This is a genomic window from Variovorax sp. 10N412 (assembly GCF_056394985.1).
The window spans coordinates 54,902-111,768 of record NZ_JBFTIO010000019.1 but is presented as its reverse complement, the minus strand read 5'-3'; the positions used below and the strand labels follow the sequence as shown (position 1 = coordinate 111,768).

General features: G+C 67.8%; 49 protein-coding genes and 1 tRNA gene (1 of these 50 cut by a window edge). 27 read left to right on the top strand and 23 right to left on the bottom strand.

Annotated elements, in window-relative coordinates:
* From AC1DJH_RS29035 to AC1DJH_RS29010, 6 genes are all read right to left on the bottom strand, one after another.
* Positions 1-134, bottom strand: partial view of a 6-pyruvoyl trahydropterin synthase family protein gene (locus tag AC1DJH_RS29035; RefSeq protein ID WP_435484762.1) — the start only. It extends 229 nt beyond the left edge of the window; the window shows 134 of its 363 coding nt (coding positions 1-134); its start codon is at positions 132-134; the stop codon falls past the left edge of the window.
* A gap of 35 nt (positions 135-169) precedes the next feature.
* Positions 170-808, bottom strand: coding sequence for a 7-carboxy-7-deazaguanine synthase (gene queE, locus AC1DJH_RS29030; protein WP_478188058.1), 639 nt, complete (start codon positions 806-808; stop codon positions 170-172).
* Positions 805-1,656, bottom strand: a complete 852-nt coding sequence (gene panC, locus AC1DJH_RS29025) for a pantoate--beta-alanine ligase (protein ID WP_478188057.1) — start codon at positions 1,654-1,656, stop codon at positions 805-807. Before panC ends, queE begins: the two co-directional genes overlap by 4 nt.
* A 70-nt stretch (positions 1,657-1,726) precedes the next feature.
* Positions 1,727-3,316: an L-aspartate oxidase gene (gene nadB, locus AC1DJH_RS29020; protein WP_478188056.1), complete on the bottom strand. Its 1,590-nt coding sequence runs from the start codon at positions 3,314-3,316 to the stop codon at positions 1,727-1,729.
* A gap of 139 nt (positions 3,317-3,455) precedes the next feature.
* Complete coding sequence (locus tag AC1DJH_RS29015) at positions 3,456-4,292, bottom strand: segregation and condensation protein A (RefSeq protein WP_478188055.1); 837 nt, start codon at positions 4,290-4,292, stop codon at positions 3,456-3,458.
* 75 nt (positions 4,293-4,367) lie between these two features.
* Positions 4,368-4,574 carry a DUF3460 family protein gene (locus AC1DJH_RS29010; protein WP_435436067.1) on the bottom strand — a complete coding sequence of 69 codons (207 nt, stop codon included), beginning with the start codon at positions 4,572-4,574 and terminating at the stop codon, positions 4,368-4,370.
* 69 nt (positions 4,575-4,643) lie between these two features.
* Here AC1DJH_RS29010 and AC1DJH_RS29005 point away from each other — a divergent pair, with 69 nt between their 5' ends.
* Positions 4,644-5,129, top strand: coding sequence for an outer membrane protein assembly factor BamE (locus AC1DJH_RS29005; protein WP_478188054.1), 486 nt, complete (start codon positions 4,644-4,646; stop codon positions 5,127-5,129).
* A 14-nt stretch (positions 5,130-5,143) separates the two neighbouring features.
* Here AC1DJH_RS29005 and AC1DJH_RS29000 read toward each other — a convergent pair whose 3' ends face one another.
* Together AC1DJH_RS29000 and metG are read right to left on the bottom strand one after the other, a co-directional pair.
* Entirely contained in the window at positions 5,144-5,347 is a 204-nt protein-coding gene (locus AC1DJH_RS29000) for a hypothetical protein (protein WP_435436073.1), read from the bottom strand.
* Between the two features lie 20 nt (positions 5,348-5,367).
* The gene (gene metG, locus AC1DJH_RS28995; RefSeq protein ID WP_478188053.1) at positions 5,368-7,464 is read right to left on the bottom strand and encodes a methionine--tRNA ligase; all 2,097 of its coding nucleotides are present in this window, start codon (positions 7,462-7,464) and stop codon (positions 5,368-5,370) included.
* Positions 7,465-7,563: 99 nt separating this feature from the next.
* Between metG and AC1DJH_RS28990 the strand changes: the two genes are divergently transcribed.
* The 6 genes from AC1DJH_RS28990 (at position 7,564) to AC1DJH_RS28965 (ending at position 13,029) form a co-directional block, all read left to right on the top strand.
* On the top strand, positions 7,564-8,202 hold the full coding sequence (locus AC1DJH_RS28990) for an LbetaH domain-containing protein (RefSeq protein WP_478188052.1): 639 nt from the start codon (positions 7,564-7,566) through the stop codon (positions 8,200-8,202).
* 72 nt (positions 8,203-8,274) lie between these two features.
* Complete coding sequence (locus AC1DJH_RS28985; protein WP_478188051.1) at positions 8,275-9,306, top strand: isocitrate/isopropylmalate dehydrogenase family protein; 1,032 nt, start codon at positions 8,275-8,277, stop codon at positions 9,304-9,306.
* Between the two features lie 83 nt (positions 9,307-9,389).
* Positions 9,390-10,070, top strand: a complete 681-nt coding sequence (locus AC1DJH_RS28980; RefSeq protein WP_435484747.1) for a YceH family protein — start codon at positions 9,390-9,392, stop codon at positions 10,068-10,070.
* 49 nt (positions 10,071-10,119) lie between these two features.
* Positions 10,120-10,482, top strand: coding sequence for a hypothetical protein (locus tag AC1DJH_RS28975; protein ID WP_478188050.1), 363 nt, complete (start codon positions 10,120-10,122; stop codon positions 10,480-10,482).
* 127 nt (positions 10,483-10,609) lie between these two features.
* Positions 10,610-11,164: a hypothetical protein gene (locus AC1DJH_RS28970; RefSeq protein WP_478188049.1), complete on the top strand. Its 555-nt coding sequence runs from the start codon at positions 10,610-10,612 to the stop codon at positions 11,162-11,164.
* A 65-nt stretch (positions 11,165-11,229) separates the two neighbouring features.
* Positions 11,230-13,029, top strand: a complete 1,800-nt coding sequence (locus AC1DJH_RS28965; RefSeq protein ID WP_478188048.1) for an ATP-binding response regulator — start codon at positions 11,230-11,232, stop codon at positions 13,027-13,029.
* Positions 13,030-13,036: 7 nt separating this feature from the next.
* Here AC1DJH_RS28965 and AC1DJH_RS28960 read toward each other — a convergent pair whose 3' ends face one another.
* Complete coding sequence (locus AC1DJH_RS28960) at positions 13,037-14,236, bottom strand: patatin-like phospholipase family protein (protein ID WP_478188047.1); 1,200 nt, start codon at positions 14,234-14,236, stop codon at positions 13,037-13,039.
* 85 nt (positions 14,237-14,321) lie between these two features.
* On the opposite strand from AC1DJH_RS28960, the gene apbC reads away from it, so the two are divergent.
* The 5 genes from apbC to AC1DJH_RS28935 all read left to right on the top strand — a co-directional run bounded on the left by apbC (position 14,322) and on the right by AC1DJH_RS28935 (position 18,982).
* Positions 14,322-15,413 (top strand): iron-sulfur cluster carrier protein ApbC, encoded by a 1,092-nt coding sequence (apbC, locus tag AC1DJH_RS28955; RefSeq protein WP_435484742.1) that lies wholly within the window; start codon positions 14,322-14,324, stop codon positions 15,411-15,413.
* 11 nt (positions 15,414-15,424) lie between these two features.
* Positions 15,425-16,369: a LysR substrate-binding domain-containing protein gene (locus AC1DJH_RS28950; RefSeq protein ID WP_472121095.1), complete on the top strand. Its 945-nt coding sequence runs from the start codon at positions 15,425-15,427 to the stop codon at positions 16,367-16,369.
* Between the two features lie 126 nt (positions 16,370-16,495).
* Positions 16,496-18,193 (top strand): OFA family MFS transporter, encoded by a 1,698-nt coding sequence (locus AC1DJH_RS28945; protein ID WP_478188046.1) that lies wholly within the window; start codon positions 16,496-16,498, stop codon positions 18,191-18,193.
* Positions 18,194-18,413: 220 nt separating this feature from the next.
* Positions 18,414-18,761 (top strand): winged helix-turn-helix domain-containing protein, encoded by a 348-nt coding sequence (locus tag AC1DJH_RS28940; RefSeq protein WP_478188045.1) that lies wholly within the window; start codon positions 18,414-18,416, stop codon positions 18,759-18,761.
* Positions 18,758-18,982: a TrmO family methyltransferase domain-containing protein gene (locus AC1DJH_RS28935; protein WP_478188044.1), complete on the top strand. Its 225-nt coding sequence runs from the start codon at positions 18,758-18,760 to the stop codon at positions 18,980-18,982. Before AC1DJH_RS28940 ends, AC1DJH_RS28935 begins: the two co-directional genes overlap by 4 nt.
* Before the next feature lie 47 nt (positions 18,983-19,029).
* Here AC1DJH_RS28935 and AC1DJH_RS28930 read toward each other — a convergent pair whose 3' ends face one another.
* A complete protein-coding gene (locus AC1DJH_RS28930) occupies positions 19,030-19,206 on the bottom strand; it encodes a hypothetical protein (protein WP_478188043.1) in 177 nt (58 codons plus the stop codon).
* Positions 19,207-19,375: 169 nt separating this feature from the next.
* On the opposite strand from AC1DJH_RS28930, the gene modB reads away from it, so the two are divergent.
* The 13 genes from modB to AC1DJH_RS28865 all read left to right on the top strand — a co-directional run bounded on the left by modB (position 19,376) and on the right by AC1DJH_RS28865 (position 37,915).
* Positions 19,376-20,059 carry a molybdate ABC transporter permease subunit gene (gene modB / locus AC1DJH_RS28925; RefSeq protein ID WP_435444718.1) on the top strand — a complete coding sequence of 228 codons (684 nt, stop codon included), beginning with the start codon at positions 19,376-19,378 and terminating at the stop codon, positions 20,057-20,059.
* A 24-nt stretch (positions 20,060-20,083) separates the two neighbouring features.
* On the top strand, positions 20,084-20,842 hold the full coding sequence (gene modA, locus AC1DJH_RS28920; protein ID WP_478188042.1) for a molybdate ABC transporter substrate-binding protein: 759 nt from the start codon (positions 20,084-20,086) through the stop codon (positions 20,840-20,842).
* Entirely contained in the window at positions 20,839-21,627 is a 789-nt protein-coding gene (locus AC1DJH_RS28915) for an ABC transporter ATP-binding protein (RefSeq protein WP_478188041.1), read from the top strand. The genes modA and AC1DJH_RS28915 overlap by 4 nt, the downstream gene beginning before the upstream one ends.
* A 34-nt stretch (positions 21,628-21,661) precedes the next feature.
* Entirely contained in the window at positions 21,662-21,943 is a 282-nt protein-coding gene (locus AC1DJH_RS28910) for a YlcI/YnfO family protein (RefSeq protein ID WP_435484736.1), read from the top strand.
* On the top strand, positions 21,940-22,254 hold the full coding sequence (locus AC1DJH_RS28905) for a type II toxin-antitoxin system RelE/ParE family toxin (RefSeq protein ID WP_478188040.1): 315 nt from the start codon (positions 21,940-21,942) through the stop codon (positions 22,252-22,254). Before AC1DJH_RS28910 ends, AC1DJH_RS28905 begins: the two co-directional genes overlap by 4 nt.
* 113 nt (positions 22,255-22,367) lie before the next feature.
* Positions 22,368-24,803, top strand: a complete 2,436-nt coding sequence (locus AC1DJH_RS28900; protein WP_478188039.1) for an FdhF/YdeP family oxidoreductase — start codon at positions 22,368-22,370, stop codon at positions 24,801-24,803.
* Entirely contained in the window at positions 24,800-25,090 is a 291-nt protein-coding gene (locus tag AC1DJH_RS28895) for a hypothetical protein (RefSeq protein ID WP_478188038.1), read from the top strand. Before AC1DJH_RS28900 ends, AC1DJH_RS28895 begins: the two co-directional genes overlap by 4 nt.
* A 19-nt stretch (positions 25,091-25,109) precedes the next feature.
* Positions 25,110-25,982: a formate dehydrogenase accessory sulfurtransferase FdhD gene (gene fdhD / locus AC1DJH_RS28890; protein WP_478188037.1), complete on the top strand. Its 873-nt coding sequence runs from the start codon at positions 25,110-25,112 to the stop codon at positions 25,980-25,982.
* A 247-nt stretch (positions 25,983-26,229) separates the two neighbouring features.
* Positions 26,230-27,996, top strand: a complete 1,767-nt coding sequence (locus AC1DJH_RS28885) for a ShlB/FhaC/HecB family hemolysin secretion/activation protein (RefSeq protein ID WP_478188036.1) — start codon at positions 26,230-26,232, stop codon at positions 27,994-27,996.
* Between the two features lie 19 nt (positions 27,997-28,015).
* Positions 28,016-36,694, top strand: a complete 8,679-nt coding sequence (locus tag AC1DJH_RS28880) for a two-partner secretion domain-containing protein (protein ID WP_478188035.1) — start codon at positions 28,016-28,018, stop codon at positions 36,692-36,694.
* Positions 36,691-36,906, top strand: a complete 216-nt coding sequence (locus AC1DJH_RS28875) for an NrdR family transcriptional regulator (protein WP_478188034.1) — start codon at positions 36,691-36,693, stop codon at positions 36,904-36,906. The genes AC1DJH_RS28880 and AC1DJH_RS28875 overlap by 4 nt, the downstream gene beginning before the upstream one ends.
* A gap of 214 nt (positions 36,907-37,120) precedes the next feature.
* Positions 37,121-37,480, top strand: a complete 360-nt coding sequence (locus tag AC1DJH_RS28870) for a hypothetical protein (protein ID WP_478188033.1) — start codon at positions 37,121-37,123, stop codon at positions 37,478-37,480.
* Between the two features lie 105 nt (positions 37,481-37,585).
* A complete protein-coding gene (locus tag AC1DJH_RS28865; protein ID WP_478188032.1) occupies positions 37,586-37,915 on the top strand; it encodes a hypothetical protein in 330 nt (109 codons plus the stop codon).
* 422 nt (positions 37,916-38,337) lie between these two features.
* Here the strand turns inward: AC1DJH_RS28865 and mnmH are convergent, their stop codons facing one another.
* Genes mnmH through AC1DJH_RS28840 form a run of 5 tightly spaced genes read right to left on the bottom strand, consistent with a single transcriptional unit; the run spans position 38,338 to position 42,728 of the window.
* Positions 38,338-39,387: a tRNA 2-selenouridine(34) synthase MnmH gene (gene mnmH, locus AC1DJH_RS28860; RefSeq protein ID WP_478188031.1), complete on the bottom strand. Its 1,050-nt coding sequence runs from the start codon at positions 39,385-39,387 to the stop codon at positions 38,338-38,340.
* Between the two features lie 24 nt (positions 39,388-39,411).
* A complete protein-coding gene (gene phnE / locus AC1DJH_RS28855; protein ID WP_478188030.1) occupies positions 39,412-40,227 on the bottom strand; it encodes a phosphonate ABC transporter, permease protein PhnE in 816 nt (271 codons plus the stop codon).
* A complete protein-coding gene (locus tag AC1DJH_RS28850; RefSeq protein ID WP_478188029.1) occupies positions 40,224-41,051 on the bottom strand; it encodes a PhnE/PtxC family ABC transporter permease in 828 nt (275 codons plus the stop codon). The genes phnE and AC1DJH_RS28850 overlap by 4 nt, the downstream gene beginning before the upstream one ends.
* Positions 41,048-41,863 (bottom strand): phosphonate ABC transporter ATP-binding protein, encoded by an 816-nt coding sequence (locus tag AC1DJH_RS28845; protein ID WP_478188028.1) that lies wholly within the window; start codon positions 41,861-41,863, stop codon positions 41,048-41,050. Before AC1DJH_RS28845 ends, AC1DJH_RS28850 begins: the two co-directional genes overlap by 4 nt.
* A gap of 10 nt (positions 41,864-41,873) precedes the next feature.
* Positions 41,874-42,728: a putative selenate ABC transporter substrate-binding protein gene (locus tag AC1DJH_RS28840; RefSeq protein ID WP_478188027.1), complete on the bottom strand. Its 855-nt coding sequence runs from the start codon at positions 42,726-42,728 to the stop codon at positions 41,874-41,876.
* 134 nt (positions 42,729-42,862) lie between these two features.
* Here AC1DJH_RS28840 and selD point away from each other — a divergent pair, with 134 nt between their 5' ends.
* Complete coding sequence (gene selD, locus AC1DJH_RS28835; RefSeq protein ID WP_472121367.1) at positions 42,863-43,915, top strand: selenide, water dikinase SelD; 1,053 nt, start codon at positions 42,863-42,865, stop codon at positions 43,913-43,915.
* A gap of 141 nt (positions 43,916-44,056) precedes the next feature.
* On the opposite strand, the gene AC1DJH_RS28830 is transcribed toward selD, so the two are convergent.
* The 8 genes from AC1DJH_RS28830 to AC1DJH_RS28795 form a co-directional block, all read right to left on the bottom strand.
* Positions 44,057-44,149, bottom strand: a tRNA-Sec gene (locus tag AC1DJH_RS28830).
* A gap of 11 nt (positions 44,150-44,160) precedes the next feature.
* Positions 44,161-46,068, bottom strand: a complete 1,908-nt coding sequence (selB, locus tag AC1DJH_RS28825; protein WP_478188026.1) for a selenocysteine-specific translation elongation factor — start codon at positions 46,066-46,068, stop codon at positions 44,161-44,163.
* Between the two features lie 142 nt (positions 46,069-46,210).
* Entirely contained in the window at positions 46,211-47,659 is a 1,449-nt protein-coding gene (selA, locus tag AC1DJH_RS28820; RefSeq protein ID WP_478188025.1) for an L-seryl-tRNA(Sec) selenium transferase, read from the bottom strand.
* A complete protein-coding gene (gene fdhE, locus AC1DJH_RS28815) occupies positions 47,659-48,675 on the bottom strand; it encodes a formate dehydrogenase accessory protein FdhE (RefSeq protein WP_478188024.1) in 1,017 nt (338 codons plus the stop codon). The genes selA and fdhE overlap by 1 nt, the downstream gene beginning before the upstream one ends.
* Before the next feature lie 162 nt (positions 48,676-48,837).
* On the bottom strand, positions 48,838-49,461 hold the full coding sequence (locus AC1DJH_RS28810; RefSeq protein ID WP_478188023.1) for a formate dehydrogenase subunit gamma: 624 nt from the start codon (positions 49,459-49,461) through the stop codon (positions 48,838-48,840).
* Positions 49,462-49,471: 10 nt separating this feature from the next.
* On the bottom strand, positions 49,472-50,449 hold the full coding sequence (gene fdxH / locus AC1DJH_RS28805; RefSeq protein ID WP_478188022.1) for a formate dehydrogenase subunit beta: 978 nt from the start codon (positions 50,447-50,449) through the stop codon (positions 49,472-49,474).
* A gap of 177 nt (positions 50,450-50,626) precedes the next feature.
* Positions 50,627-53,704 (bottom strand): formate dehydrogenase-N subunit alpha, encoded by a 3,078-nt coding sequence (fdnG, locus tag AC1DJH_RS28800; RefSeq protein ID WP_478188021.1) that lies wholly within the window; start codon positions 53,702-53,704, stop codon positions 50,627-50,629.
* A gap of 85 nt (positions 53,705-53,789) precedes the next feature.
* Positions 53,790-54,095, bottom strand: a complete 306-nt coding sequence (locus AC1DJH_RS28795) for a hypothetical protein (protein WP_478188020.1) — start codon at positions 54,093-54,095, stop codon at positions 53,790-53,792.
* A 210-nt stretch (positions 54,096-54,305) separates the two neighbouring features.
* Between AC1DJH_RS28795 and AC1DJH_RS28790 the strand changes: the two genes are divergently transcribed.
* Positions 54,306-56,822, top strand: coding sequence for an ABC transporter permease (locus tag AC1DJH_RS28790; protein ID WP_478188019.1), 2,517 nt, complete (start codon positions 54,306-54,308; stop codon positions 56,820-56,822).
* The last annotated feature ends 45 nt before the right edge of the window (positions 56,823-56,867 follow it).

Here is a 56,867-nt window from a genome sequence, read left to right as displayed (position 1 = left end):
TCGCGCTCGCCCGCGAGCCACACCTCCGCGTGGTACGTGTGGCCGTGGACACGGCGGCTGCCTTCGACTTCGATCTCGCGTTTCAGCGTGTGGGCGGCGTCGAAGAAAAAACGTTGGCTGATGGTGAATCGCATCGTCGAAAAAACTCAGGAAAAAAGAGGCCGCCGCTTCAGCGGATGCCGGTGATCTTGTGCGTCTGCACGCTCAGGCGCCACGTCGGCTGCCGCATGCATTCGGCGATGCACAGCTCGGTGTTGGCGACGCGGTCGGGCCCGTCCATCGGTTGCAGGAAGCGGTGCGTGAACTCGCCCGTGCGCGCCATCGTGTCGAGGTCGAATGCGGTCTGCGGCCACACCAGCTTCAGTTCCTGCCCGCGCTGCTGCACCCACGGCGCGCCGGCCTTGGGGCTGATGCACAGCCAGTCGATGCCCTCGGGCGCCTCGACCGTGCCGTTGCTCTCCACCGCGATGCGAAAGTGCCGTGCGTGCAGCGCATCGACCAGCGCCGCGTCGACCTGCAGCAGCGGCTCGCCGCCGGTCAGCACCACGAGGCGGTGGTCGGTGTCGCCCGCCGGCCATTGCGCGGCGATGGTGTCGGCCAGCAGCTCGGCGTTCTTGAACTTGCCGCCCAGCGTGCCGTCGGTGCCGACGAAGTCGGTATCGCAGAAACGGCAGACGGCGGTGTCGCGGTCGGCTTCGCGCCCGCTCCACAGGTTGCAGCCGGCGAAGCGGCAGAACACCGCCGGCATGCCGGCCTGGCCGCCTTCGCCCTGCAGGGTGTAGAAGATTTCCTTGACGCTGTAGCTCATAAGATAAAGGGAGTCTCGATCTCCAGGTTGTCGATCAGCCGCGTGCGGCCCAGGCGCGCCGCGGCCAGCGCCACGAGCGGCTCGCCGGGCGAATCGGAAGAGGGGGGCTGCAGGTCCGAGCGGCGCCGCAGCACAAGATAGTCGGGTTGCCAGCCGCGCTGCGCCAGCGACTGCATTGCCCGCGCTTCGATCGCGGTCACATCGGTCTCGCCCGCGCGCACCGCCTCGGCCATGGCCTTGAGGGCGCGCGACAGCTGCACGGCTTCGGCGCGCTCGTCCTTGCTCAGGTAGCCGTTGCGCGACGACAGCGCCAGGCCGTCGTCGGCGCGGAAGGTCTCGCTGCCCACGATCTCGATGGGCATCGCAAACTGCCGCACCATGTGCCGGATCGCCATGAGCTGCTGGTAGTCCTTCTTGCCGAACACGGCCACGCGCGGCTGCACGCACTGGAAGAGCTTCATCACCACCGTGCACACGCCGATGAAGAAGCCGGGCCGGAAGTGCCCTTCGAGGATGTCGGCCAGCGCCGGGTCGGGGTGCACCTTGCAGGTCTGGGGCTCGGGGTACAGCACGCGCTCGGTGGGTGCGAACAGCACGTCGCAGCCGGCCGCGCGCAGCTTCTCGCAGTCGCTGTCCCAGGTGCGCGGGTAGGTGTCGAAGTCCTCGTGCGGCAGGAACTGCAACCGGTTCACGAAGATGCTCGCGACCGTGGCGTCGCCCAGCGGGCGGGCCTGCTTGACGAGCGCGATGTGGCCGTCGTGCAGGTTGCCCATGGTGGGCACGAAGGCGGGGCGCTTGCTGGCGGACAGGCGGGCGCGAAGTTCGTCGATGGTGGTGGCGATGTACATGGTTGGGTTTCTCCCTGCGGGCGTCGGTGGCCGGGCATCCTTGAGTGAAAACAGCAGTCGGTGGGGTCGGTCAGCCGGCCGGTGGCGCCAGCACCGTGGGTGCGGCGGACTCGGCGAGCGATGGACAGTCGCGGCTGAAATGCAGCCCACGGCTCTCGTGGCGGGCCTGCGCGCAGCGCACGATCAACTCGGCCACCTGTACCAGGTTGCGCAGCTCGAGCAGGTCGCGCGTGACATGGAAGTTCGCGTAGAACTCCTGGATCTCGGCCTGCAGCAGCGCAATGCGATGGCTCGCGCGCTCCAGCCGCTTGTCGGTGCGAACGATGCCCACGTAGTCCCACATGAAGCGGCGCAGCTCGTCCCAGTTGTGCGAGATGACCACGGCCTCGTCGGCGTCGGTGACGCGGCTGTCGTCCCAGGCGGGCAGCTCGGCGCGTGCATGCACCGGCGCCTGCGCAATGGCGCCGGCCGCGGCGCGCGCGAACACCATGCACTCGACCAGCGAGTTGCTGGCCAGGCGGTTGGCGCCGTGCAGCCCGGTGCAGGCGGTTTCGCCGATCGCGTACAGGCCCGCGATGTCGGTGCGCCCGCTCAGGTCGCTGAGCACGCCGCCGCAGGTGTAGTGCGCGGCCGGTACCACGGGAATCGGCTCGCGCGTGATGTCGATGCCCAGCTCCAGGCAGCGCGCCAGGATGTTGGGAAAGTGCTCCTGCAGGAACGCGGGCGGCTGGTGCGAGATGTCGAGGTACACGCAGTCCAGCCCGTGCTTCTTCATCTCGAAGTCGATGGCGCGGGCGACCACGTCGCGCGGCGCGAGTTCGGCGCGCTCGTCGTGCGCCGGCATGAAGCGCGTTCCATCGGGAAGCTTCAGCAATCCGCCTTCGCCGCGCACCGCCTCGCTGATCAGGAAGGACTTGGCGTGCGGGTGGTACAGGCAGGTCGGGTGGAACTGGATGAACTCCATGTTCGACACCCGGCAGCCGGCGCGCCAGGCAGCGGCAATGCCGTCGCCGGTGGCGGTGTCGGGGTTGGTGGTGTACAGGTACACCTTGCCCGCGCCGCCCGTCGCCAGGATGGTGTGTGGCGCGCGAAAGGCCAGCACCTTGTCGGTGGCGTCGTCGAGGGCGTACAGGCCCACGCAGGCCGGGTCGTCGAGCCCGAGCTTGGTGCCGGTGACCAGGTCGACCAGCGTGTGGTGCTCGAACAGCGTGATGTTCGGTGTGCGGCGCACCCGCTCGATCAGCACCTGCTGCACGGCCGCGCCGGTCGCATCGGTCACGTGAACGATGCGGCGCTGGCTGTGGCCGCCTTCGCGCGTCAGGTGCAGGCCGCCGCCTTCTTCCCTGGACGCTTCGGAAAACGGAACGCCCAGCTCACGCAGCCAGCCGATGGCCTCGGGCGCGTGCTCCACCACGAAGCGCGTGGCCTCGGGGTCGCACAGGCCGGCGCCGGCCACCAGGGTGTCCTGCACGTGGGCTTCGAAGCTGTCGCCGGCCGCCAGCACCGCCGCAATGCCCCCCTGCGCCCAGGCGCTGGAGCCGTCGTTCAGCGCGCGTTTGGTCAGTACCGCCACGCGGTGCGTGGGGGCCAGGTGCAGCGCGGCCGACAGGCCGGCCAGACCGCTGCCGACGATCAGGACGTCGAAGTCGCGCGCAGTCATTGGTTTGAATGCCAGCCGGTGCCCTCGGTCACTTCGTGGAACACCGTGGAACCGGCTTTTGCCGGGAAACCGGTGTTGCCCCCTGGAAGGGGGTTGGCGAAGCGACACGAAGTGCGCGAAGACTGGGGGTGAGCCATTGCTAGGTCGGCGAGTAGGCCAGCCGGACGTAGATGGGCGCGAAGGCTTCCGCCTGCGTGATGTCGATCAGCGTTTCCTTCGCGAGCTCCAGCATCGCGATGAAGGTGACGATCAGCACCGGCGTGCCGCGCGTCACGTCGAACAGCTTCTCGAACTCCACAAAGCGCTGCCCCTGCAGGTGGCGCAGCACGATGCTCATGTGCTCGCGCACGTTGAGCTCTTCGCGCGAGATCTTGTGGTGCTGCACGAGCTTGGCGCGCTTCATGATGTCGGCCCACGCATCGCGCAGTTCGATCACGTCCACCTCTGGGAAACGCGGCTTGAGCGACTGCTCGATGTAGACCTGCGCCTTCCAGAAGTCGCGCCCGTAGGTCGGCAACGCGCTGAGGGCGGCGGCCTGCAGCTTGGTCTGCTCGTACTCCATCAGGCGGCGGACCAGTTCGGCGCGCGGGTCTTCGACCTCTTCGCCGTCGGCCACCTTCTTGGGCGGCAGCAGCATGCGCGACTTGATCTCGATCAGCATCGCGGCCATCAGCAGGTACTCGGCTGCCAGCTCGAGGTTGGTCTGGCGGATCTCGTCGACGTAGCTCAGGTACTGCCGCGTGAGCCCCGCCATCGGGATGTCGAGGATGTTGAAGTTCTGCTTGCGGATCAGGTAGAGCAGCAAGTCCAGCGGGCCTTCGAAGGCCTCCAGGAACACCTGCAGCGCCTCGGGCGGGATGTACAGGTCCTTCGGCATCGCGAACAGAGGCTCGCCATAGAGCCGCGCGAGCGCGACCTGGTCGATCACGTCGGGCATGGCGACCACCAGCGCGCCGGAATCGTCGTTCCTGCTCATTCGGCGATTGCTATCATTTCAATAGCTGAAGGCGCAATGCGGACGCGCGTATCCTGCCAATTCGGCATCAGGAAATTACTTGGATTGCGTCTGGTAAACGTACGGCTGCATCGGGATGCGGGCTTCGTCGTACTCGTTCAGCAGGCTGCGGTCGAGGTGCTTGTCCCAGAGCAGGGCGCGCCCGGCGCGCTGTTCGGCTTCCAGGGTGGGCTTCTTTTCCTTCATCTCTTCGATGAAGTTGGTGATCTCGGAAGAGTAGTGGGGGCGACGGAAGATGGACATAGACTGGACCTTTATGGCGCGAATTTTACCGGGGACGGCATGACGCAACGGCGAGGGTGGCAGATTGGCATGGCAAGCGCACTGCTTGCGGCCGCATTGGGGCTCGCGGCATGCGACCCGAAGAACATCAGCGAGCTGGAAGAAGGCGTCTCCACCGAGGCCGATGTGCGCGCACGTTTCGGCGAGCCCGAGAACGTCTGGGAGGCGCCCGGTCCTGGTCGTGGCGCCCGCGTGTTCGAGTACAACCGCCAGCCCGCGGGCCAGAAGAACTTCATGATCACCATCGGGGCCGACGGCAAGATGAGCGCGCTGCGCCAGGTGCTCACGCCCGAGAACTTCGCCAGGGTGCAGCCCGGCCTGATGATGGAAGACCTGCGCAAGCTGCTCGGCAAGCCCGCCAAGGTCACGCCCTATGCGCTGAAACGCGAGACCGAATGGGAATGGCGCTGGGTGCAGCCGCCGAACTCGCCCATGGTCTTCACCGCCACGCTGAACGACGACCAGCGCGTGGTGCGCAGCGGCTCCTCGCCCGACCGGGGCACCGAGGCGCCCTGAGCCGATCGCCTGGCTTACTGGCTGTCGGGAATCACCGCATCGGCCGCCGCGCCCACGGCCTTGCCGGTGATGCGCACGGTGCCGATGGCCGCATCAGCAGCCAGGCCGACCGCACTGGCGCCCACGCTCACCGCGGTGCCCGCCACGGTCACGACCGCGCAGCCGCCCAGCAAGGCGGACATCGACAGCAGCACAAGCGCACGGCGGAGGCGGGTCATGGGAGCTTCCTTGTCGTTGGTCAGCGCACGCGCATGCCCGGCGTTGCGCCCGGCCAGGGTTCCAGCACGTGGATGCCCGGGTTGGCTTTTTCGTCGCCGTGGCTCGCGGCCAGCACCATGCCTTCGCTGATGCCGAATTTCATCTTGCGCGGCGCGAGGTTCGCGACCAGCACTGTGAGCTTGCCCACCAGTTGCTCGGGCTGGTAGGCCGAGGCGATGCCGCTGAACACGTTGCGCGTTTGTCCTTCACCCGCATCGAGCGTCAGGCGCAGCAGCTTGGTCGAGCCCTCGACCTTGTCGCAGGCCACGATCTTTGCGATGCGCAGATCGATCTTCACGAAGTCGTCGATGGCGATGGTGGGCGCGATGGCTTCGCCGCCCGGCAGGTCTTGCGCTTGCACCGCGGCAGGCGCAGCCGCAACAGGCTCGGGCGCGTCGAACAGCTTGTCGACCACCTTGGCGTCGGCACGCTGCATCAGGTGCGTGTAGTCGCCGATGGCGTGGCCCGCGGGCAGCGCTTGCGCCGCATCCGCCCACACCAGCGGCGAAATCTTCAGGAAGGCCTCGACGTTCACCGCCAGCGCGGGCAGCACCGGCTTCAGGTACAGCGTGAGCAGGCGGAAGGCCTCGATGCACACGGTGCACACGTCGTGCAGCCGCGCCTCGGCGCCTTCCTTCTTGGCCAGCTCCCAGGGCTTGTTCTGGTCGACGTATTCGTTCACCTTGTCGGCCAGCGCCATCACCTCGCGCAGCGCGCGGGCGTAGTCGCGGCCGTCGTACAGCGATTGCACCTGCGGCGCGGCGGCACGCAGCGCCGACAGCAGCGTTTCGCCATCGGCCGACACGGCGCCCAGCTGGCCTGCGAAGCGCTTGCCGATGAAGCCCGCCGCGCGGCTGGCGATGTTGATGTACTTGCCCACGAGGTCGCTGTTGACGCGCGCCACGAAGTCCTCGGGGTTGAAGTCGATGTCTTCGTTGCGGCCGTTGAGCTTGGCCGCGATGTAGTAGCGCAGCCATTCCGGGTCCAGCCCGATCGACAGGTACTTCAGCGGGTCGATGCCGGTGCCGCGGCTCTTGCTCATCTTCTCGCCGCTCACCGTCAGGTGCCCGTGCACGTACACCGCGTTCGGCGCCTTGCGGCCGCTGAAGTGCAGCATGGCGGGCCAGAAGAGGGTATGGAAGGTGATGATGTCCTTGCCGATGAAGTGCACCTGCTCCAGGTCGGGATCGGCCATGTACTCGGTGTACGAGATGCCGTCCCCGCCCAGTTCGATGCAGCGCTTGTCCAGCAGGTTCTTCAGCGAGGCCAGGTAGCCCACGGGGGCGTCGAGCCACACGTAGAAGTACTTGCCCGGCGCATCGGGAATCTCGATGCCGAAGTAGGGCGCGTCGCGGCTGATGTCCCAGTCGCCCAGGCCGCCCTTGCCTTCGTCGTCCTTGTAGAGCCACTCGCGGATCTTGTTCTGCACTTCGGACTGCACGTGGCCGGGGGCCGCGGTCCATTCCTTCAGGTAGGCCTCGCAGCGCGGGTCCGACAGCTTGAAGAAGAAGTGGTCCGAGCTGCGCAGCTCAGGCTTGGCGCCGGACAAGGCCGAGTAGGGGTTGATCAGCTCGGTGGGCGCGTACACGGCGCCGCACACCTCGCAGTTGTCGCCGTACTGGTCCTTCGAGTGGCAGTTGGGGCACTCTCCCTTGATGAAGCGGTCCGCCAGGAACATGCCCTTCTCGGGGTCGTAGAACTGCTCGACGCTCTTGGTTTCGATGAGGCCGGCGGTGCGCAGGTCGCGGTAGATGTCCTGCGCAAGCTGGTGGTTCTCGGGCGCGTCGGTCGAATGCCAGTTGTCGAAGGAGATGTAGTAGCCGTCGAGGTAGGGCTTGCGGCCCGCGGCGATCTCGGCCACGAAGGCCTGCGGCGTCACGCCGGCCTTGTCGGCCGCGATGGTGATGGCCGCGCCGTGCGCGTCGTCGGCGCACACGAAGTTGACCTCGGCGCCGTTCATTCGCTGGTTCCGCACCCAGATGTCGGCCTGGATGTACTCCATCATGTGGCCGATATGGAACTTGCCGTTGGCGTACGGCAGGGCGGTGGTGACGAAGAGCTTGCGCGGGGCGGACATCGGGGAGGGCGCTTTCAGGAGTGGAGCTGACGGAACCCGGCATTTTAGGTGGCGGGGTCGGCGGGCGCGCTTTCATGGGTTTGATGGCAGCATCGCCCGATGCCCCACGCCATCGACCTCGGCGCCTGCATCGCCGGATTTGCCGCCTCTCCCCTCGCACCCTGGGCCGCATCGCTGCCGTGGGAGCTCCCGCCGCGCGCCCCCGAGATCGTGCGCCAGCTGCTGGCCGGGCTGCCGACCGCCGACTACGCCGTCGACGGCGAAGTGGCCGTTCACCGCAGCGCCCGCATCGAGCCCGGCGCGGTGCTCAAGGGCCCGCTGATCCTCGGTGCCGGCTGCTTCGTGGCCGCGGGCGCCTACCTGCGCGGCGGCAACTGGGTCGACGCGGGCTGCAGCCTCGGGCCGGGCGTGGAGCTGAAATCGTCCTTCGTGTTCGCGGGCACGGCGCTCGCGCACTTCAATTTCGTCGGCGACTCGGTGCTGGGCGCGGGCGTCAACATGGAGGCCGGCAGCATCGTGTGCAACCACCGCAACGAGCGTGCGGCGAAAGAGATCTTCGTGCGCAGCGGCGAGGGCGGGGCGCTGCAGCCCACGGGTTGCGAGAAGTTCGGTGCGCTCATCGGCGACGGTGTGCGCATCGGCGCCAATGCGGTCATTGCGCCCGGCGCGCTGCTGCGGCCGGGACGGGTGGTGGCGCGTGCCTCGCTGCTCGACCCCGAAATCCCCGGCCACGAGTGACCCACGAGGTCGCAGGGTGTCTCGCGCGAGACGTATGCTCCAGCCCCTGATACAGAAAGCGAGACGCCGCCGATGACCACTCCCATTCCCGCAACCCTCATTCCTGGCGATGGCATCGGCCCCGAGATCGTCGACGCCACCCTGGCCGCGCTCGACGCGCTGAAGGCGCCCTTCGTGTGGGACCGCCAGATCGCCGGCCTCGGCGGCGTGGTGGCCGCCGGCGACCCGCTGCCCGTGGCCACGCTGGACAGCATCCGCCGCACCCGCCTGGCCCTGAAGGGACCGCTGGAAACGCCGTCGGGCGGCGGCTACCGCTCGTCGAACGTGCGGCTGCGCGAGGAATTCCAGCTGTACGCCAACCTGCGCCCCGCGCTCACCATCATTCCCGGCGGCCGCTACGACAAGATCGACCTCGTGGTGGTGCGCGAGAACCTCGAGGGCCTGTACATCGGCCACGAGCACTACGTGCCGATCGACGGCGACCCCCATGCCGTGGCCATGGCCACCGGCATCAACACCCGCCAGGGCAGCCGCCGCCTGCTGGAGTACGCCTTCGAGACCGCCGTGGCCACGGGCCGCAAGAAGGTCACCATCGTGCACAAGGCCAACATCATGAAGGCGCTCACGGGCATCTTCCTGGAGACCGGCCTCGACCTGTACGAGCAGAAGTACAAGGGCAAGTTCGAGCTCGACACGGTCATCATCGACGCCTGCGCGATGAAGCTGGTGCTCAACCCCTGGCAGTTCGACATGCTGGTCACCACCAACCTGTTCGGCGACATCCTGTCCGACCTGGTGGCGGGCCTGGTGGGCGGGCTGGGCATGGCGCCGGGCGCCAACATCGGCACCGATGCGGCGATCTTCGAGGCGGTGCACGGCTCCGCACCCGACATCGCCGGCAAGGGCATCGCCAACCCGACGGCCATCATGCTGGCCGCCGCGCTGATGCTCGACCACGTCAGGCTGCCCGAGCTGGCCACGCGCCTGCGCAAGGCCATCGACGAGACGCTGAACATCGACAAGGTGCGCACCGGCGACCTGGGCGGCACGGCGGGGACGGCGGCGTTCACGAAGGCGCTGGTCAGCCGTATCAACGGCGGTTGAAGCGGGCGCGCCGGCAGGGTCATCGCTGAACACGTGTACGCTGCCGGGGCCATGCTCCGGTGGCGTTTCTTTTTTGAGCTGCCATGTCCTCGACACCTCTTCCCGTCCTGTCCCTCCTCGAAACCCGTGTCCTCGGCGTGCTGGCCGAAAAGCAGCGCACCGTGCCCGACAGCTACCCGCTCACGCTCAACTCGCTGGTGTCGGGCTGCAACCAGAAGACCAGCCGCAACCCGGTGCTCGAACTCACCGAGTCGCAGGTGCAGGCCGCCATCGACAGCCTGAAGGGCTACAGCCTCGTGGCCGAGACCAGCGGCGGGCGCGCCTTTCGCTACGAGCACAACACCGACCGCGTGCTGCGCATTCCGTCGCAGTCGGTCATCTTGCTGACCGTGCTGATGCTGCGCGGCCCGCAGACGGCGGGCGAACTGCGCATTGCCTGCGACCGCATGCACAACTTTGCCGACATCTCGTCGGTCGAGGGCTTCCTGAACGAGCTGGCCGAGCGCGAGGCCGGCGCGCTGGTGGTCAAGCTCGCCCGCCTGCCCGGTGCGCGCGAAAGCCGGTGGGCGCACCTGCTGAGCGGCGCGCCGGCGGAAGAGGTCGCCGGCCCCGGGTCCGATGCGCCGCATGCCGCGCACGACGTGTCGCTGGGCGAGGTCGCGGCGCTGAAGGCCAACGTGGCACGGCTCGAAACCGAGGTGGCATCGCTGAAGGCGCTGTTGGGGCGCGTGTGCGCCGAGCTGGGTATCTCCGAAGCGGGCTGATCGCCGGGGTTTGCCAGCCGAGGGTTGGCTGGGGTATCTTGCGCGGCATATGACGATCCACACCTGCCCGCGCTGCAAGCAACCCGGCATCGGCGGCTTCGCCAAGCGATGGTCCAGCCGCGCGGCGCCTGCCGAGTGCAAGGCCTGCGGCGGCCTGTCGCATGTGCTGGCCAGCACGACCAGCGGCATCTGGGCGGTCGGCGTCGTGATCCTCGTGGTGTCGCTGATCGGCGGGCTGGGGCTGCATTCGGCGCTGTTCTTCTGCAGCGGGCTGGTGCTTGCGGTGGCCTGCAACGTGCGGGCCTGGCGGCGCGCGGCGATGTATCCCATTTCCAGAGAAAGCGCGGCCAGTGCGAGCCATGCCAACTGGTGGGTCGCAGGCATCTACGCCTTCATCGCCATCCTTCAGTAGAACGGGGCGGCGCCGGCCAGCGGTGGGCAACCGCGTCCGGCGGGCACCACTTCACACAGTCTTCACGCGGACCGCACACGGCGCCTCTAACGTCGTACCCATTGCAGACATCAATGGAGCACCGGCCATGGACAACGGACACCTCGCGGCGTGGCGCGACCACATGCCTTTCGACGACATCACCCGGCGCGCGCTGGCATGGCTCGCCGTCCTGGCTGGCGCCGCCAGCCTTTACGCGTTCTTCTGGTGGGCCGCATCGGCCACCGGTTTCTTCCTGTTCGACGGCTACCGCCACACCTGGCAAGGGCTGGGCACGGCGATCGCGTTCCGCGACATGGACTCGGCGTACTACCTGTCGAGCTGGGTCTTCTCGGTGGTCGGCGGCTTGTTCGGCTGGGTCGCGCTGATCGGCTTCGCGGTGGCGCACCGGCGCGGCTGGGACGCCGTGGCGCCGTGGATCAAGACCGGCTGCGCCGTCGGCGTGGGGGCCGGGCTGGCGTTCGAGCCGGGCCGCCTGCTGGCGCTGGCGCCCATCGTCTGCATGGTGGCGCTGCTGCTGCGCTCGATGCTGGTGCTCGCGGCCGACAACACCCGGCCGGGGCTCGGCCTGCGCCAGCAGGCACGCCGCGGCGACGGCGCCTCCATGACCAATGGCACTGTCGCGCCGCAGCCTCGCCGATAGCATGAGCGGGTGACCACCCGCGACCTCGTTTCCCCGCAGTGCCTCGGCGCCCGCCGCGCCGCGCCATGACTGCGGCCGCCGTCGCGCCGCTCGACGACCGCGAGCTCGGCCAGCGCGTGCTGCGCGAGCACGTGGCCTCGGTGTATGCGTCGCGCCGCGTGTCGCTCAGCGCGCACCTGTGCTTTGCCTGTGCGCTGGGCATCGCTTTCTACCTGCAATACGGCACGCAGTGGGCGCTGTTCTGGCTGGCGGTGATCGCCACGGTCGACCTCTACGCGCTGCTCACGCCCGGCTGGCATCCGGGCATTCCGGTGGCCGACAGCCCGTACTGGGCGCGCAAGTACACGCGGCTGGTCACCCTGGTCAGCACCGCCACTGCGCCGGCGCCCCTGTTCGTGATTTCAGGCGACAACCTGCCCATCACCACGCTGCTGGTGGTCGTGATCATGAGCAGCTGGACCCGCGCCATGCAGGCGCTGTGGCCCCTGAAACCCGCGCTGTTCGGCTACGGCCTGCCGATGATGCTGGGGCTGATCGTGGCGCTGGCCTGGCAGCGCGATGCGTTGCACGTCTTCCTCGCGGCCTTCGGTGCGGCGCACCTGGGCCTCACCTTGCGCACCGGCATCCGGCAGAACCGCATCCTCACCGACGCGCTGGTGCTGCGCTTCGAGAACGAGGCGCTGGCCGCGCGCCTGGGCGAGCAGATCGCGGCCACCGAACGCGCCAGCGCCGAGAAGACCCGCTTCCTGGGCACGGCGAGCCACGACCTGCGCCAGCCGCTGCACGCCATTGCGCTGTTCGGCGCGGCGCTGCGCAACGAGCTGAGCGACCGCCCCGAAGGCCGGAACGCCGAGCGCCTGATGCGCGCCGTCGATGCGCTGGGCATGTCGCTGGACACCATGCTCGACGTGTCCCGGCTCGACGCCGGCGTGGTCACGCCCGTGGTGCGCCCGGTGCAGCTCGATGCGCTGTTCGTGCGGATGAACTTCACCTTCGGCCCGCCGGCCGAGCAGAAGGCGCTGCAGCTGCGCGTGCGGGCCAGTCGCCTGTGGGTGCGCAGCGACCCCGAGCTGCTGCACCGCATGCTGTCGAACCTGGTCGACAACGCGCTCAAGTACACGTCGCGCGGCGGTGTGACCGTGATGGCGCGCGAGCGTGGCAACGCGGTGTGGATCGAGGTGCGCGACACCGGCATGGGCATCGCGCCCGAGCAGTCGGGCCGCATCTTCGAGGAGTTCTACCAGGTGGGCAACCCGGGGCGCGACCGCTCGCGCGGGCTGGGCATCGGCCTGTCGATCGTGCAGCGGCTGTCGCGGCTGCTGGGACATCCGGTGCAGCTCCAGTCGCGCTTCGGCCGCGGCACGCGCTTGCGGGTGGTGGTGCCGGTGGCCGAGCCGCCGCCGGGTGTGCCGGTCAGCGCGCAGAGCGACGCCGCCGCGCCGCAGCCGCCCGCCGGGGCGCCTGCAGGCTTGCCGCGCCGCGTGCTGCTGATCGACGACGAGGCCGACATCCGCGCCGCCATGACCGGCCTGCTGCACTTTCATGCGATCGACGTGCGCAGCGTGGCCGACGAGGCCGGCGCGGTCGACGAACTGGCGCGCGCGCAGGCCGAGCACCGGCCCTTCGACATGCTGCTGTGCGACTACCGGCTGGCCGACGGCGCCGACGGGCTCGATGCCGGGCTGCGGCTGCAACAGCAGCTGCACGGACAGGTGCCCCTGCTGCTGGTGACCGGCGAGACCGCGCCGCACCGGTTGCAGCGCGTGCGTGAATCGGGCGTGCCGGTGCTGTTCAAGCCGGTGGCGGCGGAGAAGCTGCTGCAGGCGATGTCGGCGCTGGTGTCGGCCCGGGGCGCCGCGCACTGAGGGCGCGTCAGGCCGTATTCCAGCCGAAGAAGCGCAGCACCTCGTCGCGCTGCGCCATGGCGTCGGTCCGCCCGAGCGCCATCAGCTCGCGCGTGTAGGCCGACTTGAACAGCAGGTAGCTCGCCAGCGCGCCGCCCTTCACGTCGGCCGCGACCTTCGAGCCGCCCAGCAGGTGCCGCACCGCGCCGGGCAGCGCGTCCACATGGCGCGCCGCGATCACGTCCAGGCGCTCCGAGGGCGAGATCACCAGCAGGTCGAGCGGACGCAGCGCGCTCGCCGCGCGCGCCTCCTCGGGAATCAGCCCCAGCGTGTGATTGATGCGGCGCAGGCGCTCGATGTCCACCGCCAGTGCGTCCAGGAAGATGCTCGAGAGCGCATGGCCCGCGATCTGCGCCATGGTCGGGTAGCCGCTGTGCGTGTTGGGCCCTGGGGTCTCGCGCGGCTCGTGCATGCGGCCCGCGCCAATCACCAGGATGCGCTGCGCACCCAGGTGGATGGCCGCCGCAATGGGCGCGGACTGCCGCATCGAGCCGTCGCCGAAGTACTCGGCGTGGCCTTGCTGCATCGGCAGCGCGGTGGCAGGGAACACGAAGGGAATGGCCGAGGAGGCCAGCAGGTGCATGTGGGTGATGCGGTCGCGCACCGACAGGCGCTGCGAGCGCACCCAGGGCTCCATGGGCACGGCCGCCTCGAAGAAGGTGACGTGCTCTCCCGAGCTGTAGCTCGACGCCGTCACGGCCAGCGCCTGCACGTGGCCTTCGGCCATCAGCCGGGGCAGCCGGTCCAGCGGCACCATGCGCTGCAGAAGCTCGGCCAGCGGCCGGTTGTCGAGCAGCGACTTCGGCTTGATGCGCATCCAGTTGGCCGCGAAGCGCCCCAGGCCGAGCAGCATGCGCCAGCGCGTGCCGCTGCCGATGACCGAGAGCGAATCGGCGCGGTACACCTGCTCGGCGCGGAACTCGCGCCAGACCTTGGCGATGTGCGCCACCATGGCGTCGAAGTTGTCGGCGCCGCAGGCCAGCGCGGCCGCGTTGATGGCGCCGGCCGAGGTGCCGGTGATGACGGGGAAGGGGTTGCCGGTGCCGGTGACCGCGGGGCCGGCGGCGCGCCGGATGTCTGCAATGGCCTCCAGCACGCCCACCTGGTAGGCGGCCCGGGCGCCGCCTCCGGTGAGCAGGAGGCCGGTGACGGGGGGTGTCTCTGGCATTTTTTATTGTTTCAGGCTATTGGGAGGCCGTGCGGTGTGGCCTTGGAGAGCGAACTAGACTACCCGCCATTCAGGAGTTAGATCAATGGCACTCACCCCAGAAGGGCTCATGGACGCGCTCAAGGCCGTCGCAGACCCTAACACCGGCAAGGAATTCGTGGCGAGCCGGTCGCTCAAGAACCTGCAGATTTCAGAGGGCGACGTGTCGTTCGAGCTCGAGCTCGGCTACCCCGCCAGGAGCCAGCACGCGGCCATCCGCAAGGCGCTGGTGGCAGCCGCGAAGGCGGTGCCCGGCGTGGAGAACGTGTCGGTCAACATCCTCACCAAGGTCATCAGCCACGCGGTGCAGCGCGGCGTGCAGCTGATGCCCAACGTGAAGAACATCATCGCGGTGGCCTCGGGCAAGGGCGGCGTGGGCAAGAGCACCACGGCCGCCAACCTGGCACTGGCGCTCGCCGCCGAAGGCGCCACGGTGGGCCTGCTGGACGCCGACATCTACGGCCCGAGCCAGCCCATGATGATGGGCATCGAGGGCCGCCCCGACAGCGCCGACGGCAAGACCATGGAGCCCATGGAGCGCCATGGCGTGCAGGTGATGTCGATCGGCTTCCTGGTCGACCAGGACCAGGCCATGATCTGGCGCGGTCCCATGGCCACGCAGGCGCTGGAGCAGCTGCTGCGCCAGACCAACTGGAAAGACCTCGACTACCTGATCGTCGACATGCCCCCGGGCACCGGCGACATCCAGCTGACGCTGAGCCAGCGCGTGCCGATGACCGGCGCGGTGATCGTCACCACGCCGCAGGACATTGCGCTGCTCGACGCCAAGAAGGGCATCAAGATGTTCGAGAAGGTCGGCGTGCCGATCCTGGGCATCGTGGAAAACATGGCAGTGCACATCTGCTCGAACTGCGGCCATGCGGAGCACATCTTCGGCGCGGACGGCGGCAAGAAAATGGCGGCCGAATACCAGATGGAGTACCTCGGCGCGCTGCCGCTGGACATCAAGATTCGCCTGCAGGCGGACAGTGGTGCGCCGACGGTGGTGTCCGAGCCCGACAGCGACGTTGCCGTTCTCTACAAGGACGTGGCCCGTCGCGTGGCCGTGGGCATTGCCGAGAAGGCCAAGGACTTCTCGTCGAAGTTCCCGACGATCTCGATCAGCAAGAACACCTAGAGAGCAAGCGGATGAACCTGCTCGCCTCCATGCGCTACCTGGTGGCGCTGAACGAGCACAAGCACTTCGGCCGCGCAGCGCAGGCCTGCCACATCACGCAGCCTGCCTTGTCGAATGCGCTGCGTGCCCTGGAGGGCGAATTCGGCGTGGTCATCGTCAAGCGCGCCCGCGTGTACGTCGGCCTCACGCACGAGGGCGAGCGCGTGCTGGCCACGGCGCAACGCATGCTGAGGGACAACGAAGTGCTGCTGCAGGAACTGCGCAGCGCAGACGGCGACCCCCACGGGCGCCTGCGCATGGCGGCCGTGCCCACGGCCATCCCGATGCTGTCGCGCTTCGCGGCCATGCTGCAACAGCGGCATGCGGGCATCGTGCCGGCCGTGCTGTCGATGAGCTCGCAGGAGCTGGAGACGGGGCTCGAAAGCCTTTCCATCGACCTCGCGCTCGGCTACACCGAGCGCATGCACCTGCCGGGCGTCAAGCTCACGGCATGGCCGCAGAGCATCGAGCACTATTTCTTGCTGCGCCGCGCCCGCAAGGCGTCGACCGACCAGCTGCGCATCGGCAAGCCCATGACCTGGGCCGAGGCCGGCAAGCTGCCGCTGTGCCTGCTCACGCCCGACATGCACAACCGCACCATCGTCGACCAGGCGCTGCGCGAAGCCGGCGTGCCGGTCACGCCGGCCATCGAGACCAACTCGGTGCTGACGCTGGCGCTGGCCGTGAGCGTGGGCACCGTCAGCAGCGTGCTGCCCGGCGGCATGGTCGCGGCCGTGCGCAGCCACCGCGAACTGGAGGCGCTGCCGCTGGTGGCGCCCGAGGTGCGCACGCCCATCGGCTTCATGACGCAGGACGGCGTGCGCTCCTCGCGCGCGCTCGAGGCCGCGCTGGCCTTCATGCAGACGCCCGAGTGGCAGGCCCAGGTGCAGCAACACAGCGGCACGCTCGGGCAGTGAACGGGCGGTCATTTACTTATTGAATCGGGCCATGCGTTGATCGAATTTGACGCAGATCAAAGCGTTCACTCACACTCCGCGGCCCGGATCAGCAATTACTTACACATCCGGCGAACTAGGAGAAATATGGCGGGTTCATCTGCAGGCGTTCTCGAGGGAGAGCGCATCAACGGAGGCGGATTGCAGCAGCAACCCGGGCTCCTCGACAAGGAACGCATCATCGCGGGCCCGGGCTTCAACCGCTGGCTGGTGCCACCCGCCGCATTGGCCATTCATTTGTGCATCGGCATGGCCTACGGCTTCTCGGTGTTCTGGCTGCCGCTGTCGAAAGCACTCGGCACCGCGGGCACCGGCGCGCAGGCCTGCGCCAAGGACATGAGCTTCTTCGCCGAGCTCTTCGCCACCACCTGCGACTGGCGCGTGGCCACGCTCGGCTGGATGTACACGCTGTTCTTCGTGTTCCTCGGCTGCTCCGCAGCGGTGTGGGGCGGCTGGCTCGAACGGGCCGGCCCGCGCAAGGCCGGCGTGGTGTCGGCCGTGTGCTGGTGCGGCGGCATGCTGCTGTCGGCGCTGGGCATCCACCTGCACCAGTTCTGGCTGATGATCCTCGGCTCGGGCGTGATCGGCGGCATCGGCCTGGGCCTGGGCTACATCTCGCCGGTGAGCACGCTGATCAAGTGGTTCCCCGACCGCCGCGGCATGGCCACCGGCATGGCCATCATGGGCTTCGGCGGCGGCGCGATGATCGGCTCGCCGCTGGCGGTCGACCTGATGAAGCGCTTCGGCACCGCCACCGACGTGGGCGTGATGCAGACCTTCGTGGTCATGGCGCTCGGCTACTTCGTCTTCATGATGGCCGGCGCGCTGGGCTACCGCGTGCCGCCCTCGGGCTGGAAGCCCGAAGGCTGGACGCCGCCCCCGGCGCAGACCAGCAACACCATGATCACCCAGCGCCACGTGCACGTGAAGAAGGTCTGGGGCATTCCCCAGTTCTGGCTCGTGTGGCTGGTGCTGTGCATGAACGTGAGCGCCGGCATCGGCGTGATCGGCATGGCCTCGCCGATGCTGCAGGAGGTGTTCGGCGGCGCGCTGATCGACCTGCCGGCCAAGTACGGCCAGCTCGACAAGGCGCAGCTCGCGGCCATCGCGGTGGTGGCGGGCGGCTTCACCGCGCTGCTGTCGCTGTTCAACATCGGCGGTCGCTTCGTGTGGGCCAGCCTGTCGGACAAGCTGGGGCGCAAGCTCACCTACACGGTGTTCTTCGTGCTCGGCGCCGTGCTGTACGCGAGCATTCCCTCGTCGGCCGGCGCGGGCAGCAAGCTGCTGTTCGTGGGCGCGTGCTGCGTCATCGTGTCGATGTACGGCGGCGGCTTTGCCACCGTGCCGGCCTACCTGGCCGACCTGTTCGGCACGCAGTTCGTGGGCGCCATCCACGGCCGCCTGCTCACCGCATGGGCCACGGCCGGCATCCTCGGGCCGGTGGTGGTGAACTACATGCGCGAGTACCAGCTGGGCCTGGGCCTGCCGCGCGAGCAGGTCTACAACCAGACCATGTACATCCTGGTGGGCATGCTGGTGATCGGCTTCATCGCCAACCTGCTGGTGCGTCCGGTGGCCGACAAGCACTTCATGACCGACGCCGAACTGGCCGTCGAAAAGAAGCTGGCGCACGAAAAGGCCTCGGCCGCCGAAGTGGGCAGCGGCTCGGGCCGCGCCGACGCGGTGAGCCCGCTGGTGGTGGCGCTGGCCTGGATCGCCGTGGGCATTCCCCTGGCGTGGGGCGTCTACAAGACCCTGGTCAGCGCGGCCAAGTTCTTCGGCTGACCTTTCTGAACCTTTGGCCGGCTTGACCGGTCAGCGGCCCGAAGGCCGCGCGGCGAACACCTCGCTCGCCGCCAGCCGGGTCACCGAACGGCCCGGCTTCGGCGTTGCCGCTAGGCCGAAGGTGGCGCGCCGTATCCAGTCTTGCATAGCGACGAACCGGGGCGATGGCTGGCCGCGGGCGGACAATGACGGCCCGCATTGGTTTACGCTTCGTGCCCACATGAAATCCAAAGTCCAGTTCCGCCTGCGCGTCTACCGGGACGACACCATCGCCATCGGTCCCGGCAAGATCGCCGTGCTCGAAGCCGTGGCAGAGACCGGCTCGATCTCCGCGGCCGCCCGGCTGCTCGGCATGTCGTACCGCCGTGCCTGGATGCTGATCGACGAGATGAACCGTGCGCTGGCCTCGCCCGCCGTGAACACCGCGGCCGGCGGCTCGCGCGGCGGCGGTACCGCGCTCACGCCGGTGGGCGAAGACATCGTCAAGCACTACCGCGCCATCGAAAACGCGGCGCGGCTGGCCACTGCGGCGGACATCCGCGCGCTGACCCGGCTGCTGGCGCCATGAGTCCAGCGCCGGCCGCCGTGGTCTGCTGCCCTGTGCGACTCGTGTCGGTGGACGGCACCACGCTGCACTTCAGCGGCAACGACATGATGGACGGCACGCCCGTGCTCGACATCAAGCCCTGCGTGCCCAGGTTCGACGTGCGCCAGACCGAGCGCGTGGGCTGGTTCGGTGGCAGGCTCGACCCGCTGCCGGGCATCCGCTCCGACGACCGGATGGCCTGAACCGCTGCAGGGGGCGCCAGGGGCTCCATCTGCGCGCTGCATGCGCGTCACTGCGCACGGTGGTCGATCCAGGCAGCTTGACGGCGCAGCACCTCGCCGATGTCGTCGGCGTCGGCGTCGGCCACCAAGAAGCACTGGCTCGCGCCGTCGGCCCCGGTGATGGAGAGCACGAAGCCGCCGGCGTCCATGGCGCGCTCGATGCGCCATTCATGCACCCGCGTCACATGGCGAAGCTCCGGCCGGCCGGAGATCGAGCGGACAACGGTGTCTTGAGCGGATGGGCGTATGGGGACGGTCTCCTACGCTGTATTCCTCAGTATATGAAGACTCATGGTTTTGCGCACCCCCGTGTGAACCTTGAGCCTCACCGTGTAACAATCCCGCCGTATTTTCATGAACACGACGAACTCGCTCATCGCTTCGACCGACTGGTTCCCGCTGGTGCTGTCGCTCAAGGTCGCCGCCGTCGCGACCGTGCTGGCGCTGGTGGCCGGCGTGGCGCTGGGCTGGGTGTTCGCGCGCAAGCGCTTCTTCGGGCGCACCGTGCTGGAGGCCGTGTTCATGCTGCCGCTGGTGCTGCCGCCCACGGTGATCGGCTACGCCATCCTGGTGGCCGCCGGCCGCCGCAGCCCGCTGGGCGCGTGGCTGCGCGAGCACCTCGACTACACCATCATCTTCAGCTGGCACGGCGCCGTGGTGGCCTCGGCCGTGGTGGCGCTGCCCCTGGTGCTGAAGTCGGCCAGCGCCGCCTTCGCGAACGTCGACCGCTCGCTCGAAGCGGCGGCCAGCACGCTGCGGCAGTCGCCGCTGTCCGTGTTCCTGCGCGTGACGTTGCCGCTGGCCTGGCCCGGCATCCTGGCCGGCACGCTGCTCGCGTTCGCGCGGGCCATGGGCGAGTTCGGCGCGTCGCTGATGGTGGCGGGCTCCATTCCCAAGCAGACCCAGACGCTGTCGATGGCCATCTACGACGCGGTGCAGGCCGGGCATGACGATCTGGCGCTGCTGCTGGTCATCGTGACGTCCGTGCTGTCGATCACCGTGCTGGTGCTGTCGAACCGCTTCTTTTCACTTCGCTGATTTCATTCTTGTAAGGTGTTGCACATGCGTCCGTCCCGTCTCTTGTCACTCGCCTCCGTGGTCGTGGCGCTTGCCCTGCCGCTGGCCGCCGCCGCGCAGCAGATCACCGTGTCGGCCGCCGCCAGCCTGACCGACGCGTTCAAGGAAATCGGCCCCAGGTTCGAGGCCGCCAGGTCGGGTGCCACGGTGCGCTTCAACTTCGCCGCCTCCGGCGTGCTGCTGCAGCAGATCGGCCAGGGCGCGCCCGTGGACGTGTTCGCCAGCGCCGACCAGGACACCATGAACCGTGCCGTCGAGCAGAAGCTGATCGACACCGCCACCCGCAAGGACTTCGTCACCAACAGCCTGGTGCTCGTCGAGCCCACGCAGGGCGCCGTGGGCGTCAAGACGCTGCAGGACCTGGGCGGCGCCAACGTGAAGAAGATCGCCGTCGGCAAGGTCGCCACCGTGCCGGTCGGCCGCTACACCAAGCAGGTGCTGGACGGCGCCAACCTGTGGACCTCGCTCGAGCCCAAGTTCGTGCAGGCCGACAGCGTGCGCCAGGTGCTCGACTACGTGAGCCGCGGCGAGGTCGAGGCCGGTTTCGTCTACCGCACCGATGCGACCGTCGCCGGCGACAAGGTGAAGATCGCCTTCACGCCCACCGGCCACACGCCCGTGACCTACCCGATCGCCGTGGTGGCCGACAGCAGGCAGAAGGCGCTGGCCGCTGACTTCGTGGCCTTCCTGTCGACGCCCGCGGCCCAGGAAGTCCTCACGCGCTACGGCTTCGGCAAGCCATGATCGATGTCGATCTGAAACTGTCGGTGAAGGACGGGGCACGACGCTTCGACCTCGCCGTGCGCTTTCAGACCGACGTGCCCTTCGCCGCCCTCTACGGTCCGTCGGGCGCGGGCAAGTCGCTCACGCTGCAGGCCATTGCCGGCCTGTTGCATCCCGCGTCGGGCCATGTGCGGCTGGACGGCCGCACGCTGTACGACTCGGCCCAGGGCATCGACGTGCCCGCGCCGGCGCGCCGCGTGGGCTACCTGTTCCAGGACTACGCGCTGTTCCCGCACCTGAGCGTGCGCGAGAACGTGTCCTTCGGCCTGACCGCCTGGCACCGCCGCAAGCCGCCCGTGAAGGACGCCGGGCGCGTGCAGGCCCTGCTCGACAGCTTCGGCCTCGCGGCGCTGGCCGACAGCCGGCCGCAGAAGCTGTCGGGCGGCCAGCAGCAGCGCGTGGCGCTCGCCCGCGCGCTGGCCTGCGAGCCGCAGGTGCTGCTGCTCGACGAGCCCTTTGCCGCGCTCAACCCCATGCTGCGCGCCGAGCTGCGCACCGAGCTCGCCCAGGCGCGCAAGGACTGGGGCATTCCCGTGCTGATGATCACGCACGACATCGAGGACGTGCTCGCGCTGGCCGACGTGGCCTTCGTGTACAGCAACGGCCAGGTGGTGCGCGAAATCGACCTGCACAACGCCGAGAGCCGCGACTTCGCGCTGCGCGACATCGCGGGTGTGCAGGAGGTCGAGGAGACGCCGCTGCGCAGCAGGCTGCGCGGGCTGCTGATGCAGGGCGCGCGCGGGTGACGTCCGTGTATCGCATAAGCGATACACTTTGGCGATGAAAACCGCCACCATTCCTTCCGTGCGTGTGGAGCCCGAGTTTCGGGACGAAGTCGAGCAGGTGCTTGGCAAGGGCGAGTCCTTGTCCCAGTTCGTCGAGACGGCCGTTCGCGCCTGTGTGCTCCAGCGAAAGAGCCAGGCCGAATTTGTGGCGCGCGGTGTGAAGTCACTCGCCAGCGCGCGTCGCAGCGGTGACTATGTCGACGCCGGCGAGGTGGTTGATCGCCTGAAGACAAAGCTTGAATCGGCGAAGAAGCGGCAGGACGCGGCGCGCCGGTGAGTTACGCGGTCCGGTTCACGCGCCAGGCTGTTGAAGATCTGGAGCGGTTGTACGACTTCGTTCTCGAGCGGGAACTCGAAAGGGGCGGTGCCCTGGAACTGGCCTCGCGGGCTCTCGATGCCATTGAACACGGCATTGCCGCACTCGCTTTTTCGCCATTCACTTGCCGCAAGGCAGGCGACAGCCCCTTCATCCGCGAACTTGTGATCCCGTTCGGCGCCAGCGGTTATGTCGCATTGTTCGAAATAGAGGCGAGCGACTCGATCGTCGTGGCTGCGGTCCGGCACCAGCGCGAAGACGACTACCACTGAAGAAAGAACGGCAAAGGCTGGCTGTTCGGCGGGGGGCCCTTCATTTCCGTTTTGAATCGCTGCATGTGCCAATCCAATTTGACGGCGGCACCCGGGGGACGAACACTCTTGGCATGAGCGAGCAGAAGATCGAGTTTTACAAGGGCCCCGCCGGTGGCTGGGGCGCGTTGCGCAGCGTCACCAACGCGTTGCTTCGCCAAGACATTCCCATCAAGGGCGCGAAGACGCTGCTGTCGGCCAACCAGCCCGACGGCTTCGACTGCCCCGGCTGCGCCTGGCCCGACCGCAACCATGCCTCGACCTTCGAGTTCTGCGAGAACGGCGTGAAGGCCGTGGCCGCCGAGGCCACCGCGCGCCGCGCCGGCCCCGAGCTGTTTGCAAAACACACGGTGGCGCAACTGGCCGAGCAGAGCGATTTCTGGCTCGAAGACCAAGGCCGCCTCACGCACCCCATGGCCTACGACGCGGCCAGTGACAAGTACGTGCCCATCGATTGGGACGACGCCTTTGCGCGCATCGCCGGGCACCTGAACGCGTTGCCCGACCCGAACCAGGCCATCTTCTACACCTCGGGCCGCGCGAGCAACGAGGCCGCCTTTCTGTACCAGCTGTTCGTGCGCGAGTACGGCACCAACAACTTTCCCGACTGCTCGAACATGTGCCACGAGCCCAGCGGCAGCGGCATGCGCCCGCAGATCGGCGTGGGCAAGGGCACGGTCACGCTCGAAGACTTCGAGAAGGCCGACGCCATCTTCATCTTCGGCCAGAACCCCGGCACCAACCACCCGCGCATGCTCGGCGAGTTGCGCGCGGCGTCGAAGCGCGGGGCGCGCATCGTGAGCTTCAACCCGCTGCGCGAGCGCGGCCTGGAGCGATTCGCCGACCCGCAGGACAAGCTCGAGATGGCCACCATGGGCTCCACGCCCATCAGCACGCACTACTTCCAGCTGCGCGTGGGCGGCGACTTTGCCGCCGTCAAGGGGATGATGAAGCACGTCATCGAGCGCGAGGACGCGGCCGTGGCGCGCGGCGAGCCGTCGGTGCTCGACCATGAATTCATCGCCACCCACACCACCGGCTTCGAGGCCCTGGCCGACGACCTGCGCGCCGAGTCGTGGAGCATCCTGGTGCAGGAGTCGGGCCTGAGCGAAGCGCAGATCCGCGCCGCGGCCGACGTGTACCTGGGCGCCAGGCGGGTCATCGCCTGCTGGGGCATGGGCATCACGCAGCACCAGCATTCGGTGGCCACCATCCAGATGATCGGCAACTGGCTCATGCTGTGCGGCCACATGGGTCGCGAAGGTGCGGGCGCGTGCCCGGTGCGCGGCCACAGCAACGTGCAGGGCGACCGCACCATGGGCATCTGGGAAAAGCCGCCGGCGGCGCTGCTCGACCGGCTGCAGCAGGTGTTCGGCTTCGAGCCGCCGCGCGAGAACGGCGTGGACACGGTCGAGGCCATCCGGCTGATGCTCGACGGCAAGGGCAAGGTGTTCTTCGCTCTCGGCGGCAACTTCGCGGCCGCGACGCCCGACACCTACCAGACCTGGAAAGGGCTGCAGAAGTGCGACCTCACGGTGCACGTGACCACCAAGCTCAACCGCAGCCACGTGATCCACGGACGCGAGGCCCTCATTCTTCCGTGCCTGGGCCGCACCGAGATCGACATGCAGGCCAATGGCCCGCAGGGCGTGACGGTGGAAGATTCGATGAGCATGGTGCACATCTCGATGGGCATCAACCCGCCCGCGTCGGAGCAGCTTCTGTCGGAGCCGGCCATCGTGGCGCGTCTGGCGGCCGCCACCATCGGCGCGCGCAGCAAGACGCCGTGGCTCTGGCTCGTCGAGGACTACGCGCGCATCCGCGACAAGATCGAAGCCGTGTTCGACGACTTCAAGGACTTCAATGCCCGCGTGGCGCACCCCGGCGGCTTTCGCCTGCGCAACACGGCGAGCGAGCGCGTGTGGAACACCGCGTCGAAGAAGGCCGTGTTCTTCACCCACGCCGTGCCGCTGGACACGCACGCCCACCGTGCCCGCGCGCGCTTCGCGAAGAAGGGCGACACCATCGTCTTCACGCTGCTGACCACGCGCTCGCACGACCAGTACAACACCACCATCTACGGCATGGACGACCGCTACCGCGGCGTGTTCGGCCAGCGCCGCGTGGTGTTCATCCACAAGGAAGACATCCGCCAGCTCGGCATGAAGGACGGCGACTGGGTCGACATCCAGACCGTGTGGAGCGACGGCCCCGAGCGCCGCGCTGGGCCGCCCCAAGCAAGCGAGGCCCCCCCCGGGGGGCAGCGAGGACACGAAGTGCCGAGCGAGGGGGTCGTCATTCAACGCCGGGCCGACCGCTTCAAGCTGGTGGCGTACGACATTCCGCGCGGTAACCTGGCGGCGTACTACCCCGAGACCAACCCGCTGGTGCCGCTGTCGTCGGTGGCGGAGAACGCGGGCACGCCGACCTCCAAATCCATTCCCGTGGTGCTGTCGCTGCATGCGGCGCCCGCACCCGCGCCTGCTGACGCCGATACCGTGGCGGCATGACCGCTGCCGCCTTCGACGCCGATGCCTTTGCGGTCGCCATCCTGCGCGCGCTGGCCGAGGCGCCGGGCGAGGGCGGCATGTCGCTGCCGCGCCTGGGCAAGCGGCTGGGGCAGGGCGCCAGCGTGGTGATGCGCCAGCTCACGCTGATGGGCGACGCGGCCATCGGCGGCGTGCGCGGGCCCGGCTGGGTGCGCGTGGTGCAGCGCGACGACCGCTGGGTCGCGCACCTCACCGATGCCGGGCGTGCCCTGGTCGACACCCTGCCGGCTGACGAAAACCCCGGCTGAGCGGACAATGGCCGAGGCCATGACAGACACCACCGAAACAGACTCCCTGCCGTCGCTTGTGCGGCATGCCGTGCACGTCGTCGGCGAGCGCGGCCTCGCGCCCGAGGGCGTGGTGCGCGACGACACGCTGGCGGCCGAAGTGCCGGTGGCACTGGTGTTCAACGGCGTATCGCACGCGGTGATGATGGCCACGCCGCAAGACCTGGAGGCCTTCGCATTGGGCTTCTCGCTGAGCGAAGGCATCCTCGACACCGCGGCGGACTGCCGCGGCATCGACGTGCAGGTGGTCGATGCCTCCGATGCCGGCCTGCCCGACGGCATGCCCGGCATCGAGGTGCAGCTCGATATTTCCACCCGCAGCTTCGAACGCCTCAAGGACCGCCGCCGCAGCCTCGCCGGGCGCACCGGCTGCGGCGTGTGCGGCGTCGAAAGCTTCGCGGGACTCGACCTCACGCCGCAGCGTGTGCCGCCGCGGGCGTGGATCGAGCGCATCGACCTGGCCACCGTGCTGAGCGCCTTCGCGGCCATGCCGCCGCGCCAGGTGCTCAACGCCGAGGCGGGCGCCATCCACGCAGCCGCATGGGCCACGGTCGACGGCGAGCTCACCGACCTGATGGAAGACGTGGGACGCCACAACGCGCTCGACAAGCTGCTCGGCAAGCTCGCGCTGGCGGGCCGACTTGAAGAACCGGGCTTCGTGCTGATGTCCAGCCGCGGCAGCCACGAGCTGGTGCGCAAGTGCGCGCGCCTGGGCATTGCCGCGATGGCCACCATTTCCGCGCCGACCTCGATGGGCGTGCGCATGGCCGAGCTCAGTGGGCTGCGGTTCTGGGGGCTGTGCCGCGCGCCGCGTGGCGTGCTCTATGCGGACGGGCGACGCAGCGGCATCTGAGCGTCGCGAGGTTCGGTGCAGAGCGGTGCGTGGGGTTGTCGACCGCAAACTATCAGCCGTGCAAAGTTGATAACAAAGAGCAGGCTTTTTGTTAGTTTCAGTCGCTTCCACTCACGCGACGACGTTGCATAGTTAACGCAACGCCTGAGAATTCTCCAGGTCACGTTTGGCCACATATGTGCAGCCCAACGCCGCATGAAGATCCGCGCCCCGCAGCGTATTTCGCGCCGCGCATCTCCGGATTTTCATGCCCCTGTGTTCACGCCCTCGCGCGCCGCAACTGCTGCGCGCCGCGCCTGTTGTCTGTCTGCTGCTCGGCGCTGCGTCCGGCTCCTTCGCGCAAGCCAACCCTTCGACTCCCGATCCCTTTGTCGAGCAATTGCGCCAGCAGGAGCGCGAGCGCGCTTTGCGCGAGCAGCAGCAGAAGCCAGTCGACGCCCGCCTGCCGGACGCGCCGAAGGCAGATGCCGCTCGCCTGTCCGGCACCGAGTCGCCATGCTTTCGCATCGACAGCCTCTTGCTTTCAGGTGAGCATTCCGCAGATTTCCAGTGGGTGCTGGACGCTGCCGCCGGCCCCGAGGCGAACGACGACCCGCTCGGTCGCTGCCTGGGCACCCAGGGCGTCAATACTGTCATGGCGCGCCTGCAGCAGGCCGTCATTGCCAGGGGCTTCGTCACGACCCGTGTGTTGGCCGCGCCGCAGGACCTGGCCGCCGGCACGCTGACGTTCACGCTCGTTCCCGGGCGCATCGCCGCCATTCGCGCAACGTCCGATTCGAGCACCCGCTTCGGCGCCAATCGCGTGTTGCTTCTAAGCGCGATTCCCGCCCACCCCGGCGACCTGCTCAACCTTCGTGACATCGAACAGGGCCTCGAGAACCTCAAGCGCGCACCCACTGCCGAAGCCGACATCCAGATCGAGCCGTCCGCTGCGTCCGACGCTCGCCCCGGCGACAGCGACCTCGTCGTCAAGTACGTGCAGGCCCGCATGTTTCGCGGCACGCTGAGCGCGGACGACAGCGGCACCGAAGCCACTGGCCGGTACCAGTCCGGCGCCACCGTCTCGGTCGACAACCTCTTCGGCCTCAACGACCTTTTCTACGTCAACGGCAGCCACAGCATCGACGGGCATGCGCTGGGCAATCCGCGCCGAGGCACCGAAGGCCAGACTGTTCACTATTCGCTGCCCTGGGGCTACTGGCTGCTGAGCTTCAGCGCGTCGAACAGCCAGTACGGCCAGACCGTGGCGGGCTTGAACCAGGACTACGTCTACGCCGGCAAGACCCACAGCGCCGAGCTCAGGCTCTCACGCCTTGTCTACCGGGACCAGCGCCGCAAGACCACTGTTGCCTTTCGCGCCTTGCGCCGTGAATCGCGCAGCTTCATCGACGACACCCAGATCGAAAACCAGCACCGCGTGGTGGGCGCCTGGGAGGCCAGTCTGAGCCACAGGGAGTTCATGGGCGAGGCCTCGCTGGACGGCACCTTCGCCTTGCGTCAAGGCACCGGCGCCTTCGGTGCGAAGCGTGCACCCGAAGAGGCCTTCGACGAAGGCACCGGCCGCATGCGGCTGGCGACGCTCGACGTCAGCCTCAACGCGCCTTTCAAGCTCGGCGCGCAGAAGTTGCGGTACGCCGGCCAGTGGCGCGTGCAGTGGAACCAGACCCCGCTCACGCCGCAGGACCGCTTCGGCATCGGCGGGCGCTACACCGTGCGCGGATTCGACGGCGAGACCAGCCTGCTCGGCGAGCGCGGCTGGCTCTTGCGCAACGACGTCGGCTGGGCCGTGGGGCAGAGCGGCGCCGAAGCCTACGTCGGCATCGACTACGGCCATGTGAGCGGCCCGTCGGCGCAGGCGCTGCTGGGCAATCACCTGGCGGGCGGCGTGATCGGCGTGCGCGGGACATGGAGGGGCCTGAACTACGACGTCTTCGTCGGGGCCCCCATCAGCAAGCCCGAGGGCTATCGCACGGCCAGCGTCACGACGGGGTTCAACCTCAATTTGAGTTTCTGAGGCGCAGGGAGAAAACACAATGAACAAGCACCTTCACCGGATCATCTTCAACGCCGCGCGCGGCATGCGCATGGTGGTTCAGGAAACCGCGACCAGCACCGGCAAGGGGGTGTCTAAAGGGACTTCCAAAGGCAAGTCCAAAGGCACCGCCAGAGCCGCCGGCACGACGACGACCGCGGCCTCGGTCGCGCTCTTCGGTGTGCTGGTGGCGTTGCCCGGCCAGGCCCAGATCGTCTCCGGCCCCATGGTGCCAGGCCCCCTGCGCCCGACCGTGCTGGTGGCGTCCAACGGCGTGCCGCTCGTCAACATCCAGACGCCTTCGGCCGCAGGCGTGAGCCGCAATGTCTACCAGCAGTTCGACGTGATGCGCAACGGCGCCATCCTGAACAACAGCCGGTTGAACGTGCAGACGCAGCTCGGCGGATTCGTGCAAGGCAACGCCTGGTTGGCCAGGGGACCGGCGCGCGTCATCCTCAACGAAATCAACAGCGGCAGCCCGACGCAACTGCAGGGGTACGTCGAGGTCGGCGGCCAGCGCGCTGAAGTGATCGTGGCGAACCCGGCCGGCATCAGCGTGGATGGCGGCGGCTTCATCAACGCGAGCCGCGCCACCCTGACCACGGGAACGCCGCAGTTCAACGCGATGGGCGGGCTCGACAGCTTTCTGGTGCGCGGCGGCACCGTCAGCATCGACGGTGCGGGGCTGGATGCCGGCAAGACGGACTACGCGGCCATCCTGGCGCGCGCCGTGCAGGTCAACGCGGGCATCTGGGCGAGCGAGTTGAAGGTGGTGGCCGGTGCCAACCAGGTGTCGGCGGATTCCGGGCAGGTCACGCCTGTGGCCGGCACCGGCGCCGTGCCGACGTATGCGCTCGACGTGGCGGCGCTGGGCGGCATGTACGCGCAGAAGATCACGCTCATCGGCACCGAAGCCGGGCTGGGTGTGCGCAACGCGGGCAATGTCGGCGCGGGTGCGGGCGGCCTTGTCGTGACCGCGCAGGGCCGGTTGGAGAACACGGGGACGCTCGAGGGGCAGCGGGTCGAGCTGAGCAGCAGGGGCGACATCGACAACCGTGGAGGGACGATTCGCCAGACCAGCAGTGCCGGGCTCACGATCGATTCGCCGGTGCTGAGCAACACGCGTGGCGGCGTGATCGGCGCGGAGCCGGGAGATGGGGCCACTGGCGTGGCAGGTGCGGGCAATGTGCCTTCCAGCTTGGCCACCTCGACTGCGGCTGCCTCGACTGGCGGCGCATTGCCCGATGTGTCGTACTACGCCCCGCCGGCTGCCGGTGCAATCACCGCGGCCGGCACGATCCGGAACGACGGCGGCCGCATCTACGCGGGCGGCCCCATCACGCTCAAGACCCCGCAGATCGACAACGCGGGCGGCACGCTCAACGTGGCCACCATGGCCGTGACCGGCGCCCGCTTCAGCAACGCTGGCGGCACGCTCAACGTCAGCCAGGGCTTCGGTGCGAATGTGGGCCTGTTCGACAACACGGGCGGCAAGCTGAGCGCGGGCAGCGTGAACATTGCCACGAGCGGCGACCTGCTCAACATGGACGGCACGCTCACCGGTGCCGGCGACGCAACGCTCTCGGTTGCAGGCCGTATCGACAACACGCGCGGCACCCTCACGGCCATGGGGCGGCTGTCGGCCCAGGTGACGAAGACCGTCGACAACACCGCGGGCACCATCGATGCCGGCACCGACCTCGCCATGAAGGCGCAAACGCTGAACACCAGTGGCGCGATGCGCGGGGGCAACGACACCACGCTCGCGGTCGGTGGCGCGCTCGTCAACGGCGGCAGCATCACCGCAGGTCGCCACACCGCAATCGACGCCGGCAGCGTGGCCTCCGGCAGTGCCGGCCTGCTCGGCGCCGGCGTGCAGACCGACGGCAGGCTGGGGACCGAAGGTGATCTGCGTGTGACCAGCACCGGCGCGCTGGTCGCGAACGGCTCCAACCTCGCAGCCGGGAGCGCCACGCTGCAAGGAGCGAGCGTCGATCTGTCGGGGAGCCAGACCGGCGGCGCCAGCATTGCCGTTGCGGCGACGCAGAGTGACGTGCGCACCAGCGGCAAGGCCAAGGTCGTGACGCCGGGTACCTTGCGCATCACGGCAGTTGGGGCGCTCGACAACACCGGCGGCACCATCACCGGCAACGGCAACGTCTACTTCATGGCCGCCACGTTCGACAACAGCGCCAAGGGCGTTGTCGCGGCAGTCCACAGCGACCTGAGTGTCACGACCTCTGGCGCGACCACGAACAACGAAGGAGCGCTGCAAGCCGGCGGCAAGGTCGCGCTCGTCAATGGCGGTCTGATCAACACGGGTGGAAAGGTCTCCGGCGCCAGCCTCACCGTGAATACGGGCGGCAATGCGCTGGACAACAGCAAGAGGGGCACGTTGGCGGCAAGCACCACCCTCGACGTGGTGTCGGGCGTATTGAACAACGACACCGGCCTGATCCAGTCCGCTGGAGACATGACGCTCGACACCAACGGGCAGAAGCTTACCAACACCCGTGCGGCGGGCTACTCCATCGCACAAGGCGGCATCACCAGCGCTGACAGGCTCACGCTGAAAAATGTGGGCGCCGTCGACAACACGGCCGGTTTCATCGGCGCGAAGAACGCCCTCAAGGCCGACACGCAAGCCTTCTCCAACAGGGAGGGGGGTGTGGTGCTGGGCCAGGCGAGCGTGTCGATCGATGCCGCGGGTGCCGGCTACGACAACCGCCGCGGGCAAACACAAGCCATGGGGGATCTGACCCTCAAGGCAGGCGCAGCCGGTCGCATCGACAACACCGGTGGCCTGGTGCGTTCGCTGGCGAACACCACGCTGGCGGCAGGCGCGCTCTCCAACGCAAACACCAAGGCGAAAGACCAAGGCATCGAGGGGAACAAAGTTGCCATTTCGGCCACGACCCTGGACAACACCGACGGCGCCATTCGCGCAGACATCGACGCCACGGTGACAGGCGCAGGCAGCCTGAACAACACGCACGGACTGATCACCGCCAGAAACGTCCTGCGTATTGCCGGCGCCAACACCCTGGCGATCGACAACACAGAGGGCACCCTGGCCGCCGACAAGAAAGTGGAGGTCGCGGGGCAGGCCGTCAGCGGCAAGGGCACCGTGCGCTCCGGGGAAGACTTGAGCCTGTCGCTCGCACAGAACCTCGTCAACGACGGGGAACTGGGCGCGAAGGGCAATTTCAGCTACGTCACCACCGGCACCCTCGTCAATAACGGCAAGCTCATCGCCGGCAAGACCCTCACCGTCGGCGGCTCCGACGTGACCAACAGTGCCGGTGCGGAGATGAGCGGTGCCGACACCGTCGTCAAAGCCGGCGACACGCTGGCCAACCGAGGGCTGATCGACAGCATCGGAAGCCGGTCCGCCATCGGTCGCACGCAGATCGACGCATCGACCCTGGACAACAAGCTCAGCGGAAGAATCTACGGCGACGCCGTGTCCATCGCCACCCGTTCGCTGAACAACGAGGACGGTGCCACCATCGCCGCGCGCAGCACGCTGGACATCGGCACCCGCTCCCTCAGAAACACCGAGCATTCGTTGCTGTTCAGCGCGGGCAGCATGGCCATCGGCGGCGGGTTGGATGAAAAGCGAAGGGCCACGCCGCTGGGGGGCGACACGCTCGACAACCTGAGCGCAGACATCGAATCGCTGGGAAACATGCGCATTGCGATGGGGGCTATCGACAACATCGACACCCACTTCGCCGTGACGCGCACGACCGGCCCGACGGTTTTCGACAAGTACACCGTCACCCCGCTGGGCGGCATCGAGTTGCCCTTCGACAAATTCAAGCTGGACCGCGGGAGCCGCACGTGGTCGACGGTGATCAACGGCCAGACCCTGACCGGCAAGGGGTGGTACGAGCGCAAGTACGTCAGCACGACCGAGGTCGATCAGGCGGCCAGCCCGCCCGAGCCCGGGCGCATCGTCTCGGGCGGCGACATGACCCTCTCGGGCAAGCTGCGCAACCGCGACAGCCAGATCATGGCGGGCGGTACCTCCACACTGCCGCCGGCCCAGGACGTGGACAACCGCGCGACCATGGGCGAGAAGGTCGTCACCCTGAGTGGCTTGCAGACCTATGCGCCGCCGGTGAAGGGCGACAACGTCGGGCTCGGCACGGTCATTGCGCCGCAGGTGTCCAGGACCACCTTCGAGCTGGGCGCCAGTTGCATCAACGACTGCCCCGATGCGGTGATCTCAGGCCGAAAGCCCGCGGCTTCGGCCACCGTTGCGTTGGGTGGCGTGCCGGTGGGCACTGCCGGCGTCGTGACACCCGGAACGCGCGCCCGTGTGATTCTGGAAGTGCCGTCGGCGGTCGGCGGCACGGTCACCGTGCCAGGCAACAGTGCCGATCCCGGCACGCGCGTCACGTACCCCGTCGCGTTGGTCGTTCGCACCAGCATGCCGAACACCTCGATTCCCAGGGCGAGCCTATTCGGGGTCCGGCGCGACGCCGGCAGTCGTTACTTGGTGGAGACGGACCCGCGCTTCGCCAGCTACCGCAACTGGCTGAGCAGCGACTACCTGTTGAACAACCTCGGCCAAGACCCTGCAAACGCCCTGAAGCGCCTTGGCGATGGCTTCTACGAACAACGGCTGATCCGCGAGCAGGTGGCGCAACTCACCGGTTACCGCTACCTCGACGGGTTCGGCAACGACGACGACCAGTACGCCGCGCTGATGAACAACGGCGCCACCCTCGCGAGGCAGTACGGCCTGCGCCCCGGCATCGCGCTCTCGGCGGCGCAGATGGCTCAGCTCACCAGCGACATCGTGTGGCTGGTCGAGCAGACCGTGACGCTGCCCGACGGCAGCACCGAGCAGGCCCTGGTGCCCCAGGTCTATGTGCGCGTGCGGCCGGGCGACATCACAGGTTCGGGCAGCTTGTTGTCGGGTGACCGGATGATCATCCAGGGGCCGCCCGGGTCACCCGATGTCGGCAATCTGGAGAACGGCGGCACCATCGCCGGGCGCAGCCTGGTCTCGATCAATGCCGAGAACATTCACAACCTTGGCGGGCGCATCTCGGGCGGCAGCGTGGTGCTTCACGCGGCGAACGACATTGCCAACATCGGTGGCACCATCGACGCGAAAGACGCACTGCTGCTCACGGCCGGACACGACATCAACGTCGAGACCACGACGCAGAGCCAGGCAGGGCTGCTGGCGAGCCGGACGAACATCGATCGCGTGGCAGGGCTGTATGTGAGCAGCCCCAACGCAACGTTGATTGCCAACGCCCGCAATGACGTCAACGTGACCGGTGGTGTGCTGTCCAACACCGGGCAGGGCAGCTTCACTTCCATCACGGCCGGCAGGAGCATCAACCTGGGCACCGTCACCGAGTCGGAAAGCCGGCTGTCTGTCTTCAACTCTTCCACCTTCCGGGGCGATGCGGCCAGCAAGGACATCGGCAGCACCATCGTCGGCACCGGGACAGTGCTGCTCGACGCGCAGGGCGGCGACATCAACACCCGCGCCGCCGCCATCGATGCCGGCCCCGGCGTGCTGGGCCTCACGGCGGTGGGCGACATCAATATCTTCGCGGGGCAAGAGACCCGATTGATGGTCGACCGCAGCCAGGCCAAGCAGAGGCGCACATTCAAATCGATCACCACGACCATCGCCGCCGACGCGAGTTCCAGCACCAGCATCGGCAGCAGCCTGTCCGGCGGGTCCATCGGCCTCTTTGCCGAAGGCGACATCAACGTGGTGGGCAGCGACATCGCGGCCCGCAAAAACGCGACCTTCAGGGCCGGCGGCAGCGTGAACATCGTGTCGTCGACGGACAGCGCTTCGGTCAGCGCCGAGCGCACGCGCACGACCAAGGGCTTCATCGTTCCCAAGCTGGGCGGCCCCAGCATCGACCGCGCCCTCAGCCTCGCGCAGCACGCGGAAGTGTCGACCCAGACGCAGCACGCATCCAACGTCACCGCAGGCGAGAACCTGACCGTCGAGGCGGGCCACCAAGCCAATGTCTATGCCAGCACCCTGCTCGCAGGCAAGGACCTGAAGGTTTCGGGCCGTGAGGTGAATGTCATCAGCGGCACAAACGAGGTCAGCAAGGAGTTCGGCACCGAGACGGCCAAGAAGTCCATCGGCACGATGGGCAACCCCAAGCGATCAGGCAAGGGAATGAACGGCAAGTCGAGCGTGACCGACAGGCTGTACCAGACCACGCTCGCGCAGTCCACGCTCAGCGGGCGCAACGTCACTCTGACGGCGACCGAGGGCAACCTCACGCTGGGTGCCGCGCGGATTCGCGCGGACGAACAGGTGGCGCTGAACGCACCGAATGGCAGGGTGAACATGGCGGTGGTCCGGACCACCACGGAGGTGAGCCAGAGCCGCGGCGAGCGCGACCCGATGTACCAGCGCACGCGCGACACCGGGGCGCATGTGGAAGCGGCGAACTACACCCGCATCGACAGCGGGAGCCTGCGGCTGGACACGCCGGAGCTGAACGTGCAGTGGGGGCAGAACACCGGCAAGGGGCCCAGCGGCGCACAAGCCGCGCAGCAGACCCTGGAGCAGGTGCTGGCGGCCCAGCGCAACCAACCTGGCATGGGTTGGCTGAACCAGGTGGAGAACGACCCCGCACTCGGCAACTTACGGATCAACTGGCAGGGCGTGCCGCTCGCGCAGCGGCAGTGGGCGGAAAAGCAGGGCAGCCTGACGGAGGCGGGCGGTGCGGTGGTAGCGATTGTGGTGGCCGTGTTGAGCTGGGGGGCGGCGAGCGGCGCAGGTGCGGCGGCGGGCAGCGCGGTGGGGGGTGGCACGACGGGGACCATCGTCAGCGCGGCAGTCACTGCCGGGGTGACGAGCATCGCTTCGCAGGGTGCGGTCAGCCTGATCAACAACAACGGCGACATCGGCCGGGTGGTGGAGGACCTGACGTCGAGCCAGGGGATCAAGAGCATCGTGACGGCGATGGCGACTGCGGGGGCGTTGCAGGGGCTGAACATCGGGCTGGGCATGGAGAACTACACGGCCGCCAACGTTGGCCGGACGCTGGCCGACGGGAGCGCCGTGGGCTGGACGCAGGTGCTGCAGCGCAACCTGATCAACGGGGTGTCCGGCGGGCTCATCAACTCGGCGATCCAGGGCACCAGTGTGGAGGAGGGGATCAAGAGCGGGCTGTTGAACGGTCTTCTGAACACGGCTGCGTCAGGCAGCGCGCAGTGGATCGGCGCGAACGGTCCGGACGGAAACCAGAACCTGAACCGGCTGGCGTCGGAGGTTGCGCACGCTATTGCAGGGTGCGTCGTGGGAGCGGGGCGTGCTGCAGGCAGCGGGGGCATGGGCGCTGGCGCAGGGTGCGGCGCCGGTGCGATCGGAGCGGTGGTCGGGCACGTGACGGGGCAGATCTACAACCCGAATGCCGATCCGCAATACGCGGAGCGGACCGTCAGGCTGGGCCAGATGGTGGCCGGGATTGCGGGGGCGTTGGTGGGGAGGACGCAAGCGGCGGCGGATATTGCTTCGGCTGCGGGTGCCAATGCCATCGAGAACAACTGGCTGAGCGGAGCCCAGAAGAGGTTGCGCGCCACCGAACTGGCGACTTGTAGCAAAGGCGAAGCGCCCCTGAGCTGCCAGTTCAAAACGGCCGAGCGCTGGATCGGGGTGGATGCCGACCAGCAAGGCGTGTTCGACAGGCTGTCGGCTGCGAAGGATCTGGTGGCGGTCAACCCAACGCCGGCGAACCTGATCGCACTCAACAACGCCATCACGGGCATGGTGAACCTGGTCGGTGAGTTCGAGGCCTCGGGCGACAAAGGCGCAGTTCGCACATTGAGCGCGGCGCTGGTGCCGGCGGTACTGCTCAGAGGACAAAGCTGTGCGGCCTTGCAAGGCCCCGCGGGCTGCGGCCCGATAGTGCTGACCCCCACGGAGCGCAGTGTCGTGGGGACAGCCTTCAGCGAATTCGGGGTTGCTGCGGACGGGGCCCTGGGCGCGAGCAATCTGCGCAACATGCAAGCCATCGGGGAGGCGATTGCGTCGGGAGGGGCTTCCACATGGGCGGCGATTGCCGATGCATCGCGGGGGCTGGCGGCCACGACGAGGCAACTGGTGCGACCGGCGAACGCTGTGGGGGCAGTTGGTGAGGAGGCGGTGCAGGGGACGGGCACAACGTTGCCTCGCGCGACTGATGGGACTGCGGACAGTGCGTACAGCAGTGCGGGGATGAGGTACGGCAACACGACTGCAGCTGATGCTGCGGGCAATCCGTTGCCGACCATGCCGAGTTTGGGGGCGGGTGGGGCAAATGGGGGCGTGATACGCGGATTTACTCCCACCGAGTCAGGAATCATCAACGAAGCGCAAGGCATTCTGAAATCTTCGGAGCTTGCGAAAATTCAAGCTGCTCACGCGGCTGGAAAGCCGGTCACCATAACCGTTGGCAGTAGATTGATTCAATACGAACCTGGCTTGCCAGCGTCAGGCATGACGATGTTTGGGGAAAACGGATTTTTAATCGGCAGAGAGGCATTCACGTCGCCCGCGGAACTTAAGCAAACAATTCTGCATGAGTTGCATCGTTTGACCACCACCAATTCTTCTAACGGTGTCTCTGGTGCACTTGCTGCTCAAGAGACCAAGGCAGCAGCAGATTTTGCGGCAAAAGCTGTAAAGGAAATTAAATGAAGAAAAACATTACGCTCTTATGGATTGAGGCAGGGAAGTTGCTCTCCAACGACCCCGTTGCATTGATTTCATGCCCGGTATGCGCAAATGAAAATTTGCAGGTAACCGATCGTCGAAGTGCTGAAACCTCAAATGTTGTTGAGCGAGAGATGTACTGCCCATCTTGTGGCACGCGGAATTTTTTGCGATTGCTTCGTCCGCTTGAGATTTAAAGTCGAACGCGCTCAAGCGCCTGGCAGGCTGCTGAAATACTCCCCGCCAGTAGACGCGAGATGCGGCACATGCGTTGGAAGTTGATCCTCTGACAATTGCAAACAAGACCTCAGACGATGCGCGGAGCCGATACCTTCACCGAGAGCCTGTTCACCATGCGCCGCCTTTGAGAGATTTGGGATTGTTTTTACAAGATGATTGAATGGAGGTTGAATGAATAGCTTGATAGTCTTGAACTGGGATGCTTCTGAGCAAGAAATCAGTGAAAGTGCGATTAGATTAAAATACCCTCGGCCCGATTTTCGAGTGACCACGAAATTTTATAAAAGTGGTGAGGTAAGGCATCCCGCAATAGCTCGCGAAGGATTGCTTTTTGTATTTCGAGGAAAATGTCGATGCAGTTTTGGTGAGAATTTAGAGTGCTCTATTACTCTTGAGGACGGACAATATGTAAGTTTTCCAGCCGGAGACTACACGGTGGAACCGCTAGAGAGAAGGGATGCCTCTATTGCGCTTGTTTGGGATGTACAAGAAATATTGGGAGGAGTCCCGGCTGGAGAATTTGAATCTTGACGGCGACTTTGGTTGCGCGCTGCATTCGATATAGTTGACATCAAAGTCCACGGAGACCAATAAGGCATCGCATGAGTAACATGGAAATTAAAAATTGGGGAGATTATGGCAAACCAATCCCTGAGAAATCGATCAGGGAAAATTTCCCTCAGCCTGAATATAGGGTTGCCCCAAGACTATATCGAGCTAACAAAGTTCTTATTCCTGGCACTGCTCGTGCTGGATTGTTTTTTGTTCTGGATGGAAAATGCAAATGCAGCTTCGGGGGGTGATGATGGAATCTCCATTATTCTTGAGGCTGGTCAATACATAAATTTTCCGGAAGGAACTTATCAGATAGAGTCTTTGGAAAATCAAGATGCCAAGATTGCATTTGTCTGGAATATCGAAAATTATGCAAGTAGATTTTTACAAATCACTTGGGTAATATTTTAAGAATATATCTCCTTCGCCGAGACTATTGGTGCCGGTAGCCACTCAGCGCAGAATGACTGCGTCGAAAAACGCTTTGTTGATTGCCGCCGAAATTGGCCCGGCTAACGCAGTAATCTCGGTTTAAGACTGACCCACGTAAAGCTGTACCCTGCTCATTTTTTTTGAAGCAGGGGTCTGAGCAGCCCTATTGAGCGCACGAGCCTGGCCTGAGCTGAGCAGCTGCGGAACCTTCAAGCAGTGATCGTTGAAATCGCTTTGTGCAGGCAGTCGTCAGGTTGAGTTTCTGATTTTCTGGCTAACGGCGCGACGCGTTGGGCGACCATTCAAACCATGCGACGTGGCGGCCGGAGAAGCGCGCTGCACCAGCGATTGAAAGCGACATACAAAAACTGCAGCTATCTCGGCAGCAGCAAGTCAGCAGATCAAGCCATCCCGAGCACCGCATCCGCCACTGCCTCGATCCCCTGATCCGACAGATCGGTTGCCGCCACGCTGCGTCGCCGGTCCCACGCCTTGAAGTGCAGCTCCTGCGACTTCTCGTAATGCGGGTCGTAATGCAACGCCATCAGCTCCGCGAACAGATGCGGCAAGTCTGCTTCGTGCGCCCATTGCTGCCAGCGCGCCACCGTTTCCTTGCCCTGCAGCTCCTTCAGCACCCCGAGCTTGTCGGCCAGCGCGCCGCGGTCGTCGCCCAGGTAGGCGTAGTCGCGCAGCAGGTAGGCCAGGCGCGCCTCTGGCGTTGCGGCCACCTCGATGCACGACGCCGCGCGCATTCGCGCCACCAGCGACAACGGCAGCGACACCCTGCCGATGCGAATGCTCTCGCCTTCCACATACAGCGGGCGCGAGAGATCGAGGGTTTCGAGCACCGCCGCAATGCGCGTCTCGAAGTGCTTCTGCGAGGGCTGCGCCACGCCCGGCAGCGCGCCCAGCAATGAACCCTTGTGGTTCGCGAAATCTTCCAGGTCGAGCACCTGCGCGCCGCGCGCGGCCAGCGCATGCAGCACGCGGGTCTTGGCGCTGCCGGTGGCGCCGCAGATCACGCGCAGGTCGAGCTGCGGGGTCAGCGTATCGATCTGCGTGATCACGTGGCGGCGAAAGCTCTTGTAGCCGCCCGCGAGCTGCTGCGCGTCCCAGCCCACGAGGCGCAGCCACGTCACCATCGAGCCGCTGCGCATGCCGCCGCGCCAGCAGTAGACCAGCGGCTTCCAGTTCTCGGGCCGGTCGGCCAGGGTGTCGCGCAGATGCCGTGCGATGTTGGCCGCCACCATGGCGCCGCCGATGCGCCGTGCCTCGAAGGCGCCGGTCTGCACGTAGATGGTGCCGACGATGCGGCGCTCGTCGTCGTCGAGCACGGGGCAGTTGATGGCGCCGGGAATGTGGTCGAGCGCGAACTCGGCCGGCGAGCGGGCGTCGATCAGCGTGTCGAAGGCGTGGCGGTCGGGCACGCGCACGGGCTGGCGATGACTCATGGGAGGAACCTCATGCCGCGATTGTCAGGCGTACGCCGGGCCTAGGCCCTTTCGCAAGCGAGCGCTCGCCAAGTCCACGAAGGTGACCAGCACGAACATCGCGATCAGCACCGTCATCGCCTGCTGCTGCTGGAAGATCGACAGGTGGAAGTACAGCAGCTGGCCCAGCCCGCCGCCGCCCACGAAGCCCAGCACGGCGGCCATGCGGATGTTCATTTCCCAGCGGTAGAGCGTGTAGGCCACCCACTGCGGCAGCACGATGGGCAGGCTGGCGTAGCTGAAGGCCGCGACCGGGCCGGCGCCCGAGAGCGTCAGCGCATGCTCGGGCTCGCGCGGGGCGTTCTCCAGCGCTTCGGCGAACAGGCGGCCCAGCACCCCGGTGGTGTGCAGCGACAAGGCCAGCGCGCCGGCAAAGGGGCCGATGCCCGCGGCCAGCACCATCAGCGCGGCCCACACGAGCTCGGGCACGCTGCGCAGAAAGTTGAGGACAAAGCGCGCGCCATGGCGCAGCACACCGCCCGCGCGGCCCGACGCCGGCAGCGCGAGCAGCGCGCCCGCAACAGCCGCCAGCACGGTGCCCAGGGCCGACACCGCGAGCGTCTGCAACGCGCCGTTGCCAACCTTGGCGAGGAAGTCCAGCGACACATCGGGCGGGAAGAACTCCGCGATGAACTTGCCCATGAGGCGCAGCGACTCCGAGGAGCCCAGCGCGCGGTAGTCGATGCCCAGGTAGACAAAGCTCGCCACCACCGCCACGCCGATCAGCAGCAGCGCGATGCGGCAGCGCCAGCAGGGCGGCGGGGGAGGGGGCAGAACGGGAAGAGGGGACAACGTGGTCATGCGAGCAGCCTCCGCAAGGCAGTGCTCAGCAGGTCGGCCAGCAGCACCAGCGCCAGGAACACCAGCAGGATGCTGCTCGCCTCGCCGCCGTTGAGCATCTTCATCGACTGGTCCATCAGCTGGCCCAGCCCGCCCGCGCCCACGAAGCCCATCACGACCGAAGCGCGCACCGCGCATTCCCAGCGGTACACGGTGTAGGAGGCCAGTTCCTGCGCGGTGTTCGGCAGCAGGCCGTAGCACAGGGCCGAGAACCGGCCGCTGCCGCCTTCGAGCAGGGCGCGCGCGGGCCGGGTGTCGGTCGATTCGAGGATCTCCGCGTACACCTTGCCCAGCATGCCGCCGTAGGTGATGGCCAGCGCCAGCACGCCCGACGCCGGCCCGAGCCCGAGCGCGCGCACGAACAGCAGCGCCCACACGATCTCCGGAATGGCGCGCAGCACCATCAGCAGCCAGCGCGCGGCCTGCCTCACCACGCCGGCCTGCACCCGGCCGGGGCCCGGGCCGATGCGCGAGATCGACAGCGCGCGCGTGGTCACGAAGCCCAGCGGCGCGCCGATCAGCAGCGCCAGCGCGGTGCCGGCCGTGGCCATGGCCAGCGTCTCGAGCGTGGCCTTGAAAAGCAGCGCAAGAAAGTCGGGCGAGCCGTCGGGCGGAAAGAAGCCCGCGAGAAAGCCGCCGATCACCGCGAGGTTGCCGCCTTCGAACAGCGCCCAGGGCTTGAATTCGGACAGCGCCAGCATGGGCCATGCGATGACGAGCGCGGCGAGCCACGCGGCCAGGCGGCGCGATGCGTGCGGATCGCGATGGGCGATGGCCGTGCTCACGGGCAGTCGGGCCGCTGGAAGGCCGCTTCCGCCGTTGCGCCCGGCGGCAGGGGCCGTTGCGTCGCGATACCGCCTTCGCTCGCATAGAGCGCATCGAGCATCGCCGGCGTGACCTGCGCGGCGGGCAGGTCGAACATCACCTGCCCGTTGCGCATGCCGACGATGCGCGGAAACCAGCGCAGCGCCAGGTCCACCGCATGCAGCGAGGCCACGAGCGTGGCGCCGGTGCTGTCGCTCTGCGCAACCAGTTGGCCGATGGCGGCGTCGGCCAGCGTGGGGTCGAGCGCCGACACGGGCTCGTCGGCCAGCAGCAAGGCGGGGCGCTGGTACAGCGCGCGTGCAATGCCCACGCGCTGCAGCTGCCCGCCCGAGAGGCGGTCGCAGCGGTCGAACAGGCGGTCTTCCATCGACAGGCGTGAGAGTGCCTCGTGCGCGCCGGCGATGTCGGAGGGGTAGAACAGCGAGCCCAGCGCGCGCAGCGTCGACCATTCGCCGAGCCGCCCCGCGAGCACCGCCGTGACCACGCGCAGGCGCGGCGCGATCGGCGGCGACTGGTGCACGGTGCCGATGCGCGCGCGCAGCTTCTTCAGTGCGGCGGCCGGCAGTTGCCAGGGGCTTGCGTCCAGTGCCCGCACTTCGCCTTCGGTGGGCCGCAGCGCGGCGCCCAGCACGCGCAGCAGCGTGGTCTTGCCGGCACCCGAGGGGCCGATGACGGCGATGCGTTCGCCGTCGCGCGCGGCGAGCGTGACGCCGGCCAGGGCGCGGTGGGCGTTGGGGTGGACGACGCCCACGCCTTCCAGCGAAAAACTCATCCGCGCAGGCTCACTTGATCAAGCCCGCCGACTTCCCCGCCGTCTCGATCCCGTCATAGTTCGACGACTTGGTCGGAATGAACTTGCTCGCGCGTTGCAGCGCCATGATGTCCTTGTGCGCCGGGTTGGCCGGGTCGAGCTTCAGGAAGGCATCGGTCAGCTTCTTCTGCAGCACCGGGTCCATGCCCGGGCGCACCGTCCAGTTGTAGTCGTAGTAGGTCGGCGTGGTCGCCAGCACGCGCACCTTGGCGGCGTTCGGGTTCTTGGCTTCCACCAGCTTGTCCCACACCGACGCATTGAGCACGCCGGCTTCCGCACGCGATGCGGCCACGAAAGCCACCGTGGCGTCGTGCGCGCCCGAGAACGCGACCGTCTTGAAGTCCTTCTCGGGGTTGATGCCCGCCTGCAGCAGAAAGTAGCGCGGCATCAGGCTGCCCGAGGTGGAAGAAGGCGCACCGAAGGCGAAGGTCTTGCCCTTCAGGTCGGCCAGCGTCTTGGCGGGGCTGTCGATGGGCACGATGAACTTGCTGGTGAACACCTCGTCTTCCGCGCGCTGCACGATTGGCACCGCGCCGCCGTTGGTGCGGATGCGCGCCTGCACGAAGGTGAAGCCGCCCAGCCAGGCCAGGTCGATCTTGTTGGTCGCCAGGCCCTCGACCACGGCGGCGTAGTCGGTCACGGGCGTGAACTGCACGTCCATGCCGGTTTCCTTCTTGAGGTAGTCGCCCAGCGGCGTGAACTTGCGCTGCAGTTCGGTGGGCGCCTCGTCGGGAATGGCCGAGACGCGCAGCACGCCCTGGGCGAGCGCGCCGAAGCTGGCGAGGGAAACAGTGAGCGCAAGTGCCAGTCGGGAGAGATTGTTCATGAGGTGGCCTGTGGTGGTTGTGAAAAAGGGGTGTATTCGGGCGAAGGGGCGCAGCAGGGGCGGGGCTTCGATAATCGCGGCTTGTCTCATTCGACCGAAGCGCTGCCATGACCGATGCCGCCACCCCCAGACCCATGAATCCGCTGGCACCGCTGCGGCTCACCAGCTTCTCGCACGGTGGCGGCTGCGGCTGCAAGATCGCACCCGGTGTGCTGTCGCAGATTCTGAAGAACCATGCCGGGGGAATGATCCCGCCCGAGCTCATGGTGGGCATCGAGACCGCCGACGACGCGGCAGTCTACAGGCTCAACGACCAGCAGGCGCTGATCGCCACCACCGACTTCTTCATGCCCATCGTGGACGATCCCTACGAGTTCGGCCGCATCGCCGCGACCAACGCCATCAGCGACGTCTACGCGATGGGCGGCCGGCCGATCATGGCGCTGGCGCTGGTGGCCATGCCGATCAACCAGTTGCCGGTGGAAGTGATCGCCGAGATCGTGCGCGGCGGGCAGGACGTGTGCCGCGCGGCGGGCATTCCCATTGCCGGCGGCCACACCATCGATTCGGTCGAGCCGATCTATGGCCTGGTCGCCATGGGGCTGGTGCACCCGGACCGCGTGCGGCGCAATGCCGATGCAAGAGCCGGCGACGTGCTGGTGCTGGGCAAGCCGCTGGGCGTGGGCGTGCTGTCGGCCGCGCTCAAGAAGGAGCAGTTGCCCGAGGCCGGCTATCGCCAGCTGATCGACAACACGACCAAGCTCAACACGCCGGGCATCGCGCTGTCGGCGCTCGACGGCGTGCATGCGCTGACCGATGTGACGGGCTTTGGGCTGGCCGGACACGCGCTCGAGCTGGCGCGGGGGGCAAAGCTCACTGCGGTGGTCGAGTGGTCGAAGGTGCCGTTGCTCGACAACGTGGCGGCGATGGCGGCCGAGGGTTTCGTCACCGGTGCATCGGGTCGCAACTGGACCGGGTATGGGGCCGATGTGGAACTGGCTGCCGGCCTGCCGGCCACCGCGCAGGATTTGCTGAGCGATCCGCAGACCTCGGGCGGCCTGCTCGTGAGCTGTGCGCCTGAAGCGGTGGATGGCGTGTTGAAGATCTTCCGTGACGAAGGGTTCGCGCAGGCTGCGGTGATCGGGCTTGTAGAGGCCGGTGAGCCCTCGCTGCGCGTGGTGCCGTAGCTCCCCGCATTTCTCCCTCCCCCTCTGGGGGAGGGCAGGGGTAGGGGCAAGCGGCGGTCGATGAAGCACTGCGCAAAAACCAGCGCCGCTTGCCCCCATCCCAGCCTTCCCCCAGCGGGGGAAGGAGCAAGACAGAAGCGGCGGAAGGGGGAAGGAGTCGAACCTTCCCGGCGACGACTGGCGCCACCCACTGGGTTTGAAGCCCAGCCGCCCCACCAGGGACGATCCCCTCCCATGGACGCAGCTCATGGCTGCGCCCCGAACAACGAGGTATCGGGCCGCAGCAGGTGCGTGTCTTTCACGCGCCGCGTATAGCCCACACGGTCAAAGAATTCCAGCAGCTGGATCGCGCGCTTGCGACCCAGCCCCGTCGCATCGCGAAAGCTCGCCGCCTGCAAGCCCTCTGGCCCTTCGAGGCAATCGCGCGCCATGGCCGCCAGCCGCTCGACGGTCGCCAGCGGATAGTACAAGTCCTTCACCACCTGGAAGGCCTCGCCGCGGCGCGCGAGGCTCGCGAGCGTCTGCCGCACCATCGGCTCGCTTGCCGCGCAGTCCTTCGCCAGGTCGCGCACCCACGGTGGATCGAAGCCACCGTCCGCCAGCCTGGGCAACAGCTTCTGCGCGAGCTTCTGTTCGGCCTCGTTCAGGCGTGCCGCATGGTCCGGCAGGTGCAGCCAGGTGCCGCTGCGCACCAGCGCGCCGCGTGCCAGCAGCGCGTCGATCGCATGGCGCCACAGCGCATCGTCGGTGCGCGGCGCGGCCAGGCGCTTGAGGCGGCGCGCATCGGGGCCGACCTCGTCGGGCGCGCCCTGGTGAAAGTCGGCGAGCCGGTTGACGATCTGCGCTTCGAGCGCGTCCAGGTGCGCGCGCGCGATGGCCGTGCGGTCGATGCGCACCGCGTCGCCGGGCCACGGCAGCGCCGCTTCGCTGGCCAGCGACAGTGCGCGCGCCAGCCGCTCGGCATCGACGCCCAGCGGCGCGTTGTGCAGCAGCGCGGCCACACGCGCGGCGCGCGCGTCGACGGCCCATGCCGCCAGCGTGCGCAGCCGCTCGGGCGTGCGCCGGTAGCGCACGGGCGCGAAGGGGTCGAGCACGCGCACGCCGGCCACGGTGCGGGTGGCCGAGGCATCGCGCAGCACGCCGCGGTCGCCGTGCCAGGCGCCCACCTCTTCGCGCAGGACCAGTTGGGCCAGCGCGGTTTCGCCCGGTGCGATCGCATCGCGGTCGAGCAAGGCCACCGAGGCCATCACATCGCTCGCACCCATGTGCGCATGCACCGTCGCGCCCGAGCGCAGGGGCTTGGCTTCGTCCGGCCAGAGCGTGAGCAGCACGTCGATGCGCGCCGTCGCGAGTGCAATGGCCGGGGTGCAGACCCAGTCGCCGCGGTGCACTTCGTCCTTCGTCACGCCGGCCAGTGCGAGCGCGCAGCGTTGCCCCGCGTGCGCCGAGTCGGCCTGCTTGTTCTGGGCGTGAATGCCGCGCACCCGCACCGTGCGCTCGCCGGGCGCCACGCGCAGCTCGTCGCCGATGCGCACCGTGCCACTGAAGACGGTGCCGGTGACGACCGTGCCCACACCCGCCAGCGTGAAGGCACGGTCCACCGCAAGGCGGAACGCGAGGTCGTCTTCGCGCGCGTGCGCTTCGCGTGCGACATCGAGCAGCCGCGTGCGCAATGCGTCGATGCCTTCCCCCGTGGTGGCGGACACCGCAAGCACCGGCGCGTTGGAAAGCGCCGTGGGCGCGAGCAAGGCATCGATTTCCGCACGCACCTCGTCGAGCCTTGCGTCGCGCACCGCTTCGTCGACGCGGTCGATCTTGGTGAGTGCGACGGTCGCCTCCCGCACACCCAGCAGCGCGACCACCGCCAGATGCTCGCGCGTCTGCGGCATCACGCCGTCGTCGGCCGCCACCACCAGCAGCGCATGGTCGATGCCGGTGGCGCCGGCCAGCATGGTGTGCAGCAGCCGCTCGTGGCCCGGCACGTCGACGAAGCCGAGCGACACGCCGTCGGGCGCGTGCAGGTAGGCGTAGCCCAGCTCGATGGAGATGCCGCGGCGCTTTTCCTCGGGCAGCCGGTCGGTGTCGACCCCGGTGAGCGCGCGCACCAGCGTGGTCTTGCCGTGGTCGATGTGGCCTGCGGTGCCGATGATCATGACCGGGGGTCTTGCTCCTTCCCCCTTTGGGGGAAGGTCGGGATGGGGGCATGCCCTCGATCAGGCGCGGCCCTTCTTCGAAGGCCGTCGTGCCCCCACCCCGGCCCTTCCCCAGAGGGAGAGGGAGGAATGCGGGGCGATGTCACGAGAGCTGCTCCTTCAGCAAAGGCAACTGCGCGACGAATGGTGCGCTGTCTTCCAGGCAGCGCAGGTCGAGCAGCAGGCGGTCTTGCGCGATGCGGCCGATCACCGGCAGCGGCAGGCTGCGCAGCTCGGTCGCCAGCGCGTCGAGCGCCGTGCCCAGGCCCTTCTTCGACGTGCCGGCCGGTGCGAGCGCCAGCCCCGCCGAAGGCAGGCGCTCGACGGGCAACGAGCCGGAGCCGATCTGCCCGAGCAGCGGCACCACCGCGACGGTGAAGCGCGGAGATACGGCGGCCTGCACGGCAGGAAGAAGCGCCTCGGCCATCTCGCGGATCGCCTCGGCCGGGCGCGCCAGCAGGCGCAGCGTGGGCAGGTCCTGCGCGAGCCGCTCGGGCCGCAGGTACAGCGCCAGCGTGGCTTCCAGCGCGGCCAGCGGCAGCTTGCTCATGCGCAGCGCGCGCTTCATCGGGAACTTGCGGATGCGGCCCACGGCCTCCTTGCTGCCGACGATGAGGCCGGCCTGCGGGCCGCCCAGCAGCTTGTCGCCCGAGAAGGTGACCACGTCGCAGCCGGCGGCCAGCATCTCCTGCGGCAGCGGCTCGCGCGGCAGGCCGTAGTGCGCCAGGTCGACCAGCGAGCCGCCGCCCAGGTCGGTGGCCAGCGGCACGCCGCGCGCGTGCGCGATGCCCGCGAGCGTGGCCTCGTCGACCGCGGCCGTGAAGCCCTGCACCGCGTAGTTGCTGGTGTGCACCTTCATCACCAGCGCGGTGTGTTCGTTGATGGCGCGCTCGTAGTCCTGCGGGTGCGTGCGGTTGGTGGTGCCGACCTCGACCATGCGGGCACCGGCGCTGGCCATCACGTCGGGCATGCGGAAGGCGCCGCCGATCTCGACCAGTTCGCCGCGCGAGACGATCACCTCGCGCTCGCGAGCGAGCGCCGCGATGGTCAGCAGCACGGCGGCCGCGTTGTTGTTGACCACCGTCGCGGCTTCGGCGCCGGTGATGGTGCACAGCAGCTCTTCGACCAGCGAATCGCGGTCGCCGCGGCTGCCGGTGGCCAGGTCGTACTCGAGGTTGTTGGGCGAGGTCATCACCGCGAGCAGCCGCTGCAGCGCCGTATCGGCCAGCAGCGCGCGTCCGAGGTTGGTGTGGATCACGGTGCCCGTCAGGTTGAGCACGGCGCGCATGCGCGGTGCGAGGCGGGAGCGCACACGCGCTGCCAGCGCCGCGCCAAGGGCCTGCTGATGCACGTCGGACGCCGGCAGTGTTCCGGCAACGGCTTGCGCACGGAGCCCTTCCAGCAATGCGCGCGCTTCCTTCACCACCAGTGTGCGGCCGTGCTCGGTGAGCAAGGCGCCCGGCACTTCGAGGCGCAGCAGTTGATCGACAGAAGGCAGATCCTGGGGCCTTGCCGTCGAGCCGTGGACCACGGACTCTTTCGGCGCCGCCATCAGCCGCCTCCGCCGTCGTCTGCGATCTCGGGGTCGCCGAACAGCAGCATCAGGTTGTGGCCGCTGCGTTGATGCCCGGCTTCGGAGACAAGCAGGTCGAGCGTGACGCTGGCCAGGTCGTCGGCGACGGGTTCGACCTCGGGATCTTTCCCCATCGCGATCTGCTTGAGGTAGTGGCCGCAGCTGTCGCAGCACTCAGCCTTCACCGCGCCTTCGCGCGCGCCGGTGGCCGGCAGTTCCACGCCGGACTGCGGCGAGAGCGATTCGAAGTGGATGCCCTTGGTGCTTTCGCAGTGCGCGCACTTGATGCGCACGTAGTGCCACTCGGTGCTGCACAGCGAGCAGTGCAGGTAGCGAAAGCCCGCTTCGTCCGCGCCGATGCGCGTGACGCTCACGGTGGGGGCGCTGCCGCAGCAGGGGCATTCGGTGCCGGGGTCGCTGCGGCCAAAGATGTTCTCGCCGTCGCGTTCGGCCACCTGCAACACCAGCTGCGCCCAGTAGGCCTGCAGCCCGGCGGCGATCAACGGGGCCGCGGCCAGGTCGAGCCCGAACATGATGCGGCGCGAAAGAAGGTCGGCCTGCTGGTCGAGCCATGCGTCGTCGGCGGCCACCACGCGGTCGAGCGTGTCGCGTGCCGCGCCTTCGGGCACGCGAACGCGGAAGAGACCGAGCAGCCCGCGAAGCTCTTGTCGCCACACGGCATCGCGCGTCCAGCCGAACGCGGGCATCGGCGGCTTCAGCACTTGCGCCGCGGCTTCGAGCGCGGTCGATTCGGGCAGCGCAACCTGCGGGTAGTTCTGCAGCACTTGGTGCTGCGCCTGCGCAAGGTCTGCGATGAAGATCAGGTACTCGCGCATCGGATGCGAGGCCGCGAGCTGGCGCAATCGCAATTGCCGGTCGGAGAACACGGCGGCACGCACGGGTAGGCGCAGGAACGGCATCTGCCGCCCGGCCTGCATCGCGATCTGTTCGGGATCGAGAACCCGCGTGGTCCGGATCGGCGGAGGACTGTTCATTGCGCTCACTCTACAGCGATCTGGCGATTTGTCTTGCTCCTTCCCCTCCCGGGGGAAGGCTGGGATGGGGGCAGTGCCCAACGAGCACCCGGGTGGTGTCCAGCCCGTCGTGCCCCCACCCCAGCCCTCCCCCGGGAGGGGAGGAGGAAATGCGGGGAGGCGCTATTCACCGCGCGTCATCTTTCGATGCCACAGCGGGTGGTTCAGCTTCGCCCAACCCTCGGTGACGGTACCGCGCGTCATGGCGCGCAGCGTGCCCTTGACCCAGATCGCGGCGTAGATGTGCGTGATGACCGAAAGAATGAGCACCACCGCCGACACCGAATGCACCACCACCGCGATGCGCCGCAGCAGGATGGGGAAGAACCCGACGAACCACGGGCTCCAGAACATGAAGCCGGTCACGAACAGCAGCAAGAGGCTCACGCCGAAGGCCCAGAACACCAGCTTCTGACCGGCGTTGTACTTGCCCACGGGAGGCATGCCCGACTTGTCGCCCTTGAGCATCTTGGGCGCGTTCTTGATCCACTCGCGGTCGCCACGGTCGAGCACGTTCTCGCGCCACATCGTGAAGAACAGGAACACGAAGCCCAGCACCATCAGCACGCCCATGAAAGGATGCAGGATGCGCGTCCACGGCCCGCCGCCGAACAGCGTGCTCAGGAAGAACAGGGCCGGGTGGAAGAAGGCCAGGCCCGAGAGCGCGGCCGCGAAGAACATGATCGCGACGAACCAGTGGTTCATGCGCGTGGCATCGCGGTAGCGGCGAAGGTAGTAGCGGGTCATCGCGTTCTCCTCATGCACGGGGTGTGTCGTGGGGACGCTCGGCGGTTGCCGTCGACGAGGCCGGGGGCGCCTCGATCACCACGACGTCGTCGTGCCTGCCGTCGAGGCCGGCGTCCGGATGCTCTTCCTTCGGCTCGATCGGCCCGGTCTTCATGTAGTGGAAGAAGCTTCCCACCACCGCACCGATCATCGCGACCATCGCCAGCGGCTTGGCCACGCCCTTCCACAGCGACACCAGCGGGCTGATGTGCGGGTCTTTGGGCAGGCCGGCGTACAGGCCAGGGCGGTCGGCATGCTGCAGCACGTACATGACGTGCGTGCCGCCCACGCCGGCCGGGTCGTAGACGCCGGCGTTGGCGAAGCCCCGGTCCTTCAGGTCGACGATGCGTTCCGAGGCGTACTCGTGCATGTCTTCCTTGGTGCCGAAGTGCAGCGCGCCCGTGGGGCAGGCCTTGACGCAGGCCGGCTCCAGGCCCACGCCCACGCGGTCGGAGCACAGCGAGCACTTGTAGGCCTTGTTGTCGGCCTTGCTGATGCGCGGCACGTCGAAGGGGCAGCCGGTGACGCAGTTGCCGCAGCCCACGCAGTGCTCGCTGATGAAGTCGACGATGCCGTTGCTGTACTTGACGATGGCGCCCGGCGCGGGGCAAGACTTCAGGCAGCCAGGGTCGTCGCAGTGCATGCAGCCGTCCTTGCGGATCAGCCATTCGAGCTTGCCGGCTTCGGGCTCCACTTCGGAGAACTTCATCACCGTCCACGAGGCCGGCGTGAGGTCGACCGGGTTGTCGTAGGTGCCGTGATTGGTGCCGACCTCGTCGCGCAGGTCGTTCCACTGCATGCACGCCACCTGGCAGGCCTTGCAGCCGATGCAGGTCGACACGTCGATGAGCTTGGCCACCTGCTGCACCTGCGGCCGGTGGCGGATGTCGGGCGAGGGCGTGGTGGTGGCCGAGCGGGCGGCGATGTCGAGGGTCTGGAGGGAGGACATCAGCGGCTCCGGGTTTTGGTCTTGCCCCTTCCCCCTTTAGGGGAAGGCTGGGATGGGGGCAGGCCTTCGGTGAGGCGCCGCGTGGTCGTGGAGGCCGTCGTGCCCCCACCCCGGCCCTCCCCCAACGGGGGAGGGAGAAAGACCAAGGCATCGAGTGTGTCGAGAAGCTGCTTCATCTCACGCCTTCTCGATGTTCACAGTGAACGACTTGTACTCCGGCGTCTGCGTGTTCGCGTCCCCCACGAAGGGCGTGAGCGTGTTCACCAGGTACCCCGGCTTCGCGATGCCCACGAAGCCCCAGTGGTTCGGCAGCCCCACGGTGTGCACCGTGCGCCCGTCCACCTGCAGCCCGACGATGCGCTTGGTCACCACCGCCACCGCCTTGATGTGGCCGCGCTTGCTCCACACCTTGACCATGTCGCCGTGCGCGATGCCCTTGTCCTTCGCCAGCTCCTCGCCGATCTCCACGAACTGCTGCGGCTGGATGATGGCCGAGGTGCGCACGTTCTTGGTCCAGTAGTGGAAGTGCTCGGTCAGCCGGTAGCTGGTCGCCACGTACGGAAAATCAGCCGGCACGCCCAGCCGCTCGAGGTCGCCCTTGAAGATGCGTGCCGCCGGGTTGGCGCGCGCCACCGCGTTGTTCGGGTGCATCAGGTTGTTGACCAGCGGCGACTCGAAGGGCTCGTAGTGCTCCGGCAGCGGCCCTTCGGCCATGCCCGTGGGCGCGAAGAGCCGCGCCACGCCCTCGGCCGTCATGATGAAGGGGCGCACCGCGTCGGCTTCCATCGGGTTGGCGTCGGGCCGGATGTCGGGAATGTCGGAGCCTGCCCACTTGGTGCCGTCCCAGGCGATGAGGCCGCGCCTGGCGATCCACGGCTTGCCGGTGGTGGGATCGGTCGAGGCGGCGTTGTACAGGATGCGCCGGTTCGCCGGCCAGGCCCACGACCAGTTCAGCGCCTGTCCGATGCCGTACGGGTCGGCGTTGTCGCGCCGCGCCATCTGGTTGCCGGCCTGCGTCCATGCGCCGCTGTAGATCCAGCATCCGCTGGCCGTGCTGCCGTCGTCGCGCAGCAGGCCGAAGCCCGAGAGCTGCTCGCCGGCCTTGGCCGTGGGCGGCTTGCTCGGGTCTTTGGGGTCGAGCAGGTCGGTGAGCGCGCGGCCGTTGTATTCCATCGCCAGCTCCTGTGCGGAGGGCGAATGCGGAATCTTGTACGGCCAGGTCAGCTTGACGATGGGGTCGGGGAAGGCGCCGCCGTCCTTGATGTACGCCGCGCGAATGCGGTTGAAGAGGCTCGCCACGATCTCGATGTCGCCCTTGGCCTCGCCCGGCGGCTCCGCGCCCTTGTAGTGCCATTGCAGCCAGCGGCTGGAGTTGGTGAGCGAGCCGTCTTCTTCCGCGAAGCAGGTGGAGGGCAGGCGGAACACCGTGGTCTGGATGTCCGCGGTCTTCACGTCGTTGAACTCGCCGAAGTTGCGCCAGAACTCGCTGGTCTCGGTGACCAGCGGGTCGATGGTGACCAGGAACTTGAGCTTCGAGAGGCCGTCGACGATCTTCTTCTTGTCGGGGAACGAGCCCACCGGGTTGAAGCCCTGGCAGATGTAGCCGTTGAGCTTGCCCAGGTTCATGAGCTCGAAGGCCTGCAGAATGTCGTAGAGCTTGTCGATCTTGGGCAGGTAGTGAAAGCCCCACTCGTTCTGCGCGGTGGCCGCGTCGCCCCACCACGACTTCTGCATGCTGACGAAGAACTTCGGGTAGTTCTGCCAGTAGCTCATCTGGTTGGGGCGCAGCGGCTTCAGCGCGCGGGTCTTGTAGTAGTCCTCCAGCGTCTGCTCGCTGTCACGCGCCAGCGACATGTAGCCCGGCAGCGAGTTCGACAGCAGCCCCAGGTCCGTCAGGCCCTGGATGTTGCTGTGCCCGCGCAGCGCGTTCATGCCGCCGCCCGCCACGCCGATGTTGCCCAGCAGCAGCTGCACGATGGCCGCCGTGCGGATCATCTGCGAGCCCTGGCTGTGCTGCGTCCACCCGAGCGCATACAGGATGGTCATGGTGCGCGTGGACGTGCTGGTGCTCGCGATGTACTCGCACACCTTCAGGAACTTGTCCTGCGGAGTGCCCGTGATGCGGCTCACCAGCTCGGGCGTGTAGCGCGCATAGTGCCGCTTCATGACCTGCAGCACGCACTGCGGGTCCTGCATGGTCATGTCGACCCTGGCCATGCCGGCCTCGTCGAGCGCGTAGTTCCACGACTTGGGGTCGTAGTTGCGCTTCTCGGCGTCGTAGCCGCTGAAGATGCCGTCCTCGAACTTGTAGTCAGGCCCGACGATGAACGGCGCGTTGGTGTAGTTGCGCACGTACTCGGTCTGGATCTTCTCGTTGCCCAGCAGATAGTTGATGACCCCGGCCAGGAACGCGATGTCCGAGCCCGCGCGCACCGGGGCGTAGTAGTCGGCCATGGCGGCCGAGCGCGTGAAGCGCGGGTCGACCACGACCAGGCGTGCCTTGTTCTGCTTCTTGGCCTCGATCACCCACTTGAAGCCGCACGGATGCGCCTCCGCCGCGTTGCCGCCCATGATCAGCACGACATCCGCGTTCTGGATGTCCTGCCAGTGGTTGGTCATTGCGCCTCTGCCGAACGTCGGGGCCAGACTGGCCACCGTGGGTCCGTGTCAAACGCGTGCCTGGTTGTCGAAGACCAGCATTCCGGTCGAGCGGAATGCCTTGTGGGTGATGTAGCCGGTTTCGTTGGACGAGGCCGAGGCGCACAGCATGCCGGAGCTGGTCCAGCGGTTCACCGTCTTGCCGTCGGCGTTGGTGGTCTGGAAGTTGGCGTCGCGGTCGGCCTTGAGCAGCTTGGCGATGCGGTCGAGCGCCTCGTCCCAGCCGATGCGCTTCCACTCGGTGGCGCCTGCCTCGCGCACCTCGGGGTACTTCAGGCGGTTGGGGCTGTGCACGAAGTCGAGCAGGCCCGCGCCCTTGGGGCACAGCGTGCCGCGGTTCACGGGGTGGTCGGCATCGCCCTCGATGTGCAGGATGTCGGACACCACGTTCTTCGCCTTGTCGCCCAGGCTGTACATGATGATCCCGCAGCCCACCGAGCAGTAGGGGCAGGTGTTGCGCGTCTCGGTGGTGCGCGCGAGCTTGAAGTTGCGGGCCTCGGCCAGCGCGGCGGTCGGCGAGAAGCCGAGCGCCACGATGCTGGAACCGACCAGCCCCGCGCTGCTCACGCGGAAGAATTGCCGGCGGTTCATGTCCATGACGTGACCTCCTGCAGCGGTGAAGTGGGGTGTTTCATCGGGAGCTTCTTCTTTGCGTGGGGAAAGCTGGAGGCGGCGAACCGCGCTACTTGGGCGCGGTGCCGTCGCCGCCGCTCGGGGAGGGCGCCGCGCCGCCGGAGGAGCCGCCGCCGTTCGGGCCGCTCATGCCACCGACGGCTGCGCCGCCTTCGGAGGGGCCCTTGTGCGAGGCGGAAGCGTCGACCTTGTCGCCGGAGTCGGCGGGTTTGATGCCGGCCGGGCTGGCGCCCGAAGGCGCGGTGGCAGGCGCACTCGCGGCCATGCCGGTCGTGGGCTTCGGGTCGCAGGCACTCAGGATCAAGCACGCGGCCAGGCAAAGGCCGACGGCTGGCAGGCGCTGGGAACGAGGCATCGACACTCCTTCGTGGGAAAGGCGATCGGACCGCGGATTGTTGGTGTGTCCCCGCGGCCACCCATTGAATGTTCGGTGTTCCGGGGCGGGGATGTTTTTTTGCATCATGCGACAGCGCCTTGATGCGATCAAGTAGGCCAAGGCCGGCAATCACCCCGCAATAACCCTTGAATGCCGCCGTGTGGGGGCCTCTGGGCTATCGTCGCGGCCATGAATGCCTCCCTCCGCCTGGGTTGGCGCACGCTCTGGCGCGACCTGCGCGCCGGCGAGTTGCGCCTGTTGATCGTCGCCGTGCTGCTGGCCGTGGCCGCGCTGACGGCCGTCGGCTTTTTTGCCGACCGCCTGCAGGGCGGACTGAAGCGCGATGCGCGCCAGCTGCTGGGCGGCGACGCGGTGGTGGTCAGCGACAACCCCACGCCCGAGGCCTTCATGGCGCAGGCGAAGTCGCTGGGCCTGGAAGGCACCGGCACCTACGGCTTTCCGACCATGGCGCGGGCCGAGGACGCGCAGGGCGGCGCCAGCAAGCTGGTGGCATTGAAGGCCGTCGCGCCGGGCTACCCGCTGCGCGGCAGCCTGCAGACCTCGACCACGCTCGACGGCGCCGGCGCGGTCACGCGCGACATTCCGTCGGCCGGCGAGGTGTGGGTCGATGCCTCGCTGCTCGACTCGCTCGGCCTGAAGGTCGGCGACACGCTGCTGCTGGGCGACGCCGGCCTGCGCGTGGGCCGCGTCATCACGCTGGAGCCGGACCGCGGCGCCGGCTTCATGAGCTTCTCGCCGCGCGTGATGCTCAACCAGGCCGACGTGGCGCGCACCGCGCTCGTGCAGCCGGCCAGCCGCGTGGGCTACCGCTATGCGGTGGCCGGCAACGACGTGGCGGTGAAGCGCTTCACCGACTGGGCCGACGCCTCCATCAAGAAGGGCGAGCTGCGCGGCGTGCGGCTCGATTCCTTCGAGAGCGGCCGCCCCGAGATGCGCCAGACGCTGGACCGCGCCGAGAAATTCCTCAGCTTGGTGGCGCTGCTGGCGGCGCTGCTGTCGGCCGTGGCCGTGGCGCTGGCCGCGCGCGGCTTCGCGGCCAGCCACCTGGACGACTGCGCCATGCTGCGCGTGCTGGGCCAGAGCCAGCGCACCATCGCCATGGCCTATGCCTTCGAATTCGCGGTGATCGGCCTGGTGGCCAGCGCGCTGGGCGTGGCCATCGGCTTCGCGGTGCACTACGTGTTCGTGCTGCTGCTGGCCGGCCTGGTCGAGACCGCGCTGCCGGCCGCCACGCTGTGGCCCGTGGCCTTCGGCCTGGGCATGGGCCTCACGCTGCTGTTCGCCTTCGGCCTGCCGCCGGTGCTGCAGCTGGCCAAGGTGCCGCCGCTGCGCGTGATCCGGCGCGACGTGGGCGGGCTCAAGCCGGCGTCGCTGGCCGTGCTGGGCGTGGGCGTGGCAGGCTTCGCGGCCTTGCTGATGGCGGCCAGCAGCGACCTCAAGCTGGGGCTGATCGCGGTCGGCGGTTTCGCGGCCGCGGTGGCCGTGTTCGCGTTGCTGAGCTGGCTGGCGGTGAAGGTGCTGCGCCGCAGCGTGAACGAAACCACCGCGCCGCGCTGGCTGGTGCTGGCCACGCGGCAGATCTCCGCGCGGCCGGCCTATGCGGTGGTGCAGGTCAGCGCGCTGTCCGTCGGGCTGCTGGCGCTGGTGCTGCTGGTGCTGCTGCGCACCGACCTGGTGGCCAGCTGGCGCAAGGCCACGCCGCCCGACGCGCCGAACCGCTTCGTCATCAACGTCATGCCCGACCAGAGCGACGCCTTCCAGAAGTCGCTGCGCGACGCGGGCGTGGCCAAGTTCGACTGGTACCCGATGATCCGCGGCCGCCTGGTCGCCATCAACGACAAGTCCGTGACGCCCGACGACTACGCCGAAGACCGTGCCAAGCGCCTGGTGGACCGCGAGTTCAACCTGAGCAACGCCACGCAGGCACCCGCGCACAACGGCATCACCGCCGGCAAGTGGACGCCCGGCGCGGCCGGCGAGGTGAGCGTGGAAGAGGGCCTGGCCGAGACGCTGGGCCTGAAGCTGGGCGACAGCCTGCGCTTCGACATCGGCGGCATGCAGAACGACGCGCGCGTCACCTCGCTGCGCAAGGTCGACTGGGGCTCGCTGCACGCCAACTTCTTCGTGATGTACACCGTGGCCTCGCTGGCCGACGTGCCGGTGACCTACATGGGCGCCTTCCGCGCGCCCGAGACCAGGGGCTTCGACAACGCCCTGGTGCGCAGCTACCCCAACGTGACCAACGTGGACATGAGCGCGACCATCAACCAGGTGCAGCGCGTGCTCGACCAGGTGATCCGCGCGGTCGAGTTCCTGTTCGGCTTCACGCTGGCGGCGGGCCTGGTGGTGCTGTTCGCGGCGGTGACGGCCACGCGCGAAGAGCGCGCACGCGAGTTCGCCGTGATGCGCGCGGTGGGCGCGCGCGCCAGCCTGCTGCGGCAGGTGCAGCGCGCCGAGCTGGTGGGGGTCGGGCTGCTCGCGGGCTTTCTTGCCAGCATCGTGGCTTCGGTGATCGGCTGGGCGCTGGCGCGCTACGTGTTCGAGTTCACCTGGACCGCGTCGCCGCTGGTGCCCGTTGCCGGCGCGCTGGCCGGCGCGGTGCTGGCGCTGGGCGCGGGCTGGTGGGGCCTGCGCGACGTGCTGCGCCGGCCCGTGGTCGACACGCTGCGGCGCGCGTCCGAGTAGCAACGCTCAGCGCGGGACAGCGCCGCGCAGTTTTTTTCTTCTGGG

Excerpts from the sequence above, each read along its gene's own strand:
- phnE (WP_478188030.1), bottom strand. The coding sequence starts at position 40,227 with ATGACCACGTTGTCCCCTCTTCCCGTTCTGCCCCCTCCCCCGCCGCCC.
- AC1DJH_RS28810 (WP_478188023.1), bottom strand. The coding sequence starts at position 49,461 with ATGACCCGCTACTACCTTCGCCGCTACCGCGATGCCACGCGCATGAAC.
- AC1DJH_RS29005 (WP_478188054.1), top strand. The coding sequence starts at position 4,644 with ATGGCAAGCGCACTGCTTGCGGCCGCATTGGGGCTCGCGGCATGCGAC.
- AC1DJH_RS28975 (WP_478188050.1), top strand. The coding sequence starts at position 10,120 with ATGACGATCCACACCTGCCCGCGCTGCAAGCAACCCGGCATCGGCGGC.
- AC1DJH_RS29015 (WP_478188055.1), bottom strand. The coding sequence starts at position 4,292 with ATGAGCAGGAACGACGATTCCGGCGCGCTGGTGGTCGCCATGCCCGAC.
- AC1DJH_RS28980 (WP_435484747.1), top strand. The coding sequence starts at position 9,390 with ATGTCCTCGACACCTCTTCCCGTCCTGTCCCTCCTCGAAACCCGTGTC.
- fdxH (WP_478188022.1), bottom strand. The coding sequence starts at position 50,449 with ATGTCCTCCCTCCAGACCCTCGACATCGCCGCCCGCTCGGCCACCACC.
- AC1DJH_RS28895 (WP_478188038.1), top strand. The coding sequence starts at position 24,800 with ATGACCGCTGCCGCCTTCGACGCCGATGCCTTTGCGGTCGCCATCCTG.
- AC1DJH_RS28885 (WP_478188036.1), top strand. The coding sequence starts at position 26,230 with ATGCCCCTGTGTTCACGCCCTCGCGCGCCGCAACTGCTGCGCGCCGCG.
- AC1DJH_RS28790 (WP_478188019.1), top strand. The coding sequence starts at position 54,306 with ATGAATGCCTCCCTCCGCCTGGGTTGGCGCACGCTCTGGCGCGACCTG.
- AC1DJH_RS29010 (WP_435436067.1), bottom strand. The coding sequence starts at position 4,574 with ATGTCCATCTTCCGTCGCCCCCACTACTCTTCCGAGATCACCAACTTC.
- metG (WP_478188053.1), bottom strand. The coding sequence starts at position 7,464 with ATGTCCGCCCCGCGCAAGCTCTTCGTCACCACCGCCCTGCCGTACGCC.
- fdhE (WP_478188024.1), bottom strand. The coding sequence starts at position 48,675 with ATGAACAGTCCTCCGCCGATCCGGACCACGCGGGTTCTCGATCCCGAA.
- AC1DJH_RS28990 (WP_478188052.1), top strand. The coding sequence starts at position 7,564 with ATGCCCCACGCCATCGACCTCGGCGCCTGCATCGCCGGATTTGCCGCC.
- AC1DJH_RS28875 (WP_478188034.1), top strand. The coding sequence starts at position 36,691 with ATGAAGAAAAACATTACGCTCTTATGGATTGAGGCAGGGAAGTTGCTC.
- AC1DJH_RS28865 (WP_478188032.1), top strand. The coding sequence starts at position 37,586 with ATGGCAAACCAATCCCTGAGAAATCGATCAGGGAAAATTTCCCTCAGC.
- queE (WP_478188058.1), bottom strand. The coding sequence starts at position 808 with ATGAGCTACAGCGTCAAGGAAATCTTCTACACCCTGCAGGGCGAAGGC.
- mnmH (WP_478188031.1), bottom strand. The coding sequence starts at position 39,387 with ATGAGTCATCGCCAGCCCGTGCGCGTGCCCGACCGCCACGCCTTCGAC.
- selD (WP_472121367.1), top strand. The coding sequence starts at position 42,863 with ATGAATCCGCTGGCACCGCTGCGGCTCACCAGCTTCTCGCACGGTGGC.
- AC1DJH_RS28940 (WP_478188045.1), top strand. The coding sequence starts at position 18,414 with ATGAAATCCAAAGTCCAGTTCCGCCTGCGCGTCTACCGGGACGACACC.
- AC1DJH_RS28795 (WP_478188020.1), bottom strand. The coding sequence starts at position 54,095 with ATGCCTCGTTCCCAGCGCCTGCCAGCCGTCGGCCTTTGCCTGGCCGCG.
- selB (WP_478188026.1), bottom strand. The coding sequence starts at position 46,068 with ATGATCATCGGCACCGCAGGCCACATCGACCACGGCAAGACCACGCTG.
- modB (WP_435444718.1), top strand. The coding sequence starts at position 19,376 with ATGAACACGACGAACTCGCTCATCGCTTCGACCGACTGGTTCCCGCTG.
- AC1DJH_RS28935 (WP_478188044.1), top strand. The coding sequence starts at position 18,758 with ATGAGTCCAGCGCCGGCCGCCGTGGTCTGCTGCCCTGTGCGACTCGTG.
- AC1DJH_RS28870 (WP_478188033.1), top strand. The coding sequence starts at position 37,121 with ATGAATAGCTTGATAGTCTTGAACTGGGATGCTTCTGAGCAAGAAATC.
- AC1DJH_RS28845 (WP_478188028.1), bottom strand. The coding sequence starts at position 41,863 with ATGAGTTTTTCGCTGGAAGGCGTGGGCGTCGTCCACCCCAACGCCCAC.
- selA (WP_478188025.1), bottom strand. The coding sequence starts at position 47,659 with ATGGCGGCGCCGAAAGAGTCCGTGGTCCACGGCTCGACGGCAAGGCCC.
- apbC (WP_435484742.1), top strand. The coding sequence starts at position 14,322 with ATGGCACTCACCCCAGAAGGGCTCATGGACGCGCTCAAGGCCGTCGCA.
- AC1DJH_RS28915 (WP_478188041.1), top strand. The coding sequence starts at position 20,839 with ATGATCGATGTCGATCTGAAACTGTCGGTGAAGGACGGGGCACGACGC.
- modA (WP_478188042.1), top strand. The coding sequence starts at position 20,084 with ATGCGTCCGTCCCGTCTCTTGTCACTCGCCTCCGTGGTCGTGGCGCTT.
- AC1DJH_RS28960 (WP_478188047.1), bottom strand. The coding sequence starts at position 14,236 with ATGCCAGAGACACCCCCCGTCACCGGCCTCCTGCTCACCGGAGGCGGC.
- AC1DJH_RS28840 (WP_478188027.1), bottom strand. The coding sequence starts at position 42,728 with ATGAACAATCTCTCCCGACTGGCACTTGCGCTCACTGTTTCCCTCGCC.
- AC1DJH_RS28900 (WP_478188039.1), top strand. The coding sequence starts at position 22,368 with ATGAGCGAGCAGAAGATCGAGTTTTACAAGGGCCCCGCCGGTGGCTGG.
- AC1DJH_RS28950 (WP_472121095.1), top strand. The coding sequence starts at position 15,425 with ATGAACCTGCTCGCCTCCATGCGCTACCTGGTGGCGCTGAACGAGCAC.
- nadB (WP_478188056.1), bottom strand. The coding sequence starts at position 3,316 with ATGACTGCGCGCGACTTCGACGTCCTGATCGTCGGCAGCGGTCTGGCC.
- fdhD (WP_478188037.1), top strand. The coding sequence starts at position 25,110 with ATGACAGACACCACCGAAACAGACTCCCTGCCGTCGCTTGTGCGGCAT.
- AC1DJH_RS28880 (WP_478188035.1), top strand. The coding sequence starts at position 28,016 with ATGAACAAGCACCTTCACCGGATCATCTTCAACGCCGCGCGCGGCATG.
- AC1DJH_RS28945 (WP_478188046.1), top strand. The coding sequence starts at position 16,496 with ATGGCGGGTTCATCTGCAGGCGTTCTCGAGGGAGAGCGCATCAACGGA.
- AC1DJH_RS28985 (WP_478188051.1), top strand. The coding sequence starts at position 8,275 with ATGACCACTCCCATTCCCGCAACCCTCATTCCTGGCGATGGCATCGGC.
- AC1DJH_RS28970 (WP_478188049.1), top strand. The coding sequence starts at position 10,610 with ATGGACAACGGACACCTCGCGGCGTGGCGCGACCACATGCCTTTCGAC.
- AC1DJH_RS28965 (WP_478188048.1), top strand. The coding sequence starts at position 11,230 with ATGACTGCGGCCGCCGTCGCGCCGCTCGACGACCGCGAGCTCGGCCAG.
- AC1DJH_RS29000 (WP_435436073.1), bottom strand. The coding sequence starts at position 5,347 with ATGACCCGCCTCCGCCGTGCGCTTGTGCTGCTGTCGATGTCCGCCTTG.
- panC (WP_478188057.1), bottom strand. The coding sequence starts at position 1,656 with ATGTACATCGCCACCACCATCGACGAACTTCGCGCCCGCCTGTCCGCC.
- AC1DJH_RS28910 (WP_435484736.1), top strand. The coding sequence starts at position 21,662 with ATGAAAACCGCCACCATTCCTTCCGTGCGTGTGGAGCCCGAGTTTCGG.